The 57671-nt window shown below is 42.5% G+C and carries 44 protein-coding genes (2 of these 44 only partly in view); 25 read left to right on the plus strand and 19 right to left on the minus strand.

What is annotated here, in order from left to right:
* Nucleotides 1–1684, plus strand: partial view of an efflux RND transporter permease subunit gene (locus tag ACOFKR_RS12725; protein ID WP_419801184.1) — the 3' portion only. Its footprint begins 1454 nt before the window's first position; the window shows 1684 of its 3138 coding nt (coding positions 1455–3138); its start codon lies off the left edge, out of view; it ends in the stop codon at nt 1682–1684.
* 129 nt (nt 1685–1813) lie between these two features.
* On the opposite strand, the gene ACOFKR_RS12730 is transcribed toward ACOFKR_RS12725, so the two are convergent.
* The 3 genes from ACOFKR_RS12730 to argS form a co-directional block, all read right to left on the minus strand.
* Nucleotides 1814–3304, minus strand: a complete 1491-nt coding sequence (locus tag ACOFKR_RS12730; RefSeq protein WP_419801185.1) for a RagB/SusD family nutrient uptake outer membrane protein — start codon at nt 3302–3304, stop codon at nt 1814–1816.
* Between the two features lie 25 nt (nt 3305–3329).
* Nucleotides 3330–6305, minus strand: coding sequence for a SusC/RagA family TonB-linked outer membrane protein (locus tag ACOFKR_RS12735; protein ID WP_419801186.1), 2976 nt, complete (start codon nt 6303–6305; stop codon nt 3330–3332).
* A gap of 233 nt (nt 6306–6538) precedes the next feature.
* Nucleotides 6539–8308, minus strand: coding sequence for an arginine--tRNA ligase (gene argS, locus ACOFKR_RS12740; RefSeq protein WP_419801187.1), 1770 nt, complete (start codon nt 8306–8308; stop codon nt 6539–6541).
* A 152-nt stretch (nt 8309–8460) separates the two neighbouring features.
* Between argS and ACOFKR_RS12745 the strand changes: the two genes are divergently transcribed.
* On the plus strand, nt 8461–9894 hold the full coding sequence (locus ACOFKR_RS12745; RefSeq protein WP_419801188.1) for an arginine deiminase family protein: 1434 nt from the start codon (nt 8461–8463) through the stop codon (nt 9892–9894).
* 16 nt (nt 9895–9910) lie between these two features.
* On the opposite strand, the gene ACOFKR_RS12750 is transcribed toward ACOFKR_RS12745, so the two are convergent.
* Complete coding sequence (locus ACOFKR_RS12750) at nt 9911–10216, minus strand: hypothetical protein (protein WP_419801189.1); 306 nt, start codon at nt 10214–10216, stop codon at nt 9911–9913.
* A gap of 153 nt (nt 10217–10369) precedes the next feature.
* Between ACOFKR_RS12750 and ctlX the strand changes: the two genes are divergently transcribed.
* The 18 genes from ctlX (at nt 10370) to ACOFKR_RS12840 (ending at nt 37486) form a co-directional block, all read left to right on the plus strand.
* Nucleotides 10370–11257, plus strand: coding sequence for a citrulline utilization hydrolase CtlX (gene ctlX, locus ACOFKR_RS12755; protein WP_419801190.1), 888 nt, complete (start codon nt 10370–10372; stop codon nt 11255–11257).
* An 88-nt stretch (nt 11258–11345) separates the two neighbouring features.
* Nucleotides 11346–12740 carry an arginine decarboxylase gene (locus tag ACOFKR_RS12760; RefSeq protein WP_419801191.1) on the plus strand — a complete coding sequence of 465 codons (1395 nt, stop codon included), beginning with the start codon at nt 11346–11348 and terminating at the stop codon, nt 12738–12740.
* An 80-nt stretch (nt 12741–12820) separates the two neighbouring features.
* Entirely contained in the window at nt 12821–13921 is a 1101-nt protein-coding gene (locus tag ACOFKR_RS12765) for an oxygenase MpaB family protein (RefSeq protein WP_419801192.1), read from the plus strand.
* Between the two features lie 50 nt (nt 13922–13971).
* Entirely contained in the window at nt 13972–14805 is an 834-nt protein-coding gene (locus ACOFKR_RS12770) for a sulfite exporter TauE/SafE family protein (protein WP_419801193.1), read from the plus strand.
* The gene (locus ACOFKR_RS12775) at nt 14802–15191 is read left to right on the plus strand and encodes a DUF1634 domain-containing protein (protein ID WP_419801194.1); all 390 of its coding nucleotides are present in this window, start codon (nt 14802–14804) and stop codon (nt 15189–15191) included. The genes ACOFKR_RS12770 and ACOFKR_RS12775 overlap by 4 nt, the downstream gene beginning before the upstream one ends.
* 314 nt (nt 15192–15505) lie before the next feature.
* Nucleotides 15506–19744, plus strand: a complete 4239-nt coding sequence (locus tag ACOFKR_RS12780) for a two-component regulator propeller domain-containing protein (protein ID WP_419801195.1) — start codon at nt 15506–15508, stop codon at nt 19742–19744.
* A gap of 279 nt (nt 19745–20023) precedes the next feature.
* Entirely contained in the window at nt 20024–22039 is a 2016-nt protein-coding gene (gene ligA, locus ACOFKR_RS12785; protein WP_419801196.1) for an NAD-dependent DNA ligase LigA, read from the plus strand.
* Between the two features lie 338 nt (nt 22040–22377).
* Nucleotides 22378–22926, plus strand: a complete 549-nt coding sequence (locus ACOFKR_RS12790; RefSeq protein ID WP_419801197.1) for an RNA polymerase sigma factor — start codon at nt 22378–22380, stop codon at nt 22924–22926.
* A 127-nt stretch (nt 22927–23053) separates the two neighbouring features.
* Nucleotides 23054–24055: a FecR family protein gene (locus ACOFKR_RS12795; RefSeq protein WP_419801198.1), complete on the plus strand. Its 1002-nt coding sequence runs from the start codon at nt 23054–23056 to the stop codon at nt 24053–24055.
* Between the two features lie 181 nt (nt 24056–24236).
* Nucleotides 24237–27635 carry a SusC/RagA family TonB-linked outer membrane protein gene (locus tag ACOFKR_RS12800; protein ID WP_419801199.1) on the plus strand — a complete coding sequence of 1133 codons (3399 nt, stop codon included), beginning with the start codon at nt 24237–24239 and terminating at the stop codon, nt 27633–27635.
* Nucleotides 27636–27645: 10 nt separating this feature from the next.
* Nucleotides 27646–29181 carry a SusD/RagB family nutrient-binding outer membrane lipoprotein gene (locus ACOFKR_RS12805; RefSeq protein WP_419801200.1) on the plus strand — a complete coding sequence of 512 codons (1536 nt, stop codon included), beginning with the start codon at nt 27646–27648 and terminating at the stop codon, nt 29179–29181.
* 280 nt (nt 29182–29461) lie between these two features.
* On the plus strand, nt 29462–29926 hold the full coding sequence (locus tag ACOFKR_RS12810; protein ID WP_419801201.1) for a RidA family protein: 465 nt from the start codon (nt 29462–29464) through the stop codon (nt 29924–29926).
* A 35-nt stretch (nt 29927–29961) separates the two neighbouring features.
* Nucleotides 29962–31167, plus strand: coding sequence for an aminotransferase class V-fold PLP-dependent enzyme (locus ACOFKR_RS12815; RefSeq protein ID WP_419801202.1), 1206 nt, complete (start codon nt 29962–29964; stop codon nt 31165–31167).
* Nucleotides 31168–31374: 207 nt separating this feature from the next.
* Nucleotides 31375–32664: an amidohydrolase/deacetylase family metallohydrolase gene (locus ACOFKR_RS12820; protein ID WP_419801203.1), complete on the plus strand. Its 1290-nt coding sequence runs from the start codon at nt 31375–31377 to the stop codon at nt 32662–32664.
* A gap of 43 nt (nt 32665–32707) precedes the next feature.
* On the plus strand, nt 32708–33637 hold the full coding sequence (locus tag ACOFKR_RS12825; protein ID WP_419801204.1) for an RraA family protein: 930 nt from the start codon (nt 32708–32710) through the stop codon (nt 33635–33637).
* On the plus strand, nt 33637–34665 hold the full coding sequence (locus ACOFKR_RS12830; RefSeq protein ID WP_419801205.1) for a bile acid:sodium symporter family protein: 1029 nt from the start codon (nt 33637–33639) through the stop codon (nt 34663–34665). Before ACOFKR_RS12825 ends, ACOFKR_RS12830 begins: the two co-directional genes overlap by 1 nt.
* A 70-nt stretch (nt 34666–34735) precedes the next feature.
* Complete coding sequence (locus ACOFKR_RS12835; RefSeq protein ID WP_419801206.1) at nt 34736–36547, plus strand: c-type cytochrome; 1812 nt, start codon at nt 34736–34738, stop codon at nt 36545–36547.
* Nucleotides 36548–36556: 9 nt separating this feature from the next.
* Nucleotides 36557–37486 carry an SMP-30/gluconolactonase/LRE family protein gene (locus ACOFKR_RS12840; RefSeq protein ID WP_419801207.1) on the plus strand — a complete coding sequence of 310 codons (930 nt, stop codon included), beginning with the start codon at nt 36557–36559 and terminating at the stop codon, nt 37484–37486.
* A gap of 44 nt (nt 37487–37530) precedes the next feature.
* On the opposite strand, the gene ACOFKR_RS12845 is transcribed toward ACOFKR_RS12840, so the two are convergent.
* From ACOFKR_RS12845 to ACOFKR_RS12855, 3 genes are read right to left on the minus strand one after another with little or no spacing between them, the layout of a single operon-like run.
* Nucleotides 37531–38859 carry a hypothetical protein gene (locus tag ACOFKR_RS12845; RefSeq protein WP_419801208.1) on the minus strand — a complete coding sequence of 443 codons (1329 nt, stop codon included), beginning with the start codon at nt 38857–38859 and terminating at the stop codon, nt 37531–37533.
* A complete protein-coding gene (locus tag ACOFKR_RS12850; RefSeq protein WP_419801209.1) occupies nt 38840–39397 on the minus strand; it encodes a hypothetical protein in 558 nt (185 codons plus the stop codon). The genes ACOFKR_RS12845 and ACOFKR_RS12850 overlap by 20 nt, the downstream gene beginning before the upstream one ends.
* Nucleotides 39394–39939: an RNA polymerase sigma factor gene (locus tag ACOFKR_RS12855; RefSeq protein ID WP_419801210.1), complete on the minus strand. Its 546-nt coding sequence runs from the start codon at nt 39937–39939 to the stop codon at nt 39394–39396. Before ACOFKR_RS12855 ends, ACOFKR_RS12850 begins: the two co-directional genes overlap by 4 nt.
* Before the next feature lie 188 nt (nt 39940–40127).
* Between ACOFKR_RS12855 and ACOFKR_RS12860 the strand changes: the two genes are divergently transcribed.
* Nucleotides 40128–40775, plus strand: a complete 648-nt coding sequence (locus ACOFKR_RS12860) for an MgtC/SapB family protein (protein WP_419801211.1) — start codon at nt 40128–40130, stop codon at nt 40773–40775.
* Nucleotides 40776–40859: 84 nt separating this feature from the next.
* Here the strand turns inward: ACOFKR_RS12860 and selD are convergent, their stop codons facing one another.
* The 3 genes from selD to ACOFKR_RS12875 are packed head-to-tail and all read right to left on the minus strand — an operon-like array spanning nt 40860 to nt 45694.
* A complete protein-coding gene (selD, locus tag ACOFKR_RS12865; RefSeq protein ID WP_419801212.1) occupies nt 40860–41909 on the minus strand; it encodes a selenide, water dikinase SelD in 1050 nt (349 codons plus the stop codon).
* A 5-nt stretch (nt 41910–41914) separates the two neighbouring features.
* A complete protein-coding gene (mnmH, locus tag ACOFKR_RS12870) occupies nt 41915–42961 on the minus strand; it encodes a tRNA 2-selenouridine(34) synthase MnmH (protein ID WP_419801213.1) in 1047 nt (348 codons plus the stop codon).
* Between the two features lie 51 nt (nt 42962–43012).
* Nucleotides 43013–45694 (minus strand): family 78 glycoside hydrolase catalytic domain, encoded by a 2682-nt coding sequence (locus tag ACOFKR_RS12875; protein ID WP_419801214.1) that lies wholly within the window; start codon nt 45692–45694, stop codon nt 43013–43015.
* Nucleotides 45695–45830: 136 nt separating this feature from the next.
* On the opposite strand from ACOFKR_RS12875, the gene ACOFKR_RS12880 reads away from it, so the two are divergent.
* On the plus strand, nt 45831–46451 hold the full coding sequence (locus tag ACOFKR_RS12880) for an HAD family hydrolase (protein ID WP_419801215.1): 621 nt from the start codon (nt 45831–45833) through the stop codon (nt 46449–46451).
* A gap of 15 nt (nt 46452–46466) precedes the next feature.
* Here ACOFKR_RS12880 and ACOFKR_RS12885 read toward each other — a convergent pair whose 3' ends face one another.
* From ACOFKR_RS12885 to dnaG, 5 genes are all read right to left on the minus strand, one after another.
* Nucleotides 46467–46793: a hypothetical protein gene (locus tag ACOFKR_RS12885; RefSeq protein ID WP_419801216.1), complete on the minus strand. Its 327-nt coding sequence runs from the start codon at nt 46791–46793 to the stop codon at nt 46467–46469.
* Nucleotides 46794–47013: 220 nt separating this feature from the next.
* Nucleotides 47014–48087 carry a glutaminyl-peptide cyclotransferase gene (locus ACOFKR_RS12890; RefSeq protein WP_419801217.1) on the minus strand — a complete coding sequence of 358 codons (1074 nt, stop codon included), beginning with the start codon at nt 48085–48087 and terminating at the stop codon, nt 47014–47016.
* A 66-nt stretch (nt 48088–48153) separates the two neighbouring features.
* Nucleotides 48154–48543: an endonuclease domain-containing protein gene (locus ACOFKR_RS12895; RefSeq protein WP_419801218.1), complete on the minus strand. Its 390-nt coding sequence runs from the start codon at nt 48541–48543 to the stop codon at nt 48154–48156.
* A gap of 92 nt (nt 48544–48635) precedes the next feature.
* Nucleotides 48636–49004, minus strand: coding sequence for a YraN family protein (locus ACOFKR_RS12900; RefSeq protein WP_419801219.1), 369 nt, complete (start codon nt 49002–49004; stop codon nt 48636–48638).
* Complete coding sequence (dnaG, locus tag ACOFKR_RS12905) at nt 49004–50959, minus strand: DNA primase (protein WP_419801220.1); 1956 nt, start codon at nt 50957–50959, stop codon at nt 49004–49006. Before dnaG ends, ACOFKR_RS12900 begins: the two co-directional genes overlap by 1 nt.
* Nucleotides 50960–51106: 147 nt before the next feature.
* Between dnaG and ACOFKR_RS12910 the strand changes: the two genes are divergently transcribed.
* Nucleotides 51107–51487 carry a DoxX family protein gene (locus tag ACOFKR_RS12910; protein ID WP_419801221.1) on the plus strand — a complete coding sequence of 127 codons (381 nt, stop codon included), beginning with the start codon at nt 51107–51109 and terminating at the stop codon, nt 51485–51487.
* A gap of 300 nt (nt 51488–51787) precedes the next feature.
* Nucleotides 51788–52036 carry a hypothetical protein gene (locus tag ACOFKR_RS12915; RefSeq protein WP_419801222.1) on the plus strand — a complete coding sequence of 83 codons (249 nt, stop codon included), beginning with the start codon at nt 51788–51790 and terminating at the stop codon, nt 52034–52036.
* A 12-nt stretch (nt 52037–52048) separates the two neighbouring features.
* Here the strand turns inward: ACOFKR_RS12915 and ACOFKR_RS12920 are convergent, their stop codons facing one another.
* Complete coding sequence (locus ACOFKR_RS12920; protein ID WP_419801223.1) at nt 52049–53044, minus strand: glycosyltransferase family 4 protein; 996 nt, start codon at nt 53042–53044, stop codon at nt 52049–52051.
* A gap of 478 nt (nt 53045–53522) precedes the next feature.
* Between ACOFKR_RS12920 and ACOFKR_RS12925 the strand changes: the two genes are divergently transcribed.
* Nucleotides 53523–55262, plus strand: coding sequence for a glycoside hydrolase family 15 protein (locus ACOFKR_RS12925; RefSeq protein WP_419801224.1), 1740 nt, complete (start codon nt 53523–53525; stop codon nt 55260–55262).
* A gap of 202 nt (nt 55263–55464) precedes the next feature.
* Here the strand turns inward: ACOFKR_RS12925 and ACOFKR_RS12930 are convergent, their stop codons facing one another.
* The 3 genes in view from ACOFKR_RS12930 to ACOFKR_RS12940 are tightly spaced (at most 20 nt apart) and all read right to left on the minus strand, a layout consistent with a single transcriptional unit that may run on beyond the window.
* Entirely contained in the window at nt 55465–55878 is a 414-nt protein-coding gene (locus tag ACOFKR_RS12930) for an EamA family transporter (RefSeq protein WP_419801225.1), read from the minus strand.
* A 20-nt stretch (nt 55879–55898) separates the two neighbouring features.
* The gene (locus ACOFKR_RS12935) at nt 55899–57164 is read right to left on the minus strand and encodes a sensor histidine kinase (protein WP_419801226.1); all 1266 of its coding nucleotides are present in this window, start codon (nt 57162–57164) and stop codon (nt 55899–55901) included.
* Nucleotides 57161–57671, minus strand: partial view of a response regulator transcription factor gene (locus ACOFKR_RS12940; protein WP_419801227.1) — the 3' portion only. It continues 167 nt past the right edge of the window; 511 of the gene's 678 nt are visible here — the last part of the coding sequence; its start codon lies beyond the right edge, outside the window; it ends in the stop codon at nt 57161–57163. The genes ACOFKR_RS12935 and ACOFKR_RS12940 overlap by 4 nt, the downstream gene beginning before the upstream one ends.

Raw genomic sequence — 57671 nt, forward strand, 5'->3', positions numbered from 1 at the left:
TGCATTAATTTTTACACTGACGTTGGTTCCGGCTTTGTCCAGCATTCTGCTTCGTAAAAATGTAAGGGAAAAGCACAACCCGGTGGTACTGTTTTTTGAAAACGGCATCCACAAAATGTTCAATTTCACCTATAAAAACCAGAAACTTACTTTAATTGTGTCGCTGGTGATCATGGCTTTAACTTTTGCTTCGGCCAAATTATTAGGTACGGAATTTTTGCCTCAGCTAAACGAAGGCGCACTTTGGGTAACGGCGCAATTGCCGATGAGCACTTCGCTGGAAAGTTCTGTGAGCACTACCAATAAAATGCGGAATATATTGGGTTCTTTTCCGGAAGTGAAACAAACACTCTCACAAGTGGGCCGGACAAACGACGGAACAGATCCGAAAGGTTTTTTTAACGTACAGATCCAGGTAGATTTATACCCGAAAGATGATTGGAAACGAAAAATTACCCAGGAAGAACTGATTGCGCAGATGGACAAAAAGCTGAGCCAGTTTCCGGGCATTATCTTCAATTATTCTCAGCCAATTATTGATAACGTGGCCGAAGCAGTGGCAGGTGTGCCGGCATCAATGGCCGTTAAAATTTTCGGCCCTGATTTTAAAGTTTTGGACGGCAAAGCTGATGAAGTGCTGCGTGTACTGAAAAAAATAGAAGGTGTAGAAGATTTAGGTGTTTTAAGAAATTTAGGTCAGCCCGAATTTAGGATCGAGCTGGACCAAAGTAAAATGGCTTTGTATGGCGTTAGTACCGCCGATGCCAATGCGGTTATTGAAATGGCCATCGGCGGAAAAGCGGCCACAACTTTATATCAGGGGGAACGGAAATTTGATATACGGGTACGCTATCAGAAAAATTTTCGTGATACCGAAGAAAAGATTGAAAACCTGATGGTGCCAACACTGAACGGTGCCAAAATTGCAATTAAAGAAATAGCAGAAATCACTAAGCTGACCGGGCCCGCTTTCATCTATCGAGATAACAACATGCGCTATATTGCAGTAAAGTTTTCGGTTCGTGGCCGGGATTTGGGCAGCACCATTGCAGAAGCACAGCAAAAAGTTAACCGTGCTGTAAAGCTGGATCAAGGTTATTCTTTTACCTGGAACGGCGAATTTGAGAACCAGATCCGGGCTTCTAACACGCTGGCCAATGTTGTTCCGGTTTGTTTACTGGTGATATTTTTGATCCTGTTCATGACGTTTGGCAACATGAAAGATGCTGTCCTCGTTATCCTGAATGTACCTTTTGCGCTGATCGGCGGAATTCTAGCCTTGCACATTACCAACACTAATTTCAGTATTTCTGCCGGTATTGGTTTTATTGCTTTGTTCGGTGTTTGTATCCAAAATGGTGTTATCCTGATTTCGGTATTCCGTAAAAACTTGTTGGAAGGTATTCATATTGATGAAGCTATCTTAACGGGCGTGATTTCCAGGGTTCGCCCGGTAGTGATGACGGCTTTAATGGCCGCTATCGGATTGATGCCGGCGGCTATTTCCACCGGTATTGGTTCTGAAACACAGAAACCTTTGGCCATTGTGGTAATTGGCGGTTTGATTACTTCAACAATTTTAACCTTACTTCTTTTACCGATCATTTATAAGATGGTTTACAATTTGATCCACAAAAGGGAAAATCGGAAGTTGTTGCGGAAGTTGGGAGCGGTTAGTGGGTAAACGATTTGAACATGAGATTTTCAATAAATAAAAATCCGAATATTGTTATATTCGGATTTTTATTTATTAGTAGTTATGATTGTTTGTTATCATTACACTTAACTTTTAATCTGTGTACTAATAATTCAACTACCATCCAGGATTTTGTACTAATTTGGGGTTAACGATCAAATCATTGGTAGGCAAGCCCCAAGTAAATTTAGCAGCATCAGCAGGCACTGACAACGTATTATAAGATGCACCTATGTTAATAATATTAAGGTTTTGAGGATCGTGCCTTGTAAATCCTTCATGATAACGTTTTAAATCGAATAAACGGAAGCCTTCAAAAGCAAGCTCACGGAACCTTTCATCTTTAATATCTTGAATTAACGTTGTACCCGAAGATGAAACGGAATTAATACCACGCGCTACACGTAAAGCATTAAGTGCAGCGAGTGCATTTGCAGCATTACCAGCTTTTGCAGCAGCTTCAGCAGCAATTAAATATACTTCACCAATACGAAATACTTTTGGTTTTTGGTAGTAGTTAGTGGAGGAAGAACTATATAAAGATGGATTTCCTGGATATTTATTAACTAATGAGATATCAGAGACTGTTTGACCAGATATTGCTACTTTTTTTGCAGAAAAATAGGTAGCCTTCCGGATATCAGAAGTAGAATAGAAATCAACAACCCATTTAGATGGAATAAAATCAGGATCGTAAAGGCCATTTCCTGATAGATAACCTAAATAGATGTTATTAGTATTTGGAGCTTCAGTTGTACTTGTTGCATTTAATTGCAATATATCTTCCTGAATACCATCTGTACCCCAGTAATTTTGAAGATTAGTAACGGATGAGATCAGAGGATATTTACCATTAGCAATTACAGTACTGGCAGCAGTATAAGCACCAACCCAATCTTGCATGTGTAGTCTGACCCTTGCTTCTAAAGCCAATGCTGCATCAATAGTAAAAGTTCTTGATCCTTGAACACCAGCCGTACTTGCTAAAAGGGTTTTCGCTTTTGTTAAATCAGCAATAATTTGATCATATACTTCTTTTACTGTTGCCCGAGCAGGCATGGCATTCAAGTCATAAGCAGTAAGAAGTGGCACACCCAAATCTGTAGCTGCAGTAGCTGGTTCATACGGCTTTGCAAATCTTATAATCAAGTTATGATAATAATAAGCCCTAGCTAAATAAGCGTCACCTCGGGATTTATCTAAAGTAGCAGCTTCTGCTGTACTGGTTGTTGTAATGTTGTCAAACCCTGCTATAGCAGTATTAACATCTGCAATTCCAAAATAATAACCAGACCAAGCAGTAACAATTGCTCCGTCGTCAGCTAAAAATGAATCTCCCCATCGATGTGGTGAACCATTCCTATTTCCGTAATCTAAAGATGCATTCAATTGGTCAGCTTGTACGTCTTGACTAACTACATAAGAACCATAGACTCTACCTCTTAAAATACCATATAACCCATTATCCCAAGTTTGTGCATCTTTTATAGTTTTAAAAGCCTGAGTAACTTCAATAGAGTCATATGGATATAATTCAAGTTTTTTACATGCTGAAAGAGCTGTCAAAGCAATTGCACTAACAACTAAACTTATTTTTATTTTTTTCATCGTTATTTTTATAAATTAACGTTTTTTAAAATTTGATTCCCAAACCAACAGTATATTGTTTAGTGTTAGGATTAGTGCCTAAAGCTAAATTAGAATCAACCTCAGGATCGGGACCTGTGTATTTAGTAAAAGTAAATACATTACGTCCTGTTAAGAATATATTGACACCTTTAATTGCTTTAGTAGGCTTAAGAACTGATGCAGGAATATTATAACCTAAAGTAAGCACCTTTAGCCTCATAAAAGAAGCATCCTCAATTAACCTGGTATCGAACTGGGTAAATTGTACACCATACTTGGGAAATGTAGTTATATCACCAGGGTTTTTCCAGTAGTTTAACACTGTATTATATTGATTGTACCCTACAAACTGGTTGGGATTTTCATAAAAATACCTATCATTGTTAATTAGATTTTTACCAAGAGCATAACTAAACTGTGCTACCAATGAAAATCCTTGATAACCAGCATTCAGACCAAAACCTCCAGTCATTTTAGCGAAACGACGAATACCTGTGTTCTGTTGTAAAGCTGCTGTACTGAATGTTGAAGTAACTGAACTGGCATCTTGACGAGTTGCACCTGGATTACTAGCATCAGGCACATACCATTCTGGTAAACCTGTTTGGGTATTTACACCTTTAAAAATTGGATACACAAAAGATACTGGTTGGCCAATTACCCAAGCCACACCTGTTCCAGACTGTACCCAGTAATTTTTTCCTTGGAATAATTCCAGAACTTTATCATGGTTAGTAAAAAAGTTAAAATAAGGAGTAATATAAGCTCTTTTAGACCTATTTTTATAAACGTCAAAATCTACACTAACATCCCATCCCCTATTTTGATACTTACCAACATTATTATAAACACTTGAAAATCCAACGACATACTGATAAGGAACACTAACTAACATATTAGTAGTAACACGGTTATAGTGTGAAACATCTAATCTAATCCTATCAAAAAAAGAAGTCGTAAAACCAAAAGTTGTGTTTTGCTGTTTTTCCCAAGTTAAATCAGGATTACCGGCAGCATTAATACCAAATCCAGTAGAACCATTATATGTATTTGTACCTGCTGTTTGATAACTTAAGTAATTTTGATTTGTAACACCAAATTCTGAGTTTCCGGTACTCCCAGTACTGGCTCTTAAAGACAAATCATCTAACCAGTTAACATCTTTTAAAAAATTTTCTTCTTTAATTTTATATAACCCTCCAACAGACCAAAAAATAGCAGAACGATTATTCACGCCAAATCGTGAAGACTTATCCTGACGAATAGAAGCATTAACAAAATACTTACTGGCAAAATCATAACCTAATCTGCCAAAAAGAGAATGAAATGCGTATTCTGTTTTGCTAGAACCTACAGCTATACTAGTAGGTCCATTACCAAGCAGCAATAACCTATCATCGGTTTGTCCCGTTGAAGAACCAGCAAAACTTGTATAAGTATTATCAATAGATTCTTGACCAGCAAGAAATGTAACATTATTACTTTTAATAAAATTAAACTTATATTCTGCTGTATTAGTAACAGTCTTAGTTATGCTTCTTATAAAGGACTCACTTAAAGAACCATTATTTAATGATCCTAAATACGAAGGTAGTCTTGAAGCAGTAACTCTTTGATCATAAGCATCTAATCCACCTTGGCTTCTAATAGTTAAACCTTTTATAGGAGTAATTTGAATATAACCAGTCGGGTCAAATGTTATTTGGTTAGTTGGGCTGGGTGTTTCATTGGCTAAATACTCAGGATTATACTGATTCCATCCAGGAATATAAGTATACTTATTGCCATTAGCATCAACAGGTGAGTAATATGGTGCTGCTAATAAGGCTAAACCACGACCTAAACTATTACTAGTGTAAGGATTAGTTTGTCTCTGATCGGTTCCAATTGCCATATTTAAACCAAATTGCAACCAGTTATTTACAACTGAGTTTACATTTGAGCGTAAGGTATAACGCTCATATTTTGAACGATAAGCTAAACCTTGCTGATTGAAATAACCTGTCGAAACATAGTAATTGGTTTTACCACTGCCACCGGACACTGTTGCAGTTGATTGAAAAGTTGGTTGATTATCCCTATAATAAGTTTTGTACCACTGAGTGTCAAACGGATAAGTAGTTTTTATTGTGTTAACTTGTGTTTGAGTTAATTGACCCGTAGCTAAGCGAAAACCCAAAAACTGCTGAGAATTCATAAACCGATTGAAAAAATCTATGTTGGCAAGTTTTGATTTACCATATTGAGTAGTTATGTCAACTTGTGCAGGTCTATTTGCATCACCTTTTTTTGTAGTAATATAAATAACACCATTTGCAGCACGTGCACCGTAGATTGAAGTCGCAGAAGCATCTTTTAAAACTGAAATATTTTCAAAATCATTAGGGTTTAAAGATAGAATAGAATTTTGATCAACAGGTATCCCGTCTAACACATAAAGAGGCGCGGAACTTGCACTTAATGAACCAGTACCGTTTATTCTGACAGAAGACACTGCAGAAGGCTCGCCAGAAGAGGTAAAAATTTGTAAACCAGCTACTTTTCCTTGTAAAGCGTCAAATGTATTTGCAATAGGCTTATTTTCAATATCTCTTGAAGTGATTGTAGCAACCTGACCAACTACATTTGAAGCCCTTGTACCGGTACCATAACCTACAACTACTACTTCATTTAATTGCCGATTGTCAACTACTAATTTTACATTAACGATTCCTGATGCAGGAACGTTAATATTCTGTGTAATAAAGCCTATAAAAGTAAAAGTAAGTGTTTTAACATTCAATGGAATATTAATAGAAAACGTTCCATCAATACTTGTAATTGTACCCGTCGTTGTTCCTGTTGCTTGAACTGACACCCCTGGTAACGGTTGTCCGTCATCACTCCCCGTTACCTTTCCTGTAATTTTTCTGTTCTGCGCAAATGCACTTGGCAATGCAAATAATCCAAACAAGAAAAAAATAAGTAATTTTTGCTTCATGCTTTGTTTGTTTTAGTTAATATCGATTCCGAAAATATGTAAAAAAACACAGCTTTTTGAAATAAATTAAAAAAACTAAAAATTAGCTTAAAAAATAATAAAAACTAACGAATTAGTCGTTAATATTTTTAAATATGAAGCAAGTGGGGTTTATATTGTTAAAAGGCGTATTGAATTTCAGCAAAACCGATTAATTATCTGATTCAAGGTCAAAAATTAACGATTTTATATCTTCACATCCGCTCCGGCACTTCAATTCCTAACAAAAGCATTGCATTTTTGATCACTTTGGCAGAAACATCAGACAATTGCATCCTGAATTGCTTTATTTCTTCGTCCTCAGCTTTCAAAATGCTTTCTTCATGGTAAAATTTGTTGTAAAGTTTGGCTGTTTCATAAACATAATTGGCAATTACTGCGGGACTATAAGCTGTTGCCGCTTCAGCTAAAATTACCGGATACTGCTGCAATTGTATGATCAAATCTTTCTCAACTGCCGATACTGTTTTTATAGGGATAAAAACAGTATCTGTATTAAAGTTGCCTTTATTTAGTACCGAACGGATCCGGGCGTAAGTATATTGAATAAACGGCCCGGTGTTTCCCTGAAAATCCACAGATTCATTCGGGTTAAACAGCAAACGTTTTTTAGGTTCTACTTTTAAAAGAAAATATTTTAACGCGCCCATACCAATGGTATAATACAGCTTCTGCTTTTCTTCCTCCGGAAAATCTACTGCTTTCCCCAAAATATCGGTTTGCTCTTTGGCAGTATCTTCCATTTCGGCAATCAAGTCATCGGCATCTACAACTGTTCCTTCGCGGGATTTCATTTTTCCGGAAGGCAAATCAACCATACCGTATGATAAATGGTACAAACCTTCGGCCCAGCTTTTGCCCAGTTTCTTCAGGATCAGGTACAGCACTTTAAAGTGATAATCCTGCTCGTTGCCAACTACATTTAACGCTTTATCAGTATGATATTCATCGTATTTAAGCTGTGCTGTGCCTAAATCCTGCGTCATGTAAACGGAAGTCCCGTCGGCTCGCAAAACTAATTTCTCATCCAGACCATCAGCGGTTAAATCAATCCAAACAGAACCGTCCGGTTTTTTAAAGAAAATACCTTTTTCCAAACCTTCATCAATCAGCGATTTTCCTAATAGATACGTGTTGGATTCGTAATAATACTGATCAAAATCAACGCCCAGTTTTTTGTACGTTTCGGCAAAACCGGCATAAACCCATTCGTTCATGTCCATCCAAAGCGAAATTACCTGCGGGTTGCCCTGCTCCCATTGCTGCAGCATTTCCTGCGCTTCTATAATCAAAGGCGCATTTTTTTTGGCCTGATCTTCTGTTTCGCCTTGTGCTTTTAATCCTTCGATTTGTTTTTTATATTCCTGGTCAAATCGCACATAATATTTCCCAACCAAATGATCGCCTTTTAAACCGGAAGTTTCCGGCGTTTCGCCGTTGCCAAATTTTTGCCAGGCCAGCATCGATTTGCAGATATGGATGCCACGGTCGTTCACCAGATTTGCTTTAATCACTTCGTAACCGTTCGCTTTTAAAATTTCGGCCACAGAATATCCCAGCAAATTATTGCGCACATGGCCTAAATGCAGCGGTTTGTTGGTGTTGGGCGAGGAATATTCCACCATCACTTTTTGCCCGTTCGGAGGAAAGAGGCCGAAGTCTGGCCGGTTGATTTCGTTGTAAAAAACATCCGCCCAATAGCTGTTTTTAAGGGATAAATTCAGGAAACCTTTAATCACGTTGAAAGATTCCAGTTCTTCGATTTCATTCACCAGAAACCCGCCCAAAGCCGCTGCAGTTTGTTCCGGTGATTGTTTGGAGAACCTGGTGATCGGAAAAACCATCAAGGTAACATCGCCTTCAAACTCCTTGCGCGTTTGTTGCAGCGTTAGATTTTCAGCGGTAATATCAGTTCCAAATAATGTTTTTACGGCACGAACGGCGGCTTCTAAAATAAAATCCATAGCGCGAATTTACACAAATAGAAGCCTCAGCCCAACCATCTCCACAGGAGAAGAAGATAAAGCGATGAAATTTGCAAGTCTCTCTCTTTTGGAGAGGGATTCAGGGTGAGGCATACAACTATTTCTGATAAATTTGCAGTCAAACAACTCCTATGCTCCAAACTACAGATTTTCAGTTACAAGTCAGTTCCGAAATTGGCACTCTACGCCGACTTTTGGTACACAGTCCGGATAAAGGTTTGGGCAAAGTTGTACCGTCCAAAGCGCAGGACTGGTTGTTTGAAGATATTGTGCACCTGGAAACCATCCGCAGCAAAGAGTATGATCTGTACACCAAAATCTTGTTGTATTTTCTGGATCCGGGGAAAATCCAAAATTTAGCCGATAAAAACAGTACGCGTGAATTTTTCATACCCGGCAAAACGGCTTTTCATGCTTCAGAAAAAGTGATAGAACTGGAAGCCCTGCTGATTGAAATCCTGGATGATTTGCCCCTGCGCCAGCAGGTAGTGGCCGCCGTTTGTGCTACCGAAACCTGCACGTATCAGCAACAGCAGCAATTATTAGGTTTATCGTCGGTACAATTGGCGGTTTTATTGATTTCGGGAACGATGCCAGACGGAAATATATTTTTCGCGCCGATACCAAACCTGATTTTTACACGCGATTTAGGAACGGTAATCAACCGGCATGTTTTGCTGAACAAACCTGCCCGAAAAGCACGTACGCGTGAAGCGTTACTTACCAAATACATCTTTTTTAACCACCCGATTTTTGAAAATTACCGGCAAAATATTATTGAAGTGCCGCAAACAGAGCAGCAGTTTTTGATCCCCGAAGGAGAAATTGATGCACAAAACACGCTGGAAGGCGGCGATGTGATGATGATCAGCAAAAACCATTTACTGATTGGCTGCGGCGAACGCACCACACCGCAGGCTGCCAGCGCGGTGATCAAAATTTTGTTTGAGCAGCATGTTGTGGAAAAAGTTACCATTGTCAAAATCCCGCACAAGCGCAATTTTATGCACCTGGATACTGTTTTTACACAGGTAAAAAAGAACGTTTGGGTGCTGCTTTCATCGTTGTTCAATGCGGAGGAAAAAACGGAAAACACCGAACCGATCGATCATCTTATGGAAATCAAAAAACCGGACCGGCCGGAAATCATTCAGTTTGAAAGAGGAAAAATCGATCATCCGCGTAAATTTTTAAAACTGGAAGATTTGCTGGACAAAATCAGCCGACAAGAATTGGGCAGCACCGAAGCAACCGAATTTATTTATTCCGGCAACAATGTTTTCCCGTATGATTCGCGCGAACAATGGACCGATTCCTGCAATTTACTGGCTTTAAAAGAAGGCGTGGTTTTGGGTTATGACCGTAATGATAAAACGCTTGCTGCTTTTGCCGCAAAAGGTTTTGAAATCATTTCCGCAGAAAACCTTTTACAGCAATTTGAACTAAAATTATTGCGGCCGGACGAAATCCAAAACACGGTCATCACTTTTCCATCAGCAGAACTTTCGCGTGCGCGCGGCGGTTTTCATTGCATGAGTATGCCGCTTTTCCGGGACGAAATTTAAAGCTGTAATGCTGTTTTTACACTGCTTTTTTCAGTGCTTCCTCATAATACTTATCACCGCTCCAATCGTAAATATCGCATTGTTTTACATTATATTTTTTCATCAGCTCGCCCAGTTTGTTGATCGATTCTTCTTCAACATGTTCGGTAATGCTTACTGCTTCCCACCATTTCAGGATAAAAAAACTTTTACATTTCAATAGGATAATTTGGTACAAACCCCTGTATTTACCAGTTTGGATGATAATTTTGGTCATAATAAATTTTTTTCGGCAAAAACCCTGCGTAATCAATTTCACAAAAACAGCGTAGTAGGCTGCCATGCAGATTTAACACCGCAAACGAAAATTTATTACCACAATCTCAAAAAATGATGAAAATACATTAAGTTGGTTACATTTTAAGAGAATGATTATTTAAACGGGCAAACAAGCCCATAATTAAAGAAATAGCAATAAATGACTTCCCAAATACTGATGATACGGCCCATAAACTTTGGTTTTAACGAGCAAACCGCCGCCAGCAACGCGTTCCAGAAAAACGGTGCACAAGCGGAAGTACAGCAAAATGCCTTACAGGAATTTGATGCTTTTGTAAAAATTTTACGGCAAAACGGTGTTCAGGTGATGGTGATTGACGATACGCCGGAACTGCATACGCCGGATTCGGTTTTTCCGAACAACTGGATATCTTTTCATGAAAACGGTTCTGTGGTTTTGTATCCGATGCAGGCCGAAAACCGGCGTTTGGAACGCAAGGTTTTTGGGGCGATAAAAGAAGCATTCGCCATCAACCGGGTTTTTGATTTAACGCATTTTGAACAGCAAAACCAGTTTCTGGAAGGCACCGGCAGTATGGTTTTGGACCGAAAATACAAGCTGGCTTATGCTAGTTTATCGCCCAGGACCAATGAAGTTGTTTTGGCTGAATTTTGCAGATTGTCCGGTTATCGGTCCATTTTATTTCATGCTGAAGACGAAACCGGAAAAGCCATTTACCACACCAACGTTTTGATGGCTTTGGGCGATCATTTTGCCGTGATTTGCCTGGATTCGATCCCAAACAATACTGAAAAAAGTATGGTAAAAACAGCATTGCAGCAATCCGGGAAAGAAATCATTGAAATTGATTTTGGGCAGATGAACGCTTTTGCCGGCAACATGCTCCAGCTTGAAAACAATGCGGGGGAAAGTTTATTGGCGATGTCTGAAACCGCTTTTTTATCGCTAAAAGAAGCACAAATCAAAACGCTGGAAAAATTCTGCCGATTGATTTATTCGCCATTAAACACCATCGAAACCAACGGCGGCGGCAGTGCCAGATGTATGATGGCGGAAGTTTTTTTACCGGTAAAAACAGTATGAAAAAAAGCCCGAAAACCATCTGCAAAAATTACGGCCTGATGGTGATATAATCCGTATAAAAACCACACATTTGCCAAAATTTTATTAGATGCAGAGCTACGAAGAATTCCTGGACCTGAGCGTGGGTTTCCCGCAGGAAGGTTTTGAAATTATTGATGATGAATTGTATTTCCACGATTTAAACCTGATGGAAATGATCGAAACGTACGGCACGCCGCTGCGTTTTACGTACCTGCCGCTCATCAGCAAAAAAATACAGCAGGCCAAGCTGCTGTTTCAGTCGGCCATTTTAAAAAACAATTACCGCGGCTCGTACAAATATTGTTACTGCACCAAAAGTTCGCACTTCCGGCATATTGTGGAAGAGGCTTTGAAAAACGAAATCCACCTGGAAACTTCATCCGCTTTTGATATGCCGATGATTGACGCGCTGGAGAAAAAAGGTGCGCTCAGCAAAGATATGACCGTGATCTGCAACGGTTTTAAAACTTATCAATACAAACAGTATATCATTGATATGCTGCATGATGGCTTTAAAAACATCATCCCGGTTTTGGACAATAAAGAGGAATTTAACCTGTATGATGACGAGGTTGAGCTGGACACACCCTGCAACCTCGGCATCCGGATTGCGGCAGAAGAGCAGCCGGATTCGCAGTTTTACACTTCGCGTTTGGGCGTGCGCATGGAAGATGTGATTGATTTTTACAACACCAAAATCATCTCCAACCCAAATTTTAAAGTTAAACTGCTGCACTTTTTTATCAATTCGGGCATCTCGGACACGCCGTATTACTGGAACGAACTGGAAAAATACGTAACGCTTTACTGCAAGTTTAAAAAAATCAACCCGGACTTGGACACGCTGGACATTGGCGGCGGGATGCCATTTAAAGATTCGCTGGTTTTTGATTTTGATTACGAGTACATGGTGAACGAAATTGTGAGCCGCATCAAAGAAATCTGTGCCGAAAACGAAACGGTTGAACCGGACATCATCACCGAATTTGGCAAATATACCGTTGCCGAAGCTTCCGGGATTTTGTACAAGGTTTTAGGCCGAAAACAGCAAAACGACCGCGAAAAATGGCTGATGCTGGACGGTTCTTTCATCACCAATCTGCCTGATGTTTGGGCCTTGAACCAGAAATATATTCTGCTGCCGATCAACAACTGGGACACCGAATACGAGCGTGTTAATTTAGGCGGAATTACCTGCGACGGCCAAGATTATTACAACCAGGAAGCACACATGAACAGCGTTTACATGCCCAAAACGCGCAAAGTACAGTATCTTGGCTTTTTTAATACCGGTGCTTATCAGGAGGTTTTGAGCGGATACGGCGGCATCCATCATTGTTTGCTGCCTTCTCCAAAACATGTGATCATCCGCAGAAACCGCGACGAAACCTTTAATTTTGATGTTTTTGGTGAAGAACAAAATAGTAAGCAAGTGCTCAAAATTTTGGGTTATACCACCTAATCTGTTTATCATATTTCAGTTTCGTTTTCTGCGGACCAAACTATTCCTGCCGGGTTTTACTTTATCTTTAAACCAACAAAATGAAACCGGCAACAGATTATAGTTTTAAATTTTTGGCTTCGATGCGCCTTCGCGGAGATGTTGCTGCGGATAGTTTAATTTCGGAAGTTTTTGCAGATGATGTTCAAAAAACAGCATTCAGGAATTTGCTGGATTTCATCAATGTAAACACTGACCTACAACAAGTTACCAATTTTTATGCCGTAAAAGAAGCATTCCGATCGGCCAAAAAACTTCCGTCCTGGGCAGATCAGAAACTGATGGATCAAGGCGCAAAGTTTTTTGCCGTCCACGCCGGTGCCATCATGAATTTACTTGGCCTGCTTTCTTTGCCGTATTGTTACGCCGCGGCGGATGGTGCACGCGTGCTTGATCTGTCGGAACGCATTAAAAACAAACCCGAACACCGCTTGAACGAAACCGCAGATTTTGTGTGGGACGTAATGGCACCAAACGCTTTTAAACCCGATGGCAAAGGTTTTACCAGCATTTTAAAAGTGCGTTTGCTGCACGCGGCCATCCGTTTTTATACCAGTAAAAGCAGTAAATGGAACGCAGCCGATTGGGGTTTGCCCGTAAACCAGGAAGATATGGCAGGCACCAATTTATCGTTTTCATTGCTGGTGGTCCGTGGTTTGCGCAAGTTCGGGCTCGCGGTTGCTTATGCTGATCAGCAGGCTTTTATGCACTTGTGGAACGTGATCGGGTTTTTGCTGGGCGTAGATGAACGCCTGCTGCCCGAAACCGGCAAAGAAGCTTTACTTTTAGAAGAAGCCATCCGTTTGCGCAATTTTAAATCTTCAGCGCACGGGATTTCGCTTACAAAATCTTTGGTCAGGTATTTTGCTTTGGTCGATCCTAATTTTCAACCCAAACAAACCATGCAATTAATGCGCTATCTGATGGGTGATGAAGTTGCCGGTTTATTGACCTTGCCACCGGAACCTGCGCCCGTTTCAACCATAAAATTTTTGCAGCTGATCAGTAATTTTCAGGTTTTGAAGCAGTTGAACACCAAGTTTTCTTACCAAAACCAGCGTTCGGATTATCAAAAATTACGGCCTGCTTCCCATAAAAAACCAAACTTGCGCTACGTTTTGCCTCAAACTTTAACTTCCTGAAAAATATATGCTAAAAGAAGTATTACCTTAAACCGGATTTTCCTACTGACATGACGATACTTCTTTTAACGGTATATATTTTAATTGGTGCCTATTTTGCCGGTTTGCTCGGTTCGCTTACCGGTTTGGGCGGCGGCGTGGTGATTATTCCGCTGCTTACGCTGGTTTTAGGTGTAGATATCCATTACGCCATTGGCGCGTCGCTGGTTTCGGTGATCGCAACGTCTTCCGGTGCAGCTTCGGCTTACGTTAAAGAAGGCATCACCAATATGCGGATGGGCATGTTCCTGGAAATTGCCACTACATTGGGTGCAGTTGGTGGCGCGTTTTTGTCCAGCTATGTCCCTGCTTCTTTTATCGCCATAATTTTTGGGCTGATCTTGATATTCTCCGCCTTTATGTCGCTCAACAAAAAAACCCTGCAGGCCGATCCTGTTTCCAGCAAACCTGCGGCATTTTTAAAATTGAGCGGTTCTTATCCGGATCAGGACCGGCAAATCCCTTACGGCGTGCGCAATGTTTTTGGCGGCTTTGGGCTGATGGGTTTTGCCGGCGTGATTTCCGGTTTGCTGGGCATCGGTTCGGGCGCGCTAAAAGTGATCGCGATGGACAACATCATGCGCATCCCGTTCAAAGTATCCACCACCACCAGCAATTTTATGATCGGCGTTACGGCAGCGGCCAGTGCCGTTATTTATCTGCAGCGCGGTTATATCGATCCGGGTTTGTCCATGCCGGTGATGCTGGGCGTGGTTTTGGGCGCGGTAACAGGTTCTAAAATCCTGGTGAAAGCGAACTCCAAATCACTCAAAATTATTTTTGCCATTGTGATTTCTATACTGGCTATACAAATGATTTACAAAGGTTTTACCGGACATATATGAGCGCGAAAAAGGTTTTTAAAGATGCAGACGTACAATTACTGATTGGCACCGTGCTGCGCTGGGGCGTGATCATTTCCATGTCGGTGGTTTTTATCGGCGGGTTGATTTACGTTTACCGCCACGGCCACGAAACCGCATCTTACCATAATTTTGAAGGCGAACCTGATTTTTTAAAAAACATAAAAGGTATTTTCAGCGGCGTTGCGGCGATGAAAGGCCGGGCAATTATCCAGGCTGGCATTTTATTGCTGATTGCCACGCCAATTGCACGGATAGTGCTTTCCATCATCAGTTTCAGCCTGGAAAAAGATTATCTGTACATCTTCATCACTACGCTTGTGCTAATGATTATTTTGCTGAGTATGCTCAGCGGAACTGCCGGATAAGGTTATCGTGCACAAAAAAGCCATGAAGCCTGTTTAAATTTATGTCAAAAAAATCACCGTGCTTCTTTTATGCCTATAAATTTGATTTTTCAATTTTAGGCCGATAAAAGAAGCATGGAAATTCCTGTTTTTTATGGGATAAAAGAAGCATGGAAATCAGACTGAATAAAATACAAACAAATTCTTGTTATTTCGATACAAACCGCCCTCAAATTGCAGATTTTTAACCCAGCTTCTAACTATCCAACATAAAAAAGCAACGTATTAAAATTATTTGCGTATCAGTAAAAAAACCTGCTGCAAACACTGATTAAATGCAAATTTCCGGCCGTCATCCTGTTTTAAAAAGAGGGATTATTTATTTGATCGGCTTTTTCTTCGTCTTGCCGTTCCATTCCTTCTGCCAGAAAAAAACAATTAAATTTGATCATATAGGCGTTACGGAAGGTATCTCACAAATCAATATTACCTGTATTTTTCAGGATAGCAAGGGTTTTATGTGGATCGGGACCCGCGACGGACTAAACCGGTACGACGGCTATAATTTTATCGTTTACCAGTATGATATCAATGATAAAAACAGCATCAGCAATAATTTTATCCAGGATATTACAGAAGATAAAAGCGGGAACATTTGGGTAGCCACACTTAACGGCGGCATCAATAAATTTGATGTGAGGCAGGAAAAATTTATCCGTTTTTTGCATGACGGCCATAACCCGAACACGATAGCCAGCAACGCCATCAATAAAATTTTTTGGGATGAAAACGAAAACTTATGGATTGCCACCCAAAACAGCGGACTGGATTTTTACAACACCAAAAGCAGGGTTTTTAAGCATTATTTACACAGCAATAACCCGAACAGCATCAGCGAAAACAATATTACCGCTTTGTTTTACGATTCTAAAAACAGGTTGTGGGTTGGCACGAACGCAAACGGGTTAAACCTGCTGGACAAAAAATCCGGCCTGTTCCAAAAATATACCTATAAAAACAGCATACCAACTTCTTTGTCCTCAAATGGGATCAGCAGTATTTTTGAAGATGCAGCGCACCGCATCTGGGTTGGCACTTCCGGAAAAGGGCTTAATTTATTCGAGGAAAAAGATAAAACTTTTCGTCGTTTTATACATAATAAAACCGACCAGAACAGTTTGGCCGGAGATAACGTCCTCAGCATTAACGAGGACAGCAACGGCAGTTTGTGGGTAAGTTCTGAAAACGCCGGCATCAGCATTTTAAATAAAAACAAAACCACTTTTGAAAACTATCAGCATGATGATATTGACGACAAAAGTTTGAGCGGAAACTCGGTGTACACCATTTGCAAAGACCGCCTGGGCAATATGTGGCTGGGTGCTTTTAGCGCAGGGATAAGTTTATTTAAAAAAAGCACTGATAAGTTTATACATTACCGGCACAACAGTTCGGGCGGCAGTTTATCAAATAATTTTGTGCTTGATTTGTTTGAAGGTTCGCAACGAAACATCTGGATAGGCACTGATGGCGGCGGTTTAAACAAGTTTGATCCCTTAAAAGGCACTTTTACTGCTTTTAAACAGCAAAAAAACAAACAAGGCATTGCAGGCAATTACGTTTTGGCTTTAGCGGAAGACAGCAGCCAAAATATATGGATTGGCATGTGGGGAGATGGCATCAGCGTGTTTAACACAACTACCCACCAGTTTACCAACTATAAACATAATCCGGCGGATACAAGCAGCCTGAGCGGCAATAACATTTACGCTATTGTACCTGCTAAAGACAATAAAATCTGGATTGGCACTTATAATGATGGTTTGAATGTTTATGATGCATCAACCAAAAAATTTAAGTGTTATAAATTTGACCCTAACAACAAAAATAGCCTGAGCAGTAACCTGGTTTATAGTTTGCTTGAAGATAAACACGAAAACTTATGGATTGGCACATTTGATGGCGGCTTGAACCTGCTGGACCGGAAAACAGGCAAATTTACACGGTTTCAGCATGAAGATAAAACCAACAGCATCAGTAATAATTCTGTAGCGGATTTAGCTGAGGACAGCAAAGGAAATCTGTGGATCAGCACCAACTCCGGCTTAAATGTATTTAACCCGCAAACACATCATTTCACCGTTTTTAAGAAAAAAGACGGTTTGGCCAGTGATGTGATTTATGCCGCAAGAGCAGATAACCAGGGCAAAATATGGATCAGCACCAACAAGGGCATTTCTAAGTATGACCCCATCAGCCATAAATTTGAAAATTTTACAACCGAAGATGGCTTGCAAAATGCTGAATTTAAAGCACATGCTGCTTTAAAAGCCCGTAACGGCCTGATGTATTTTGGCGGTATAAACGGGTTTAATGTTTTTGATCCGGCAAAGATCACGCAGGAAAAAACCTTTTTGCCGGTTGTGATCACTGATTTTCAGTTGTTTAACAAAACACTAAATATTGCCCAAAACAGCGATGACCCTTCCCCGCTGAAACAAAGCATTTCTTACACCAAATCGATCACGCTCGGCTACAACCAATCTTTTATTTCTCTGGAGTACGCTGTGCTGGATTTTGTTTCCAGAGATAAAAAAGAGTATGCTTTTAAGCTGGACGGATTTGAAAAAGAGTGGAACTATGTTGGCAGGCGCAACATGGCATCTTACACTAATTTGCCGCCGGGCAGGTATCATTTTAAAATCAAATATAAAAACAGGGCCGGTGACTGGTCGCCGGTAACTGATAGTTTACAAATCATAATTGTTCCTCCTTTTTGGGCAACCTGGTGGTTTAGGGCGATTAGTCTGTTGCTGATAAGCAGCCTTGTTTATACCTGGTACAAAAGCCGGATTGGACAAATTAAGCAGCAAAAATACTTATTGGAGAAACAGGTTACAGAACGGACCGTAGAGGTAAACAAACAAGCTGAAGACCTGAAAGGGCTGAACAACGAGTTGCTCACCAAATCAGACGAGTTGGAAATACTGAATAAAAAACTTGTTCGCCAAACCGAAGATGCCGAAAAAGCCAACCAGGCCAAAAGTGTTTTTTTAGCTACGATGAGCCACGAAATCCGCACGCCGATGAACGGTATGCTGGGGATGGCTTCTCTTTTAAACGATACAAAACTGGATCCGGAGCAGTATGAGTTTACACAAACTATATTGCACAGCGGCGAAGCTTTGCTTAATGTAATTAATGATATTCTGGATTTTTCTAAGATAGAATCGGGCAAAATGGAGCTGGACCCGCACAGTTTCAACATACGTACCTGTGTTGAGGAAGTGCTGGATTTGCTGGCCGGAAAAGCAGCAGAATCTGGCATCGATTTGATGTATCAGATGGACCATAAAATACCGGCACAGATAACCGGCGACAGTATGCGCCTTCGCCAAATCCTGATCAATCTTTTAGGAAATGCCTTAAAGTTTACCAAAGCTGGCGAAGTGTTTTTAGGGGTGAATTTTAGTAAGCAGTTTAATGCAGACGAAATACAGCTTGATTTTGAAGTAAAAGACACCGGTATCGGCATTCCGGAAGAAAAACTAAGCAAACTTTTTAAGGCTTTTTCCCAGGTGGATTCTTCTACCACGCGCAATTACGGCGGCACCGGTTTAGGGCTGGTTATTTGCGAACGTTTGATCGAATTGATGGGCGGAAAAATAACGGTAAGCAGCGTTTACGGCGAAGGATCTACTTTCAGTTTTACGATCATCTGCAACATCAGCCAGGAAGATAAAAAGCCTTGCGCCACGATCAACATGACAGCAGCGGCAGGCAGGAAAGTGCTGGTGATTGACGATAACGCTACCAACCGGCGGATTTTGCAGCTGCAGCTGGAAAACTGGAATTTAAAACCGGTAACGTTGCCATCAGGCAAAGAAGCACTGGAACTGCTTGACCATAAATCAGATTTTGACCTCGTTATTACCGATATGCAGATGCCCGGAATGGACGGCGTGGAACTGGGCAACCTGATCAAACAAAAACATCAGCATTTGCCTCTGATTTTATTAAGTTCTGTAGGTGATGAAACCAAAAAACAATACCATGACCTTTTCTCGGCCATCCTGACAAAACCGGTCAAGCAGCAGCATTTAAGCCGGGTAATTTTATCGGCTTTCCAGATGCAGCCCAAACCGGCCGAAGCACCTGCCAAACCGGAAAGTTTACTGAATGAGAACTTTGCAATTGCTTATCCATTAAAAATTATGGTTGCAGAGGATAACCAGATCAACCAGAAACTGATTTTAAAAGTGCTTGAACGCTTAGGCTACAAGGCCACCCTGGCAAATAATGGCAGAGAGGCCATTGAGCAGCTTGCACTTTGCCACCATGATGTGATTTTGATGGATATGCAAATGCCCGAAATGGATGGCCTGGAAGCAACCCGCCACATCAGGCAACAAAGCATTGCCCAGCCTGCCATTGTTGCGCTCACGGCAAATGCAATGATTGAAGACCGCGAAGCCTGTTTGCAGGCTGGCATGGATGATTATATCTCCAAACCTATCAAAATAGATAAACTAATGGGCATACTTCAGCAACTGGCCACGCATTTAGTTTCCTGATTTTGCGGGCTGATTTTCATGCTTCTTTTACCGGCTAAATTTTGGTATTGATTTGGAGACTATATAAAGTTTTACATGCTTCTTTTACCGCCTGAAAATTGGTGGTTTTAAGTATTTTTCTATCGGCAGAAATTAAAAAAAGCAAAATTTAGCCGATAAAGGAAGCATTAAAAATCTGCAGCTAAAAGTTTAAACAGGCACTGGGTTTAAACACATCAACGCAAGTTTCAATCCCGCTCCTGCTTATTAATCCCCACTGCATTTTCCTATCTTTGCGGCATGACTTTTACAGAGGCCAAAGTGCGCACGGAAGCCTTGTCCGCAGCACTGAAACAACACAATTACAACTATTATGTGCTGGCCCAGCCCAGTATTGCCGATCAGGATTTTGACCAACAATTATCCGAATTGGCCGCTCTGGAAAAACAGTTCCCGGAACTGCTCGACCCAAATTCGCCTACGCAAAAAGTGGGCGGCGAAATCACCAAAGAATTTAAAACTGTAAAGCACCAGTGGCCGATGCTTTCGTTGGGGAACACGTACAACGAACAGGATTTGCTGGATTTTGACCAGCGTGTCCAAAAAGCCATCGGCAGCAATTTTGAATACGTGGCGGAGCTGAAGTTTGACGGATTGTCCATCAGCCTGAGCTACGAAAATGGCAAACTTTTGCGCGCCGTGACCCGCGGCGATGGCACGCAGGGCGATGAGGTAACCAATAATATCAAAACCATTCACGCTATCCCGCATCACTTAAAACCGGGCAATTACCCCGAGGCTTTTGAAATCCGGGGCGAGGTTTTTATGCACAAAAAAGCTTTTGAAAGACTGAACCGGGAGCGTTTGGAAAATGGCGAAGTGACCTATGCCAACCCGCGCAACTTTGCTTCGGGCACGGTCAAACTGCAGGATTCTGCCGAGGTGGCAAAGCGTCCGCTGGATTGTTTCCTGTACTTCTTTTACGCCCATAAAAATCAGTTTAAAACCCACTGGGAAAGCTTGCAAACGGTTAAAAGCTGGGGTTTCCCGGTTTGCGGGCATACCGCGCTTTGCAGCAATATCCGGGAAGTTTTGGCCTTTATCAAAACCTGGGAAACCGAGCGTTTTAAGCTGAGTTATGATATTGACGGCATCGTTTTGAAAGTAAACAGTTTTGCACAGCAGGAAGAACTGGGTTTTACGGCAAAATCGCCGCGCTGGGCCATTTCCTACAAATATAAGGCGGCATCGGCACAAACCATTTTAGAAAGCGTGGGCTATCAGGTTGGCCGCACGGGTGCCGTTACGCCGGTTGCTCATTTAAGGCCGGTTTTGCTGGCCGGAACCACCGTTAAACGGGCAACTTTGCACAACGCCAACGAAATTGCCCGGCTGGATTTATACCAAGGCGACACGGTTTATGTAGAAAAAGGCGGCGAGATCATCCCCAAAATTACCGGTGTAAACGAAGCATTGCGGAAACCAGAAGCAGAACCAATTGTGTACGCAGCCAACTGCCCGCGCTGCAATACTTTTTTGGTGCGGAAAGAAGGGGAAGCGGCTTATTACTGCCCGAACGACGAAGGTTGCCCGCCGCAGATTGTTGGTAAAATCCAGCATTTTATCGGCAGAAAAGCCATGAACATTGATGGTTTGGGCGATGAAACGATCGAGAACTTTTACCAACGCGGTTTGCTGCATCACATTAGCGATTTGTATGAGTTGAAAGAACGTACGGACGAGTTGCAAACGTTGGAACGTTTTGGCGAAAAATCCATCACCAACATGCTTTCGGGTATTGAAAAATCCAAAGAAATGCCTTTTGAAAAAGTGCTTTTTGGTTTGGGTGTCCGGTTTGTGGGCGAAACCGTTGCCCGCAAACTGGCGCGGTACTTTAAAACGATCGATGCCTTGCAACATGCTTCTTTTACCGACCTGATTTTGGTGGATGAAATAGGCGACCGGATTGCCGAAAGCCTGATCGAATATTTCCTGGTTCCGCAGCACCTGGCGCAAATTGAAAAGTTGAAAAACGCCGGTTTGCAATTCAGCACAAAAGAAGAAACCGATGTGCTGCAAAGTGAAAAACTATCTGGCAAAAGCTTTATCATTTCCGGTGTTTTCGAGCGGTTTTCGCGCGAGGAACTGAAGCAGATGATTGAACAGAACGGCGGCAAAATTTTGGGCAGCATTTCCGCAAAACTCAATTACCTGGTGGCAGGCGATAACATGGGACCGGCAAAACTGGAAAAAGCACAAAAACTGAACATCCCGATGATTTCTGAACAGGATTTAGTGGCGTTGATAGAAGGTTAAATGTGCTGAACAAATCCCGACTTGATAATCAGCTTGATTTTCAACCCGTTGCAAAATATCCGGCTTTGAAGCTGTTTAAATTTATAATGCTTCTTTTAGCCAGTAAATTTTGGATTTTATACCGATAAAAGAAGCATGGTTTTTTATACGGTAAAAGAAGCATGGAAAATAAATCAGACAAAATTTAAACAGCCGCTAAGTTTAACAATTTTCAAAACCGTGTTGTGCCATTGTTAAATCAAAAGTTAAATAATGTTTAAAATAAAAATCATCTAATGTAAATTTTATTTAATTTAAGCCTTTCTTATTTGCTTATTAACAAGTTGTTGTTAAATAAAATGGAGCCTGCGCGTTTAGCTGTTTTAAATTTTGACTGCCTTTTTGAGCAGTATAAAAAGCGCATTTATATTTATGTACTGAAACTTGTGAAATCCCCGTTTTTGGCAGAAGAAGTCACGCAGGAAATTTTTATCAAACTTTGGCTTTACCGGGACAAATTGGCCGGCATCAATAACCTGGATGGCTTTGTTTTTAAAATCGTACGCAACCAGGCACTCAACCATTTGCGTAAAGTGGCTTGTGATGAACGCCTTTTAAAAGAGATTTTAGCTTTTGCCACGCCCGAACAGAATAATGTGGACGAAAAACTGATTGCCGCAGATTATCAGCTTTTGGTACAGCAGGCACTGGATTGTTTATCACCGCAACGACGGCTGGTGTATGAGCTAAGCCGGAAAAAAGGTTTAGACCATGAAGAAATCGCCATTCAGCTAAATCTGTCCCGCAATACGGTCAAAAACCATATAGTTTCCGCACTAAAGCATATCCACAATTATTTAAGCAAAAACGGAATCTCCATAGCTATTTTATTGCTGTTTTTAAGGTAAAAATCTCAACCTGAACCTTTTAAAAAATATTTTTTTGTACCGAATATCTTTTTTCAGAAAAAATATCAGTCCGCATTAGTCCTCCCGCTATTTTCAAGTGTCTTTGGTTTAGTTTACCCAAAGAACTATGCCCGATCATCGGTTTGACCAATTATTTAATCTTTACACCCAAAACAAAGCAACTGAAGCAGAAATTGCAGAGTTGTTTGCTTTGTTTAGAGAGTTGCCAACAGAAAACCAGCTTAATCACGCATTTTTTTCTTTGTGGGAAAAAACCGGTCCGGAAGAAAACATCCAACAGCCGGACTGGAGACAGCTTTATCAGCAGACAACAGGAACAAGCGCGTTACAGGCAAATGCTCAAAAAACAAAACGCTTGCCTTCTGCCTGGTATTACGCGGCCGCTGCTGTTTTTACAGGTGTTTTTTTGGTGATACTGTTCTCTGTTTTGCACCAGCCAAAACAGCGGGAAATGTACATTACTTACACGGTCCCTTACACAACCACTAAAACACTGGTTTTTGCAGATGGCAGTAAAGCTGTTTTAAACGCAGGCACCACAATTAAATATCCAAAAACTTTTAATGGCAAAACACGTGAAGTTACACTGGATGGCGAAGCATTTTTTCAGGTAGTCCATCTCCGTAACAAACCTTTTATTGTGCACTCGGGCAGGCTGCAAACGCAGGTTTTAGGCACTTCGTTCAATGTTGATGCTTATGCCAGATCCGCCAGCATGAAAGTTACGGTAGTTACCGGAAAAGTAGCCGTAAAAGAAGCATCTGGCGGCAGGCAATTGATGCTTACGTCCAATCAGGAAGCCGTGTTGAACACTGTAAAATCATCCTTTAAAAAAGTTTTGATCGCTGATGCGGAAAATAAAATTGCCTGGCAGGATGGCAAACTGGTTTTTGAAGATGCACCGTTGGATGAAGTAGCCAGCCAGCTAAGTTTAAAGTTTGGCGTACAAACCACGCTAAGCAACCCGCAGTTAAAAAACTGCCGCATTTCCGCTGTTTTTCAGCACAAACAATTAGCACAAATACTAACGGTGATAACCAAACTGACCAATTCCGGCTTTAGCCTGCAAGGCAACAAAGCGGTGATTTCGGGCAAGGGTTGTAATTGATCATTATTAAACTTACTAACAACACTATGCTTATGGCGATAGCAGGACAACAATAAAAAACGGGCAGGATGTGTTACCAGCACATCTCGCCCAAAAACCGGATTTGCAGGAGGCAAATGCGGCAGCCAATTGATCCGTTAACAGGAGAATAACCTATTATACCAAACAATTTTTCAAATATATGATAAAATATTTACTGCCTTTTTGCCGGAAACTATCTGCCGGAAGCAAAGCTGGGGCTATCATTTTGATTTCAATTTTAACTGTGTTTTCTGCGGAAGCTAAAGTAAAAAGCAACCAGAGCTTAAACACACGCATCACTTTAAACCTTAAAAATAAGGCGGTAAAAGAAGTATTCCTGAAAATCAGCAGGGATTACCGCATCAATTTCGCTTACAGCCCCAATACGGTGCCAAGTGAAAAAAAGATTGACCTGCAGGTAAAAGATAAGCCGCTGGAAAACGTTTTGCACGAAATTTTAGACCCTATCGGGATGGATTATGCTGTATCGGACAACATCATCGTGATCGATAAAAAAGTTAAGCACGAAACCCAGCAGGACCAGCCGGTTAGAGGACAGGTAACAGATAGTAAAGGTGCGCCACTACCGGGCGTAAGCGTTATGATCAAAGGGACAACATCCGGTGCCACTACAGATGGCAACGGCCGTTACAGCCTGATTATGCCAAACGGGAACAATACGCTGGTTTTTACTTACATCGGTTTTACCACACAGGAAGTTGCCGTTAACAGTCAAACGGTAATCAACATAAAACTGGCAGAAACAACTAATGCTTTAAACGAAGTAGTAGTAACAGCACTGGGCATCAACCGGGAAAAAAAATCTTTAGGTTACGCCGTTTCAGAAGTTAAAGGTGCTGAATTTACCCAGGCACGCGAAAACAATGTGGCCAACGCTTTAACGGGCAAAGTTGCTGGTGTAAATGCAATCGGTTTATCTACCGGCCCGGGCGGCTCCAGTCGGGTTGTTATCCGTGGAAACGGATCTTTGACCGGGCAAAACCAACCGCTTTATGTGGTGAACGGTATGCCGATAGACAATAGTACGCCGGGTGGTTCGGCAACAGTTAACGGCCTTACCAACAACGTGGACCGTGGTGATGGTATCGGCGGCATCAACCCGGACGATATTGAAACCATGACCGTGTTAAAAGGTGGTACCGCTGCTGCTTTATACGGTTCGCGGGCGGCAAACGGTGTAATTTTGATCACGACCAAAAAAGGCCGGGCGCAAAAAGGCATCGGTATAGAATACAACACTACAGCAACTTTAGAAGATATTGCAGTTTTTCCGAAATTTCAATATCAGTACGGGCAAGGCGACAGTGGCGTTTTACCAACAGATTTAGGAACGGCGCAATCCACTGGCCGCAGGTCTTGGGGCGAGTCGATCGATCCGTCTAAAACTTTTACTGCGGTTGACGGGCAAAAGCACAGTTATGTGGCTCAAAAAGATAACCTAAAAAACTTTTACCAAACTGGTACTACTTTTACCAATACACTGGCTTTTACCGGTGGATCTGAAGCATTGACCTATCGCGTTTCGGCTGCAGATTTAAACAGCCGCGGATTGCTTCCGGGCACCACTTTCGACCGCAAAACCGGTAATGTTTCTTTAAACGGAAAGCTTGGCAGCAAAATCACCATTGAAGCTTTGGCGCAATACAATTTAGAAAAAGGCCATAATAAAACCAGTGCCGGTGATGCTTTGGGCAACCCTAACTGGCTGCCGTATATGGTTGCCAATACAGTTGATGTGCGCTGGATCAAACCGGGATATGATGCCAGCGGAACCGAAACGGTTTGGAATGATGCGGCAATCGCTTCCAACGGTTACTTCGTGATCAACAAATACAAAGAAGACGATACCAAAAACCGGATGATTACCCAAGGTTCGGTTGCTTATGAACCGGTTAAAAATCTGGTTTTCAAAGGTGTGGTCAGTCGTGATTTTTACAGTTATAATTATTCAAACGTATTACCTACCGGTACACTTTATGTGCCAAACGGGAGTTATTCCGGCATCAAATCCGATGCTTCCGAAACAAATGGATTGGCAACCGTTAACTATCACACCAGGTTTGCCGATAAATTCAACATCTCTGTTTTAGGCGGTGTGAATGCACAAAAATCAGAAGTAAACCAGCTATCTTTAAACGGTTCTACTTTTACCATACCATACTTTTACAGTTATACTAATCTGGCTACCGCTTCAACTGTGCCATATACCGGCCGCAGTGCCATCAATTCTGTTTTTGGTTCTGCAGATTTTGATTATAAAAGCCTGCTTTACTTAACTGTAACCGGCCGTAAAGATTGGTTTTCGGTATTAAGCCAGGCGCACAACAGCGTATTTTACCCAAGCGTTGGCGGCAGTTTCATTTTATCTGATGCGCTTAAACTGCCTGCTGTTTTTAACCTGGCAAAAATCAGGGCTTCTTATGCGCGCGTGGGCGGCGGCGGCCCAGACCCTTATCAGATCAATTTATCTTACAGTAACGTACCAAGTTCTGGCCCGACTTTACAAAATGTAACCAGCAGCATTATTTCCAACCCTAATTTAAAACCCTATACTTCTACCACGCGGGAAGCCGGTATAGAAATGCAAATGTTTAAAAACCGTTTAAATTTTGATGTTACATTGTATGACCGGGAAACCACAAACGATATTGTAAATTCCACCATATCTTCTACATCCGGCTACAACAGTGTCGTTTTAAATTTAGGTGCCATCAGTAATAAAGGCATCGAACTACAAATTAACGGTACACCGTTAAGCGGTAAAAACTTTAGCTGGAACCCAAGCTTCAACTTCTCTTTTAACAAAAACAGGGTATTAAAACTGGCTGAGAACATTACTTCGGTACAATTGGCAAACTCAGTCAATAACTGGGCTTACATCAACAATATTGTGGGTTATTCTGCCGGGCAGATTGTGGGTACAAGTATGCAAAAAGATGCCGGCGGCAATGTTGTTTACAGCAAAACAACCGGCTATCCGGTGGCTACGGATTTGCATGTTTTGGGCAATAGTGTGGCACCTTACACAATGGGCCTTACAAACAGTTTCCGCTATAAACGCTTTAATTTAAGTGTTTTGCTGGATGGTAAATTCGGTAACAAAATATTCTCGGTTGCCGAAGTTTATGAAGCCCGTTTAGGCTTGCTGAAATCTACGCTGCCCGGCCGCGACAACGGTTTGGTTTTATCCGGTGTAGATCAAACCGGGGCTGCTTACAGCCGCACAGTACCGGTAAGCGGTTTGCGCAGTTATTATGACAATTACAAAACCTATTCTGACCTCTTTTTGCACGATGGCGGCTTTGTAAAACTGCGCCAGGTCATCTTTGGGTACAACATCCCGGTATCAGCTTTAAAATTGGTAAAACTCCAATCGGCTAATATTTCTTTTGTAGCCCGGAACCTGGCAATTTTGTACAAAAAGACTGAAAATTTCGATCCCGAATCCAGCCTGACAAACAGTAATATCCAGGGCATCGAATCTATCGGTTTACCGCACACCCGCTCATTCGGTCTGAACTTATCCGTCAAATTTTAACATGAACCTGATGAAGAACTTTTTTAAAAAATACCTGATAAAAACAGCATTGGTTTCAGGCTTAGCAACCGGGCTGTCATCCTGCACCAAAGATTTTGTAGCTTTAAATACCAACCCGGATGCCGTTTCTACCGGTACACCGCAGTTTATTTTCAGCAAAGCACAGTACGATGGCACAGGCAATATGCTCAACCTGTTGCTGGGCACCATGCAATATACCACCAGTTTTAACGATGTGGCCGGTTTTGGCTCTAAGTATGTACAAAGCCAGGCCAATTCATCGTCCAGCGCATTCAGTAATGCTTATCCAAACGAAATCAATGAAATCGGAGAAGTGATCAAAGGCGTGACCGGGGATGCAGCAAAAGTGAATTTACTGGCCGAAGCCCGCATCTGGCGCGTTTACTGTTTCAGCCGCTTAACAGATCTTTATGGCGATATACCTTATTCGCAGGCCGGGCAAGGTTATACCAACAGTATTTATGCACCAGTTTACGATGCGCAAAAAGATATTTATGCCAACATGCTTGCCGAACTGGATGCCGCTGCCACCAGTTTGGATGCGGCAAAAATCACATTTGGTTCTTCTGATTTGATTTACGGCGGCAATACTGCACAATGGAAAAAATTTGCCTATTCATTAATGCTTCGTTTGGGTATGCGGATGACGAAGGTTGACGCCAATGCGGCACAAACCTGGGCAACTAAAGCCATTGCTGGTGGTGTAATACTGGCCGATGCGGATGTGGCAAAAGTGGCTTATGTAGGTTCCGGACAGGATATCAACAAAAACCCGCTGGCTTTAAACCTGCTCAATTCTGATTACATTAAGGCTGATGGCAAAAGCAATACCGAAGGCGGCAAATACCAAGACGTGTTTATCAATTATTTAAAGACAAATACCGACCCGCGCCTGCCTGTGATTTCTGTGGTTTATACCACCGGCACGGCAGATACAACTTCGGCCAATCAAAAAGGCATGTCGGCCATGCTGAGCACCAAACCGGCAGATTTTGTAACTTTTTCAGAACCGCGCCAAAATACACTGTTGCTGTTGTCTTCACCCCGTATCGTTTTTTCTGCTGCCGAATCTTATTTTTTACTGGCAGAAGCGGCACTACGCGGCTGGTACAGCGGCGCAACTGCTACGGCTTCCTATCAAAACGGTATCAGCGCGGCCATGCGGCAATGGGCCATTATCGCGGGTGCCAACGGAACCATCAGCACCAACCAGATCAACACTTATATCCGCTATCACCAGCTAAATACGGCCGGGACATTCGCCCAGCAAATGGAGCAGATACATACCCAGTTTTGGGTAGGTGTTTTTCCGGATGCGCAGGAAGTTTTTGCCAATTACCGTCGCACCGGTTATCCTGCGTTGGTGCCCAACAATTATGTGGGCAACGCAACAGGCGGTTTGATTTTCAGGCGGATGCTGTACCCGGTTTCCGAACAAAATTTAAATACAGCTTCGTACAAGGCAGCAATTGCGCGGCAAGGAGCAGATTCGTTTTTAACGCGTGTTTGGTGGGATAAACAATAAATCCGCTATTAAAAGGTTAAGTTATTTGCGGAAAGCTGACCACTTTCTGCAAAATTCAATTTTAAATGATGGATAAGTTTTTTCTGCGGATGCTTCTTTTACCGCAAAAAATTTGGTTTGCCTGAAGCATTATTATGGCGACAACAAAAGTTTTTCCGCAGGATTTAAATTAACGGGCAATACTGTTTTTACACTATATTTTTTGTATAAAACCTGTAATTTCAGCTTTAAAAAAATAACATTACGTTTTAAACAATTTAAAAACTTCACCTAATTAAATATGCAAACAGAGCGCAGATCAATTTTAAAGAAAATGCTGGCCTCACTGGCCGGGGTTTCGGTTTTCGGATTATCGGCCAAAGCCAGTCAGTTCGTTCCGGATGAAAAAGAAGTCAACAACATTACCAATTACCAGGATGTACCGTTGTTTTCTTCTTCAACCAAACTTGGCAATATGGTTTTCATAGCCGGACAAGGTGCGCATGTGGCGCCTTTCGAGATCAAGGCTCACACGGAAATTGTGTTGAAATTGTTGGAAAACGAACTGATAAAAGCCGGTTCGTCCATGCAAAAAGTTTTGAAAGTAAACGTTTACCTGAATGATATTGCCGATTACGCCGGCATGAACGAAGTGTACAAAGGCCGCTTCGGTAAAAAACCGCCCGTGCGTACTACCGTGGCTGTTGCTAAAGGCGGCGTGCCCGGAAACTCGCTGGTGGAGATGGATTGTATCGCTTACATATAGTGTTTTTATCACCTAAAAATTAAAATCAAAACGAAATGAAACGCAGAGATGTGATCAAAAGCCTGACCGCTTTGCCGCTGGTTGGTGGTTTTGTTGGAAGCCTGATCCCGGATGTGGCAACTGCAGCTCCGGCCGCGCCAAAACGCGATTTGTTTAAAGAGCTGGGCGTTACGCCAACCATTAACGCAGGCGTAACCATGACTTTTTTGTCCGGTTCGCTGATGATGCCGGAGGTTTTGGAAGCAATCAATTCCACTTCGCACGATTTTGCCAACATGTACGAGCTGCAGGATAAAATCGGGGCAAAAATCGCCGAAATGCTGCACGTAGAATCGGCCATGGTAACATCCGGCGCGGCTTGCGCCATGCTTTTGGGCACAGCGGCATGCATCACCGGCACCGATGCCGAAAAAATAAAAATGCTGCCCAACCTGCCCGGCCCGCGCCCGGAAGTGATTATGCAGAAAACGCACCGTTATCTTTTTGACCAGGCAGTAAGCACCACCGGTGCAAAAATTGTGGAGGTTGAAGGTGCGGACGGTATGCAAAAAGCCATCAACCCAAACACGGTAATGGCCTTGTTTTTTAATGCTGCGGACAAAAGCAGCATTAGCCATGAGGATTTTGTGCGGATTGCAAAAGCCAAAAACATCCCGACTTTTTTGGATGCCGCTGCAGATGTTCCGCCGGTAGAAAATTTGTTCAAATTTCAGAAAATCGGTTTTGATCTGGTTACTTTTTCGGGCGGGAAAATGATCCGCGGCCCGCAAAGTGCCGGTTTGTTGTTCGGGCGGAAAGATTTGATTGCCGCTGCCAGGTTAAACCACTCTCCGCATGAAGCACCGATTGGCCGCCCGATGAAAGTGAACAAAGAAGAAATGTTCGGGATGTATGCCGCACTAAAATCTTACCTCGAACGCGATCATAAAAAAGAATGGGAAGATTGGCTGCAGCGCGCCAAACGCATTGGCACACAGCTGGAAACCGTGCCAACGGTAAAAACAGAAACACATATTGACCCTGGCCCGGCCAATGCTTTCCCGAGTTTGGATGTGGTTTGGGATTTCAGCAAAGTAAAAATAAAACCACAGGAAGTGCTTGCCGCGCTGAAAAACGGAACGCCAAGTATTGTGGCCAATGGCAACGATAAAAAGCTGAATATCGGTGTGGTTTTGCTGCGGCCCGATCAGGTGGATGTTGTTGCCAAACGCGTGAAAGAAGTTTTGCAGCAGGCAGTTTAAGCAGATGCTTCTTTTATCAGTGTTTTTTTGGTATGAAAAGAATATAAAAGAAAGGTCATCCCCCTAACCCCCTTCAAAAGGGGTAAGTATAGTTTGATACCTTTCTATCTGCTACTTTCAAGTCGATAGAAAGGTCTGCGAGCGATTTCCCCTTTTTAAAGTTAGGTGTGTGATTCTAAATATAACAACAAAGAATTTTGAATTAAAATGAGAAGAATACTTCTTTTACCACTATTTTTTTGGTGTTTTTGTCAGGATTTAAAAGCGCAAACCTATTCCATCGTGATAAAGGGCGGCCATGTGATCGACCCAAAAAATAACCTGGACGGCTTGATGGACGTTGCCATTCAGGATGGAAAAATTGCCCTGATCTCCAAAAACATCGATGCCAAAAAAGGCCTGCAACTGGTTGACGCCAAAGGGTTTTACGTTACACCGGGTTTGATCGATATCCACTCGCACAATTTTTGGGGAACAGAGCCAGACCATGCTTACGAAAACGGAAACCTGGCACTTCCGCCGGACGGTTTCACTTTCCGTAATGGCGTAACCACCGTGGTAGATGCGGGCAGTTCCGGCTGGCGTACTTTTCCAACTTTTAAGGCGCAAACCATCGACCAATCCCAAACGCGCGTACTGGCTTTTTTAAACATTGTGGGCGAAGGGATGCGCGGCGGTTACGAACAAAATACCATGGATATGGATCCGCGGATGGCCGCATATGTTGCGCGGCGTTACAAAGATTTGATCGTAGGTTATAAAGTTGCCCATTTTGAAGGTCATGAATGGACACCGGTCGATCATGCGATAGAAGCTTCTAAACAATCCGGCGGCATCCCGCTGATGATCGATTTCGGGGGAAGCAACCCGCCGCTTTCCATCGAAGAATTGTTTATGCAGCACCTGCGGCCGGGCGATATTTTTACACATTGTTTCGGTCAGCTGGGCGGCCGCGAATATATTGTTGACCTCTCTACTCAAAAAGTAAAACCTTTTGTTTGGGAAGCCCGCAAAAAAGGGATTTATTTTGATGTAGGCTACGGCGGCATCAGTTTTGCGTACTCACAGGCCATCCCGGCACTTAAAGAAGGTTTTTTCCCGAATTCCATCAGCACAGATATACACGTGGGCAGCATGAACAATGCCATGAAAGATATGCTGACCACGATGTCTAAATTTTTGGCAATGGGCATGAGTTTGAAGCAGGTGATCCAGGCCAGCACTTCTAATCCTGCACACGAAATCCACCACGAAGAATTAGGGAACCTATCTGTTGGCACGGATGCCGATGTGGCCATTTTAAACCTGCGCGAAGGTAAATTCGGCTTGTTTGATTATACCGGTTACAAGCTGCAAGCCAGCAAAAAACTGGAATGTGAAATGACGATCCGCGGAGGCAGGGTTGTTTATGACCTGAACGGGATTGCCGACCCGATTTATCCGCCAAAAATTATGGCAGAAAGCGAATTGAAAGCCAGAAAATCCGAAACACACTAAACTTAAAGAGGTTGCCAATGCTTCTTTTATCAACCTAAATTGAATGAAAAGTAAATTATACTTCGGTTTAACAATACTGTTTTTAGCTACCTTTTTTAAGCAGTCATCCGCCCAAACTATCCCAAAAGAAGAACTGATTTTTTTAACTTCTGCCTGGAAAGGGGAACGTTTTGCAGATGGCAGGCCAAAAATTCCGGACGCTTTGATTGCGCGCGCCAAAAATATAGGCATAGAAGAAGCATGGACAGTTTTGCGCAACGAAGGCTACAAAAACCAGTTTGAAGGAAATTGGAAATTAGTGCACGATGATGTACCGGTTGTTGGCCGCGCCGTTACCGCCATGTTTATGCCCACCCGGCCGGACATCGAAAAAAATATTAAAGAACGCGGTGCCCAGCAAGGCCGCAAAGGCAACACCAATGCCTGGCCGATAGATATATTGACCAAGGGCGATGTTTACGTGGCCGATGGTTTTGGCAAAATTGCAGGCGGCACATTGATTGGCGATAACCTTGGAAATGCCATTTTTAACAAAACCGGGAACGGGGTGATTTTTAATGGTTCTGCGCGCGATCTGCAAGGATTGAGCGCGATAAAAGGCTTTAATGCTTTTGTGCGGGATTTTGATCCGTCTTACCTGGAAGAAATGGTTTTGACCGGCCTGAACACGCCAATCCGGATTGGCCATGCCATCGTTTTGCCCGGAGATTTGGTTTTGTCTGAAAAAGAAGGCGTACTGTTTATCCCGGCGCATTTGGCCGAAACCGTGATTGCCACTGCAGAATTTATTGCCTTGCGGGACGAATTTAGCCATGCCATGCTTAAAGCAGGAACTTTTAGCACTGGCGAGATTGATAGTGAATGGGGCGAACCCATCCGCGTTGCTTTTATGAAATGGCAGGATCAGCAGAACAAAAAAACAAAAATAAGCCGTGCCCAATTAAATGAGTTCATGAAAAAAAGAACCTGGTAATGATGATGAATTTCCTGATCATATTGTTTGTGGCGATGGCGGCCGGCTTTCGTTTTTCGCCGGTTTTAAAAGGCTATTCGTACACGCTTTTAATTTTTGCTGCAGTAACTACTGCGTTGCATTATCCGCAATATTTTGTAGAACTGAACGGTTTTAAATTTGCCGTTTTGATCACGCCGCTTATCCAGCTTATTATGTTTGGCATGGGCACTTCCATGGGTTTTCAGGATTTTGTAGGTGTGATAAAAATGCCGAAAGGTGTGATCATCGGCGTGTTCAGTCATTTTTTGATCATGCCGTTGCTGGGTTTTACGCTGGCCAGTTTCAGCGGTTTCCCACCGGAAATTGCGGCCGGGATTATCCTGATCGGCTGCTCGCCAAACGGTATGGCCTCCAACGTTATTTCTTATCTGGCAAAAGCAAACCTGGCCTTGTCCATTACCATAACGGCAGTTTCCACGCTTTTATCACCATTTTTTACACCGTTTTTAATGAAGTTTTTTGCCGGTGCTTTTATCCAGATTGATATTTTAAAAATGATGTGGGACATTACCAAAATGGTAATTATCCCGATCGGTGCCGGATTGATTTTCAACAAGCTTTTTACCGGAAAAGTAAAATGGCTGGATAATTTAATGCCGCTGGTTTCCATGTTTGGCATCACCTTCATCATTGTGATCATTACCGCGGCCGGGCGCGACAGCTTGATGAACATTGGTTTTGCGCTGATTGGTTTAGTGCTGATACACAATTTGTTAGGCTACACTTTTGGTTACTGGTCGGGCCGGTTATTCAAGATGGACGAACGGGATTGCCGCACCATGGCCATAGAAGTTGGGATGCAAAACGGCGGATTGGCTTCCGGGCTGGCCAAAGAGATGGGCAAAATGGCCACCGTTGGTTTGGCTCCGGCAGTTTTTGGCCCGCTGATGAACGTAACCGGCTCCATCCTAGCTTCTTACTGGCACCGCAAACCGATTTTGACCGGCATAGATATTTCTGAACCTGAAGAACAATCGCTTACCTAATGCTTCTTTTATCGGTATAAAATCATCAACATAAAAAAAACTTATAGAATTTGCTAAACCCAGTTTGTATATGAACCCCGAACATACAAATAAGCTGAAAACAGTTTCAAACAGAGAAGTCCGTTTGACCAGAATTTTCTCCGTCAGTTTAGGTTTGATACTGTTTTTATCGGCCTTTTCTTGGTATAGTTTCAAGTCAATTTTGCCTAAAAGCGACCCGGACAACGGTGGACTTTTTTTGCCGCAAGGTTTTGAAGCGGTAGTTGTGGTAGATAGTCTGGCCGGACAAGCGCGCCACATTGCCGTAAATAAAAACGGTGATATTTATGTAAAAGCCAGAAATCATCAGGCAAACGGCGGTTATGGCAATATTGCCCTGCGCGATACGAACGGCGATGGTAAAATGGACATCATCCGGCCGTTTGGCACTTATGATGGCCATACTTATGGCACGGCCATGCGTATTCATAACGGTTATCTGTATTTCAGTTCGGAGCTGATGGTTTACCGGCAAAAACTTAAACACGGCCAATTAGTACCTGATAGTAAAATAGATACCATTGTAATTGATCAGCCGCCTTACCACGAGCATCAAACCAAACCTGTTGCTTTTGATGATAAAGGCCATATTTTTGTGGGTTGGGGGGCCGGTTCTAACGCCGGCCAGGTTGCCAATCGGCAGCCCGGATCACCCGGTGTTGGTGTGCCGGATTCGCCAAACCAACAAAACCCGTGGCTGACAGATCATGGCGGTATCTGGATGTTTGATGCCAACAAAAAAAACCAGCAGCAAAAAGATGGTGTAAAATATGCAACCGGTTTGCGCAGTATTGTAGCGTTAGAATGGGACCCGAAAAGCAAATCGCTTTATGCAGTTAGCCACGGCCGTGATGATTTCCGGTTGCTTTGGCCGGATTTGTACACGCCCTGGGAAAGTGCCATGCTGCCTGCCGAAGAGTTTTTTAAAGTAAACCAGGGTTTTGACGGCGGCTGGCCTTACTACTATTACGATCAGCTTAAACATAAAAAACTACTGAACCCGGAGTTTGGCGGCGATAAAACAAAAGAAGGAAAAGGTGCACAACTGCCGCAGCCGTTAATTGGTTTTCCGGCGCATTTTGCCCCGAATGATCTGTTGTTTTATAAAGGCAAGCAATTCCCGGAACGGTATAAAAACGGTGCTTTCATCGCTTTTCATGGGGCAACCAACCGCGCGCCGTACCCGCAGGCCGGTTATATGGTTGCTTTTGTGCCTTTTGCAGATGGAAAACCGTCTGGTGATTGGGAGGTTTTTGCAGATGGGTTTGCTAAAGTTGATCCGATTGTGAACGTGAGCGATGCCGTTTACCGCCCGATGGGTTTAACAGAAGGCCCGGATGGTTCGTTGTATATCAGCGATACCGAGAAAGGAAAAATTTGGCGGGTAATGTTTAAGGGCGATAAAAAAAGCTTCGGGCAAACTCAACTGGCGGCGATGCTGATCCGGAAAAACACCGCTTCCAACATTAAAACGCCGGACGAGATTGCCGACAACTTAATCCGTGGCAAAGCAACTGCATCGGCAGTTTACAGTACTTATTGCGTTTCCTGCCATCAGGCCAATGGCAAAGGTGATGGCAACCGTTTTCCGCCTGTTGCCGCATCAGAATGGGTTAATGGGGATAAAACCAAACTCATCAGCGTAATTTTAAATGGTTTGAACGGGCCGGTTATGGTAAAAGGATTGTCTTACAACGAAGTAATGCCCGCACACGGCCGGTTTTTAAGCAATGAACAGGTGGCAGAAGTATTAACCTACATTAAATCAAATTTCGGGAACACGCCAGAAACGGTTACACCCAAAGAAGTGGAAGCTGTTCGTAAAGCAACTGCAAAACCTTAATTTCGACTTATGATTTCAGCAATTTTCAACCTAAAGATCAAGCAGCATAAACCATTTTTGGTGATGCTGTTTTTATCAGCCTTTTTTCGGGCTGAAGCACAATCCTCCGCAGAAAAACTTTTTACTTCTGCAGTTTTCACCCCAAAAAACAGTTTCACCGCCGGGGTTGAAGGTCCGGCGGTTGATCGGTACGGAAACATTTATGCCGTGAATTTTGATCATGATGGCACGATCGGGAAAATCACGCCCGACGGAAAAGCCGAGGTTTTTGTGGAATTACCTGCGGGAAGTGTGGGCAACGGAATCCGTTTTGACAGCCACGGCAACATGCTGATTGCGGACTATACCAAGCACAATATCCTGAAGGTTGATATGAAAACCAAGCAGATCAGTGTGTTTGCGCATGAGGACAAGATGGCACAACCGAACGATATTGCAATCGACAAAAACAACCGTTTATACGCCAGCGACCCGAACTGGAAAGCCGGGACCGGTAAAATATGGCGGATCGACACCGACGGAAAAGTCACTTTACTGGATAGTATGGCCACCGTAAACGGCATTGATGTAAGCCCGAACGGAAAAATTTTGTATGTAAACGAAGTACGCAAAATCTGGGCTTATGCCCTGTCTGCCAAAGGCGGAATCAGCCATAAACGTTTGCTGATCGAGTTTCCGGATTTTGGCATGGACGGGATGCGCTGTGATGCAAAAGGGAACATTTATCAGGCCCGGTATGGCAAAGGCACAGTTGCAAAAGTATCACCTGAAGGAAAGATTTTGCAGGAAATTAAATTGATCGGCCAAAAGCCCACCAATGTTTGTTTTGGCGGGCCGGATGGAAAAACTGTTTATGTTACCTTGCAGGATCAGGGAAACCTGGAAAGTTTCCGGGTGGACGAACCCGGCCGCGAATGGACAATGATGCACAAAAAGTAAACCGCCATACTGTTTTTACCGACATAATTTCATCAACCTGAACTTCAATTAAAATTTACGCCGCTGTAATTGGAACGGATGACCACTTTATTGTCCGAACCGGATTTGCCAACATAACCTTTATAATTTCTGGTGGAAATATAGCTTCGCGTGCCTTTTTCCGGCTGATCCTGAATTTTTACAAAATCATCGTTATGGTTAAACTGGCTGTAGTGCACGGTTACATCAAAACCAAAGTTTTCAGAACCGCTCAAATCCAGCAAAACTTTGGTATAATTGGCATTAATGGCCAGGCTTTTTAACGTTTTGTCCAGATTATTGATGGTTAAACCTGCACCATAATTCACATTAATGTTCGCTGAGGTTTTTAACCGTTCAATCCGTACCGGCGAATAGCCGACCGCAGCATTGAGATTGTTGGCCGTACCGATTTTCAAATCACCGTAGTTAAACTTTAAATTACCACCGTTCAGGCTTTCAATATTGGCACTGCCGTAATTTATTTTTAGATCATTGGCGGTGTTGCTTAGCTCTTTAGCCGTAAAACTCCCGTAACTGCTGTTGATCATGACCGGCCCTTCCAAATCCGGCAAAACCACGGCACCATAGCGGTTGGTAATGTCCAATGCGTTTTTTACCGGCATAAAAACAGTATAATTGATGGTGATTTTACGGTTCACATTACTTCGGCCAAAGCTAAAAAAGCCATTATTTTTGTTTTGTTCTGTGATGTTGGTTTTAAAAGAAACACCGTCCTGATCCTGCGAAGAAACAATATCTACCGCATCCAGCAGTTTTTGGGTTTCGGTATCTTCGCTTGTGCCAACCGTAATTTCCACATCCACTTTAAACTCCTTTTTGTTCCAGGTATTTACCGTGATTTTTCCGTACTGATTGTTGATCGTCAGCTTTTCATTCTTATCTGCCGGATAGCTTTTACTGAAAGTTTTTGTTTTTTCGATCATTTTTTCCTGCGGAAGTTTTTTCCCGGAACCAGTGATAGTCAGGTCATCAAAATCACTCAAACTGCCAATACTGGCCTGGATGTTATTGCTGAGGCTTCTGCTTAAAGAACGTAAACTATCCACCCAAACAAAACTTTGCAGACTATCCAACCGCTGGAAGTTCCATTTTTTAAAACCATCTGTGTTCAGTTTCAGTTTTTTTTGAATGTGCTGGCGTTGCAAATCCGCCATTTGCTTTTGCAGCCCGCGCATGTTTTGCTGCAGGTTTTTCATCTGCTGCTGATAATCTTTTTGCTGGTTTACATCCGGTTGTTGAGGCAATGCCGGTTGCTGCTGCGCAAGACTTTGCAAAAAAAACAGGGCTAAAAACAGCATTGAAATCCCGCGTCTATATGTTTTTTGTTTCATTTTGAGTTTGCTTTTTGGTTTGATTATAATCTTCTATTACCTGCAGCTGCTGGTTCAGCAACTCGGTTTGTACTTTTAAATTCCGGATCATCGCCCGTAAAACCCGTTCCTGATTGGGGCTGTTAGGCAATTCCTGGTTAAGTTTTTTGTAGTTTTTGTCCATATCAACCAGTACGGAATTAAACTCGCGGTACAACTCCGGGTCGGTTTTCGCAACCGCTTTCAATTCGGTGCGTTTGCTTTCCACTTCAGCTGCATAGCGCGTTTGCATCCGGGCAAATTCGGGGTTAATCTGCGCCAGATCAACAGGTTGCCGATGCTGTTTTTGCAGGTAAAAAACAAACCCGGCAGCCATCACCAAAATAATACCGGCGGCAACGCGCAACACAAAACCCAGCGAAAAGCTTTTTTTTGGTTTGCTGGTTTTAAGTAGCTGCGGCAGGCGTTTTTCTATCTGCTGCCACAAATCCGTGTCCGGTTCGCGGCCGTCAAAATCATTTTTATGTTGTCTGATAAAATCTTCTAACCGTTTGCTCATTTTAAATGTCCTTTCTGTTTTAATAGTTCGATTAGCTTTCTTTTCGCCCTTAAAAATTGCGTTCTGGATGAATTGATGCTGATGCCCAGCACCTGCCCGATCTCTTCATGATCATAACCTTCCAGCAAAAAAAGCGAAATAATTACCCGGGAAGCTTCCGGCAGCAACTGCATTGCTTCTTTTATGCGCTCAATTTTGTATTCAGTTTCTTCGTTGTCGGGTTCTTCTTCTACTGCAAAATCAGTTGTGTTTTCATCCAAATCCACTAATTCGGCCTTCCTTTTCCGCAAAAAACCGATTGAACGGTGGACCACAATTTGCTTCATCCAGGCACCAAATGTGGTTTCCTGCCTGAAATCCTGTATCCGTGCAAACGCATCCTGCAAAACATCTTTGGCCTCGTCTGTATCGTTTACTATCCGGAAAGCAACATTGTACATCGCTTTTGAATACAATTTATACAACTCAAAATGAGCGGTTTTGCTGCCTTGTTTGCACCGGGCAACCAGGTCAAAATGTTTATCTGTAAAAACGGCTTCCAAAGTATTCGGCTTTCATATCAACTGACGCAGCATTTTTTTAAACGTTACAATTTGCAACCTAAAATTGTAAAGGATTTATTTTATACCAAAATTTACCCGGTAAAAACAGCATTTGATTTCGTTTTTTTGATTTTTGCAGATGAAACAACCGCAAACAAGTTACCCATCCAAACAGTATATTTAGCTTTATGAACCTGCCACAAGTACACCCGGATTTTTTTAATGTTGCTTATAATGACCTGATCAAAATCGGATTGGCCATATTTTTCGGCGGCATTTTAGGTCTGGAGCGGCAATACAAGCACAAAACGGCCGGTTTGCGCACCGTCATCCTCATCTGTCTGGGTTCGGCAATGTTTACTTTGGTGGCACAAAAAGGCGGGACCAACGTAAATGCGAACGTCATCACCGGTATTGGTTTTATTGGTGCCGGGGTGATTTTTAAGGACGGTTTTACGGTTAGCGGACTTACAACGGCGGCCGTGATCTGGATTTCGGCGTCTATCGGCGTGGCAACCGGAACCGGCGATTATACGTTATCGCTGATTGCCACTGTTTTAACGATTTTAATTTTATCCGTTTTTAGTTTGCTGGAAGATTACATGAACAAAATACACGCCAAAAAAGTATATGTGTTGGTGTTTTGCGATGCTGATTTTGAGCACATAACCACTTTTGAAAACATGGCCAAAGCGCAGCAATTAGTTTCAGAACGGCTGTCGATCAACAAAAAAGAAAATAATCTGCAGGCGATGATGGAAGTGACGGGCAATCAAAACAACATCGGCAAATTGAGCGAACTGCTGGCCAAAAGTCCGGTTGTTCGCTCTTTTTAAGCTGAAGCAATACTGTTTTTATCACCTGAATTTTTGTTTGCTGCGGAGATGTTTCTGCCCGAATTTATACCGGTAAAAACAGCATCAAATCACCAAAATCAGTTCTCCGCCATCCGGTGTTTTCAGCCGGCCGAAAGGTTTGCAATGCTCTTCAGCAAAGCCTTCTTTCCGCAGTAAACTTTCAAATTCTGTGATTGAATTTTCGGCAACCGCAATCAATAATCCGCCGCTGGTTTGCGGATCGGCCAGGATTTGTTTCTGCAGTTCTGTCAGCGGGCCGATTTTATGGCCGTAACTATCCCAATTGCGTTGTGTGCCGCCGGGAACACAATCTTGTTTGAGATACCCTTCAACCGAAGCAATCTTTGGCACTTTTTCAAACTCAATCACGGCCTGTAGGTTGCTGCCTTCGCACATCTCGCTTAAATGGCCCAGCAAGCCAAAACCGGTCACGTCTGTCATCGCTTTTACGCTTGTAAATCCGGCCAAAACTTCACCTAAATTATTTAAAGTTGTCATGTTTTTTAGGGCGATGGCTGCATCTTCGGGCTTTAAAACCCCACGCTTTTGGGCAGTAGATAAAATGCCAACGCCCAGTGCTTTAGTAAGATACAATTTACAATTAGCCGTTGCCGTAGAGTTTTGTTTTAACTGATTGATGCTGACCAGGCCGTTTACCGCCAAACCAAAAACAGGCTCCGGGCAATCAATGCTGTGGCCGCCGGCAAGCGTAATCCCGGCTTCGGCACAAACCGCGCGCGAACCTTCCAGCACTTGCTGTGCAGTTTCTGGCGGCAATTTATCAATCGGCCAGCCTAAAATGGCAATAGCCAAAACCGGTTTCCCGCCCATTGCATACACATCGCTGATGGCGTTGGCCGAGGCAATACGCCCGAAATCATAAGCATCGTCCACAATCGGCATAAAAAAATCGGTGGTCGAAATTAAAGCCGTACCATTTCCCAGATCAAAAACGGCCGCATCATCACGCTTGTCATTGCCCACCAGCAAGCGTGCGTCCGGCGGCGCAGTAACCGGACTATGCAAAATTTTATCTAAAACGGCCGGACTGATTTTACAGCCGCAGCCCGCGCCGTGCGAATATTGGGTAAGTTTAATAGCTTTCAATTCCATATTTTTTAAGAGACTGTTTTGGCCGATGCTTCTTTTACCGGCATAAAATTCATCAATTGCTGCGCATTATCAGCAGCATTTTCAGTGCTTGTTTCAAACGGAAAAACGTTTTCTGCAAGCCTTTTGCCCAGGCCGTTGCGGTAGGTTTTATCGTAATAAACCAGTACCAAACGGATAAAATCGGCCATGCGGTTTTCGAGGATGGCAGCAACGGCCTGTTGCGTTTGCAGTGGGCCTAAGCGTTTCCGGATGCGTTCTGTACATTCTATCAAAAATCCCGGTTCTAAATTGCCGTATTCCTCCACCAGGTTGGCAATCCGTTTTTCAGTTACTATTTTCAGGTTGATTAAAACAGCATTGCGCATCTGTTGCCAAAACGGGTTTGGGATTACGCGCTGGCCAATCGTCAGGCTTTCATCTTCTACCCAAATCGGGCGGCTTTTATTTAAGGCCGATAATTGCATAGCCAGGTTATTTTCAAACTGTTCCTGCGTGGGTTGGATGAGTTTGCCCAGCGTGCCGTATGATGAACCCTGATGCTGCGCCAAATCCTCCAGATCAATTACCTGTCCGCCCATAGTTTTAAGCTGATGCAGGATTTTGGTTTTTCCCGAACCCGTCATCCCGCCCAAAACGCAAAGCTGATATTGGTTTTCAAATTGCTGCAAAACCCAACGCCTGAAGTTTTTGTAGCCACCTTTAATCACATAAACCTCAAAACCATAAAGGTTTAAAGCCCAGGCCATTGCACCGCTGCGCATCCCGCCGCGCCAGCAATGTACGGCCACTTTTTTCTGCGGGCAAACTTTTAATGCATCCTTAATAAATCCCGACCATTTGTTCCCGGTTAAATCAAAACCCAGCAAAATGGCTTCTTCCCGACTTTGCTGCTTGTAGGCCGTGCCCACTTTTACGCGCTCCTCGTTATCAAACAAAGGCAGGTTAAAAGCGGCGGGCACGTGGCCATGTGCAAATTCTGCCGGGGTACGCACATCGGCCAGCGGAACATCCGGCAACCCGGTAAATTCTGCAACGGAAATTTGGTGGATCATGAACGGTTTTACTATTAAACAAAGTGCCGGACAAAGGTTTTCTGCGGAAGTTTATTTCCATAAAAGTTTATGCTTTCCGGATTCGAGGTGAAGTGTATCTGCAGAAACCGGTTTCCGGTCAGCAAAAACCCTTAACCCATTGATTTTTGGCAGTTTAACTGTGGCCGATGAATTTGCAGGGATAAAAACAGTATATAAAATCCGTTTTCGTTTTTTTCGCCAGGAAGAAGAAACCGTACCAAACGGACCATCATGTTTGGCTTCAAAATGATCCAGGCCAGCCACAAAATTGGGTTCCAGCAGCACGTTTTTGAAGCCCGGATTTTCAGGATCAGGTTTGATTCCGCCCAAACCTTTATATAGCCAGGCACCGATTTCGCCAAACATAATGTGGTTGAGTGAAATATCGCTTTTGGCATCGATTTTCCAGTTTTCGTATAGCGTGGTGGCACCGTTTTCCATCCACCAGCCCCAGGACGGATACGTTTTTTGCGATGCAATTTTGTAGGCCACATCGGCATAACCGTTTTCGCTCAGCGCATTCAAAATAGCTTTCTGGCCCAGCAAACCCACATCCAGATGGAAATTATCCGCAGCAACACGCCTGGCCAGATTGGCCGCTACTTTACTTTTGTAACCTTCGGGCACCAAACCCCAGTACAGCGGTACACTCATTTCGGTTTGAAAACCATCCGCATAAATAGCTGTGTTTAAATTGAGGTATTTTTGGTTGAATGCTGTTTTTATACGGTTAAAAAGAGTGGTATATTTTTGTTCATCTTCGGGCTTGCCCAAAATTTTGGCGGCTTTGGCCAGGATCATGGCATCTGCATAATAATAGCAGGTAGATGTCAGTTCTACCAGCGAAACGGATTTTACCGGAACCCAATCACCTAAACCCCAGGTAGTTAAGCCGGTCGGACTGATTTCTGTGATATGATCTACATAACGTTTGATGTTTTCGTAGCAATCGGCAAGCAACTTTTTATCTCCGTAAAACAAGTAAATATTCCAGGGGATGATGGCAATGGTGCTCGTCCAGTCCGGCCCGTTCCCCCACTCGTACCCCCAGCCGTTGGAAGGGATGATAGAGGGCAAAACACCGTTTGGTTGCTGCTCATCTCGATGATCGGCCAGCCATTTCTCATAAATCGTGATCCCGTCGAAATTATACAAACCGGTCTCTATCGCGATTTGTGCATCGCCCGTCCAGCCGTTTTTTTCGCGCTGCGGACAATCCGTTGGATAACCAAATAAATTAGACAAATAAGAATTATTGGTGGCCCACCAGATTTTGTTGATCACCGGTTCAGAAGAACTGACCACCCCAACGGCCGGTACATCGCTGTGCATAAAATAACCGACCAGGCTTTCTTTGGATAAGGTAACAGGCTGACTGCTTGTGACTTCCACATACTGAAAACCTTTGTAGTTAAAGTGCGGCATAAAACTTTCTTCACCTTTTCCGTTTAAAATGATGATATCTGTTTGAAAAGGATCGGTATTACCTGTTGGGCGATAATGAATATCAATGTTGGAAATATCCGTGTGGCCGTTTGGGTACAAGCGTTCGGCGTGGCGCAATTTTATAATGGTGCCTGCCGGTCCGTTTATTTTAATTTTGCTGACGCCGGAAATATTTCGCCCCAAATCAAAAACGTAATTGGTATCGTTGAATTTCCGGATAGATTTTGCAGGGATTTCCTGCACATTCCGGATCGGGTGCAACATTTGCGAAACGATATTGGCCGATGGTGCTTCGCGATAAATTACGCCGTTCCATTTGCTATCGTCAAAATCAATCGTGTTCCATCCGGGTTGTTCCAGGCGGGCGTCGTAATGTTCAGCAGTGTAAATGCTGTTGAAAATCACCGGACTTAAAGCGGTTTTCCAGTCTTTGCCGGAAGTAACGGTTTCTTCGGAGCCATCTTCGTAAACCAGTCTCAAATCCATACAAAACGTTGGCCGCGCGCGCCAGCCGGCTTTGTCAAAATCCCAAACTGCGGTGGATTGCAAATTGTACCAGCCGTTGCCCAGCAGCACGCCGATACTGTTTTTACCGGCTAAAATTTCGGGTGTCAGGTCATAAGTTACGTACAACGTACGGCGGTCAAAACGTGTGTACATGGGGTCTAAACGATGATTTCCGATTTTTTTCCCGTTTAAATAAAGTTCGTACAAACCTGCAACGGCTATGTAGGCGCGCGCAGATTTTACTTTCTTCTCCGCAGAAAAAACTTTCCTGAAATATGGTGCCGGTTTCAGGCGGATGTCGTTATTGTCCGAAATCCAGCTGCCGCGCCAGTTTTTGCTTTGCATCATGCCGGTTTCAAAACTGGCGGTTGCTGCACCGGTGATTTGCTTTCCGGCTTCATCTTCAACCAAAACCTGCCAAAAATATTTGGTGAAAGGCTGCAGCTGCGGTCCAGAATATTCAACTAAATTGGTTGAAGCATTGATTTGGCCCGAATCCCAGATGCTGTTTTTACCGGTATAAATTTGGGCAGAATCTGGACTAACTAAAATGCGGTAAGCTGTTTGTTCAGCTGCTTTTTTGTTACTTACCATTTGCCAGGTAAAACGTGGTTTTGGCGCATCAACCCCGATCGGGTTTACCAGATATTCGCATTTTAAATTAATTAAGCGTGTTTGTGCTATTGCTTTTAGAGGAAGGAAAACGTTGGTGAAAACAAAAAGCGAGGCCAGCAGCAGGTTTAACGATGTTTGGGTCATGTAAAATTATAAACGCCTAAGATATAACAAGCAATGCTGTTTTTATCAGGTAAAATTTGGTTTTTGGTTTTAATCTGATTCTGCTAAACCAAAAACTAAAAATCCGGTTAGGTTAGCATATCAGCAGTAATTTTATATGATAAAAAAAGCATTGATTTTTGATCTGGACGATACGATTTACCCGATAAAACCTTACGCAGATGCCATGTTTGGGCCTTTGTACGATTTGATCAGGCCGCACATAAGCGAAGAAATCCTGGAAGCGGTTAAAGAAGATTTACTGACCACACCTTTCCAAAAAGTGGCCGACAGATACCATTTTAGTTATGGTTTGAAGCAGGAAGGTATGCAAATTTCGCTGGATATGGGTTTTGATGGCGAATTAACGCCTTTTGAGGATTACCTGCCGCTGCGGGATTTAAAAATAGAGAAGTTTTTGGTAACGGGCGGGTACACAAAGTTTCAGAAATCCAAGATCAAACAGCTCGGCGTTGGCCGGGATTTTAAAGAAATTTTTATTCCTGATCCTGCAAAATCTAACCTGGAAAAAGCTGACGTTTTTAAGCAGATTTTAAACAAATATCATTACGGGCCCAAAGATGTTTTGGTTATCGGCGATAACCCGGAAGCCGAAATTGCCGCCGCCAAAGAACTGGATATTGAAACGTATCTGTATGATTATCAGCAAAAATATTCGCCTGCACTGGCTGATTATTATGGCGTGAACTACAAAAACCTGCCCCCAATTTTAAGCTAAATGTTGTAAACAGCTTTAATTCATTTTTTGCGGAGAACTGTAGCTTTCCATTTCAGAAATAATTTCCTCCGGATTATGATCAGACATTTCTATATCCACCGGATAACTGTATCCCAAACGCTTGTTTTCTTCGTGCATAAATTTAAAAATATCGCCCAAAGCTTCGTGTACAGATTTTAGGTATTTATAATCAGTACTGGTTAAACAACGGCCACAATCATTGGTACCTTTTCCGGGTTCGCATAAATTAAGTTCTTTGATAACGCCATTGATGATTGTTGCATTGAAATTTCCTTCAAAGTGCCAATTAAGCGTATTTTTTATTTCGCGGTGATTTTCCATGTTTGTTGATGATTTACAGTCATTATCCAAAAAAAATGCCAGTAAAAGAAGCATGGCAACTGACCGGAAAAAATGCGAAATAAAAAGTGCTAAATCATGATTTTAGGTTGATAAAAGAAGCATCTGCCCGAAACTTCTTTTCATTAACGATTGGAAACGTGGATTTTTGAGGAAAAAAAGCACGTTTCTGTTGGCTTTAATTATAGCTATAATACTGTTTTTACACACCTTTTTTTACAAACTTCACCTGGAACAGTTTGCCCCATTTTTTGCCGGTAACAAAAATACGTTTGGTAGTAGCATCGTAAGCAATGCCGTTCAAAACGTCATCGTCCGGGTCATTGGTTGGCGGCCGCTGGGCCAACGGATAGATATTTTCCATGTTGATTTTTTGCAGCACGGCACCGGTTTTCGGGTTGATGGCCAGGATAAAGTCTTTGGTGTAAACATTGGCGTAAATTTTCCCGTCAATCACTTCCAGTTCGTTCAGGTTGTCAATCTGGCCTTTATCATCATAAACATCAATAGAACCGAGCAGCGAATACTTGTTTTTGTCCAGAAAATAAATACGGTTAGAACCATCCGTGTTCAATATCTTTTCCCCGTCAAAACACAAGCCCCAGCCTTCGCGGCCAACCGTGTATGAAAAATCGGAAACTGGTTTCAACGTACTCAAATCATACACAAAACCGCGCTGCTCTTTGTAGGTAAGCTGAATGATCTTATTGCCGATAACGGTAATGCCTTCGCCAAAATAAAGCGGGTTGAGCCGGGTGGATTGTAAAACTTTGCCGGTTGCCGGGTCAACTTTCCGAATGTCCGAATGGGCATACAGGCCGGCACTTTCATAAAACGCTTTATTGTGATATTCCAGGCCTTCTGTGTAACAACTGGTATCATGCGGAAAAACTTTTTCTACCTGATAAGTCAGTTCTTCCGGTGCTTTGGCCGCCAGCAAAACAATATTAGTGGTTGTGGGCGTACTGTTTTTACCCTGGTAAACTGTGGCCGTAATTTGTTTAATGCCCATCGGCAGCGTATCTGTTTTCAGGCTGAAGGCGGAGAAATCTTTTTTCATGCCCAGCCGTTTATCGTCCATTTGATAAACTACAGAATCAACTTTATAACCTGCCGGCGCACTTAACTGGATCGAAACATCTTTACCAGATGCAACATTACTTCCGGCTAACGGACTGATCGACAGAGAGCTGCCGTCTTCCTGGTTACTTTTTTGCTTGCACCCAAACCAGGTTAATACAGCACAAAAACTTATAACTATGTATTTTTTATTCATAAAATTTAAAATCACAAACTTTTTAAACTATAAAGTTAACCGCTATGCTTCCCCTCTCGAGAGGGGTTAGGGGTGTGTTCTTTGATTACCAATATTCAATGTCTCAACGTAAATCTCTAACGTACGCAATACATTAAACATATCTGTTTTAACTTCTTGCTCCGTAAATCTCAATATCTTTAAATTATATTTGCTCAATTCTCCTGATCTGCAAACATCTTTTTCAATGTTTTCTTCGTGATATCTGCCATTAATCTCAACTATCAAATTTAATTCAGCACAGTAAAAATCTGCAATATAATTTAAAAGGGGTTTCTGCCGATGAAAATCGTAGCCATAAAATTGATTAGCTTTTAGTTCCTGCCAAAGTCTGATTTCTCCCGGCGTACTGTTATTGCGAAGATTTCTGGCAAGCTCTTTTAATTTAGGATTGTACGGGATAATTTTTCTGCGCATGATAACAAATTTAAGAACACACCCCTAACCCCTCTCGAGAGGGGAAATCGCTTGCAGACTAATCAAGCTTAAGATATAATTAATCTATATCATCACTCCGGATCAGGCCAAAAAGCATCCTGAATATGGTTTAAACAATGATTTCCCTGTTTGTTAAATAAAATTGCAATAATGTCAAACCGTGCTTCGCCGTTATAACCCATCAGTTCGATAAACTCTTCGGCAGCACTAAAAAGCAGCTTTTGCTTGGCGGCGTCCACAAAATCTTCCGGATCGCCAAAAGCATTCCCGCTGCGTGTTTTCACTTCCACAAAAATGATGGTTTTATCGAGATATGCAATCAAATCCACTTCTGCTTTACCAAAACGCCAGTTTTCGTCTAAAATTTCGTAACCAGCTGCTTCCAGGTGTTGTTTGGCCAAAGCTTCCCCTTTAAAACCAAGATCGTTGTGTTCGGCCATTATTTCAAAACCACAGAACCCAGAAAATCAGAAATATATTTTTCCACTTTTTTCATGTGCTGATATTTGTTCAGCAAAATATCCGTATCGTCTTCACTTTCAGTAGTTTGCAATTCTCTGCGGATGCCTTCCAAAATCTGGTCAACTTTTCGTTTTTTAAGATGGAAAATGGCACCTAATATGGCGGCTTTCATGTTGTCCTGCTCGCTGCTCACCAATATTTTATGCTTTTCGTACCAGTTTTCGCTTAAATTATAAGGCGTAGAAACCATGGAAACCGCCAGGTCTGCAACGCTGCGATTGCTATGATGAATGAAAAAAGCTTCGTCCGGCAAGCGGCCATTTTCCAGTTCCTGCTGATAAATCTGAACGATATTTTTACTTTCCGGGTTTTCAAATTCTACGTCGCTCAGTTCGGCAATCATAAACGGACCGATATAGGTGTTGGCAATGCCGTCCCAATCAATCATTTTATTGCCGTACGTAATCAGCAGGCGCACAATTTCTTTCTCCTGACTTAAGTCCCTATAAAGCAAATTAAGTTCGTCCGGACTTAATTCTTGGTAATCTGGTTTAGTTCTATTTTCTTGAATTACCGAATTAACTTCGTTGTCCTCGGATTTTATATTTGAAGGTCGTTTACTATTAGATTTTTTTGTGACTAATTTGTTAACGGCGCTTAAAAACCCTCGTTCATCTATGTTAAGTTTATGAGCAACTTGGGTTATATATGTTTTTCGAAATTCAGGGTCTGGGTGATTTGATAAAATTTCAGCTATATCATCTGTAGTTTTAATTTTTTTAATAGGATCGAAAAAATCTTCTTTACTTATTGTCAGTAGATAGAAATCTATTATTCCTTTAGTTGTTGTTTCGATATGTTTTTTGAACGCACTTGATCCATATGCTTTTATAAATGAATCAGGGTCATGGCCATCAGCGAATAATACTACTTTTACGTTAAATCCTTCTTCGTAGAGTAAGCTTAAACCGCGTAATGCTGCTTTTATGCCTGCCGCGTCGCCATCATATAAAATTGTAATGTTCTTTGTTGATCGGCCAATCAAACGTATTTGCTCAACTGTTAACGAAGTTCCGGATGAAGCCACAACATTCTCAATACCAGCCTGATGCACCGAAATTACATCCGCATAACCTTCTACCAGATAACAATTATCAGCTTCGCGGATGGCACGTTTGGCAAAATACAAACCGTAAAGCAGGTTTGATTTATGGTAGATTTCCGATTCGGGCGAGTTGACGTATTTCGGGACGCTTTTATCATTTTTCAGCGTCCTGCCGCCAAAACCGACCACGCGGCCGGTAAAATTATGGATCGGGAACATCACGCGGCCACGGTAACGATCGTACAACGTGCCGTTATCCCGCTTTACGGAAAGGCCGCTTTCCAGCAAAAATTCCGGCTGGTAGTTTTGTTTGATGGCCGCCGAACTGAACGCTTCCCAATTGTCCGGCGAATAACCCAGCTCAAACTTTTTGATCACATCTTCCCGGAAACCGCGTTCTTTAAAATAACTTAAACCGATATTTTTTCCTTCAGGAGAATCCAGCAAACTTTCATTAAAAAACCTGGCCGCATATGCCGAAACCAGCATCAAACTTTCACGCCGGTTGTCTTCTTCTATGTTTTCGGGTTTCTGCTGATCTTCCTCAACCTCAATATTATACTTTTTGGCGAGCCATTTTAACGCTTCGGGATACGTAAATTTTTCGTGCTCCATCAAAAACGTAACTGCCGAACCGCCAACGCCTGTCGAGAAATCTTTAAAAATCCCTTTCACCGGCGAAACGGTAAATGATGGCGTTTTTTCGTTTGCAAAAGGCGACAAACCCACAAAATTGGCACCACGCTTTTTCAGCTGTACAAATTCGCCGATCACTTCGGCAATATCCGTGGCCTCAAAAATTTTATCGATGGTTGCTTTTTTGATCATTCCAAACAAAAATAAGGTTTTGGGCGGAAGTTGATGCGGAAAGGATTAACTGGGACGCTTCTTTTACCGGCCTGAATTTATGCCCGTAAAAGAAGTATATTTAGCAGACAATAAAAACAATATTTAACTAAACCACACAAAAACAAAATGAACACAAAAACAAGGAACATTATTGGCTGGGTGCTTACCGCGATACTGGCTTTCGCATTTTTTGCCAGTGCTTCCATGAAATTTATGGGCGGTGCCGATGCCGCAAAAAGTGCCGCTGCGTTTGGCCTGACACCAGAGATTTTGAAAATGATCGGCGTAGTAGAAATCCTTTCCATCATCCTGTTTATCATCCCGCGGACGGGGTTGCTCGGCACGTTGCTGCTGGCGGCTTATCTGGGCGGTGCAATTGCCACGCATTTAGAGCATCAGCTACCTATTTTTGCGCCGGTTATTTTACAATGTGTAGTTTGGGTAACGGCCACCATCCGCTTTCCAGAATTAAGCCAAAGGCTGATGGGCAGAACTGCAACCGTGTAAATTGGACTTTCAGCAAAAAACAAAGCCTGGTTAAACATCAGGCTTTGCAGTTTAAACGCAATTTTGTTTTATAACGTGCCGCTGGATTTTTGGTCAGGTAGAAATAAATCTGCCCAAAATTTAGGCGGTAAAAGAAGCATGTTGCACTTTTTTCGCTTTTAGGGATTAGCGCGCAGCTGTAAAATCAGCCCCGGTTAAGTTTTTTATCAAAAAGTAAAAACTGTTAACCTAATCAAATTAAAACTCGTATAAAAAATAAACTTATTGCTAAACGGCAGTCCAAAACAATAAAAAAATACCATGAATGCGAACCAACATTGTACCGTTCTGGAAGTTGAACGTGTTATTTGTACCGAGATTTTTGGCCTGACTTTTTGGGTTGGGTTTCTTAAACTGATCGACCAGAACATGGACCGTGCGGAAGGGATTGTTTACTTTATCAACAAGGCCGATGCGTTAAAACTGGATATCGGCGATCAGGTTTCCCGGCAATCCGTATTTCATCTTACTGCTGATCTGAAAAACAACAATACTTCTTTTAGGGGGTAAAATTTGGGCTGCTCATGCCGCGCTGCCAAAAACCGACAGGTATTTTTGGGCAACAACCTGTATATGATAATTTTTCAGATAAACGGCCAGTTCTTCAGGTGTATAACCGGGCTGGTTGATGTTTTGCAAAGCCTCTTTTAACAAGCCATGCAGTGCGTGCACATCGCCCGGAGGGAAAAGTTTGCCAAAGCTGCCCACCGCTTCGGCCAAACCGCCGGCATCTGCTGCAATTACGCGGCACCCGCAGGCCAATCCTTCTAAAGCCACAATCCCGAAACCTTCTTTTCCGCTGGACGGGATCACCAATACTTTATGCCGATTTAATATTTCTGCAATTTCCGTGCTTTTTAGCGTGCCCTTAAAAGTAATGTGTTCTGTTAGTTCAAGCGTTTCGGCAATGGTTTTTAACCGGGGCAGTTCCGGTCCGTCGCCCACAATAGTCAAACTGAAAGGCAAATTCAAATCATAACAAGCCCTGATCAACGTATCGCAGCCTTTTTGCGAAACCAGTCTTCCCACAAAAACAAAATCCAGCGGCCTTGCGGTTTCTGGTTTTGCTTTGAAAAGAAGATCGTCATAACAATTGTAAATTATTGCTGATGGTGTGCCCAAAGAAGTTGCCACACTTTTGCTCACCGAAATATTCTCCGAAGAAAACTTGATCAAAAACAGTTTTATTACCGACAGTAAATTTCTTTTGTTGGTGAGCGAGAAATCATTCTGGGAAATTACCCATCTTTTGCGCGGCCCGATCAACAATGGCCAAACGCCTTTTAAGGAAATATTGGGCATGTAATAAATTTTGCACCATAAAAACAGTTCGAGCATTTTTGCAAAACTTGGCGCATAATAAACTTCAATGTCCGGCAGTGTTTCGGTTTGCTTTTGGTAAGCGATCACTTTTACTTCGTGGCCCTGATCAATAAACTGCCTGCAAAGGTTAAGCGTAAGGTTTTCAATGCCGCCACGCAACGGAAAAAAAACAGTTGTAAATATTAGTATCTGCATATATTTGATTAGATCAGTTAATGCTTTTAAAAGTAAACCCAATCGGTTTATCGCTTTTAATAATTAACATTCTACCTATAATTATTACAGTTTTTACGCCGTTTTAAATTGAAAGTTTTAAAATTACGCATAATATTTAGTTAACTTATTGAATATCAAATATTGGCGCAAACTTTTAATTATTTTTTAATGGTCATCCGCAGAAAAATATGGCTTTAAAAACAGCAAACAAGTTTTTTAGGCAGATTATGGTACGGACAATTTTTAAAACCTTGCCTCTTTTCCGGTATATACATTACAAAAATACATGCCTTTTTTATGCCGGTAAAAACAGTATGCCGATAAGTTTTTGTCAATTAGCTGTTGCAACAAATATTACCTTTGCATAATTTACGTGCTGTTTGTAAATGTTATGCTTCTTTTACCGGCAATTTTTAGTCGAAATTTTTTTAAGCTGATAAAGCAGAAACCGAAAATCATGATTGAACAACCTGCAATAAACGAACTTGCCCTAATAAGCGACAGAAATACATGTGCCCTGCTGGACAAGCAAGGCACCATACATTGGTATTGCCCCGGCAGGTTTGATGGCGCGGCAGTTTTGAGTACCTTGATCGATGCCCAAAAAGGTGGTTATTGGCGTGTGGCTTTAACTGGTGGCAATTACCAAAACCGGGCTTATATGGAGCATGGCAGCGTTCTGCAAACTTTTTTCAACAGTTGGGCCGGCGGGTTTTCTATTCGTGATTTTATGCCGATGAAAAGCGCAGGGCCGGGTATTTTAAGGCGGTTTTCTGAAGTACCGACCAGCTTGCTCTCCACCTTAAAAATTGCCGGAAAGTACGGACTGGATCCGGAAACGGTAATTCAAATTGATGCCTGCACCGTATATTTTAAAGTGGCCAAACTATACTTATACTGTTCATCGCCCCTAAAAATTACCGCTACAGATACAGTAGAGTTTACCCTTGGCAAAGGGCAGCACGGCTGGGCTTATCTAACGGATTCGGTGTTAAAAATGGAACAGCTTAATGTTGACGAACAGTTAACCGTTACACAGAACGAATGGCGCAGTACGGCAGCAGGTTTTCAGTATGAAGGGCTTTTTAAAGAAGAAGTTTTGGCTTCTGTGCGCGCCATTCATCAATTAACCTGTGTTGCAACCGGCGGCGTTTTGGCTGCTGCAACCATGGCTTTGCCGGAAGTGATTGGCGGCGAACGCAACTATGATTACCGCTACGTTTGGGTTCGCGATGCTGCCTTGATAACCGGTGCATTATCTGTGCTGGACGTGGATGGCAAAACAGAGTTTAAGTTTCTGGGATTTTTGCACAAGGCCATGAAAACGAATCCTGAAGAGTGTATTTATCCACTTTATACCATTGACCATCAATTAGTTAATCCTACAAAACAATTGCCTTTAAACGGTTATGCCAACAGCAGGCCAGTGCAATTGGGCAATGCGGCCACCAAACAACTGCAGTTGGATGCCGCCGCAAATGTGCTGATTGCCTGCAAAATCATTTATGACAAATACCGTAAACGGCTGCACTGGAAAACGGTTAAGCAAGTGGCCGGTTACATTTGCAAAAACTGGGAAAAAGAGGACAACGGTATTTGGGAAGAAGGCAAAGCGCTGCATTACACATCCGGGAAGGTGCTTTGTGCCCGCGGTTTGGAAATGGTTGCCCCTTTTAACGAAGATGCAAAGGAGGCGGAAACCTGGCTGTACAATGCGCGCCTGATCCGGGAATTTGTATATCAAAACTGCCTGACGGACAGCGGTGCTTATGCCAACTATGCCGGATCGCAAAAGGTGGATGTATCAGCTGCTTTATACGCTTTGTGGGATTTTACCAGGCCGGATTCTGCAGAAATGAAGGCAACGGTGGCCGAAATTGAAAAGTATTGCGGGCAGGATAATTTATACCGGCGTACGCTGATTGAGTTTGATGCCGGAAAAGAAGGCTATTTTCTGGCAGGATCATGCTGGATGGCGCATTATTATGCCGTTGCGGGCAATTACCAAAAATCGAAACTGATTTTAGAAGCTGTTAAAAATTGCCAGAACGACCTTGGCTTTTTCAGTGAGGAAATCGCTGCCGACAGGAAGCAAATGCTTGGGAATTTTGGTCAGACGTTTGTGCATTCGTCTTTTATTTGTGCAGCAAACGGTTTAACAAACGAGCAGAAAGGCATCGATACGGTGGTGCATTAAATTTCCGGGAACCGAAAAAAAATTCAAATTTCTGCCAACAGGTTGGCAATGCTTCTTTTATCACCTAAAATTTAGTTGTTTGTATGCGGGTTTCTCTATCTGCATCAATTACAAAACCAAAATTTACTGGCATAAAAGAAGCATTGTACATTTATCAACCAAAATTTAAACAGGCTATAAATCCTATTTTTGATTGTATTTTTTAAAAGATCAATACCAAAGTGCCGCATATGATCATCAGTGCACCGATTGCTGCTTTTAAAGACAAAGTTTCTTTTAAGATAATGACCGACAATATAATTGTTAACGCCACGCTGAGTTTATCAACCGGTGCAACTTGTGATACTTTGCCCAACTGCAACGCTTTGTAATAAAATATCCAGGATAACCCGGTTGCCAGACCCGATAAAATGAGGAACAAAACGCTATGTTTTGATAGTTCTGCAATACCTTTTAATTCTCCGCGGGCGATGGCAATCCCCCAGGCAACAATCAAAATGACTACCGTTCTGATTGCCGTTGCCAGATCAGAATTAACATTAGTTACTCCGATTTTGGCAAATATGGCAGTTAGCGACGCAAAAAAAGCAGAAAGTAAAGCATAAATCCACCACATATAATCAATTCAAATTTATCTTAAACTTTAGTATCAAATTTCACCGTAAAACAGTGCAACTGCTCTACAAACTGATAATCCAGGCCCCAATTACTGGTTGCGCATATCTGCCGGGAAATGGTTAAACCCAAACCACTTCCTTCAGATTCAGGCGATTTACTAAAACGGTTGAAAATAGCATCGACCAATAAAATATCGTTCAGGCCGGTGTTGCTGATGGTCAACTTGTTTTGATCCAGTTTTATTTCAATTTTTCCATTATTGCGATTATGCCGAATGGCGTTGCCGAGCAGGTTGGTCAATAAAATTTCTGCCAGAAACTCGTTGGCCGTTACTTCTTTTAGCTCGATAAAAGAAGTAAGGGTAATGTTTTTCATAATAAAAAGTTCGTTGAACCGTTGGGTCAAACCGATCAGCAGGGTGTCCAGCCGAATGCTTTTTTTATCGGACAAAATTTGGTTTTCAATTTTGGCCAGCAGCAGCATAGACTTGTTCAAATGCGTTAAGCGCGCCACACTCTGGTATAAATCTTCCAGCAATTTACTTTGCCCGTCAGTAAATTGATCTGTTTGTAAAAGATTGTCCAGCTTGGAGTTGATAACGGCAATCGGCGTCATCAGTTCGTGCGAAGCGTTTTCTGTAAAAACCTTTAGTTCGTTGTAATCTTTTATCACTTTATCCGCCATTGAGCCAATGGCCAGGTTTAACTCGTCAAACTCAGTGATCCCTGATTCGGCTTGCTTCAGTTTGTTTTCCTTGCCGGCAATATCAAAAGATTTTAAACGCAGCAACGAACCGTAAAAAGGTTGCCATAAATGTTGCAGCACATACCTGTTGATGATAAATAACGCAGTTAGTAAAACGAGGATCAACACCAGGGTTATACTAAAAATAACTTTTATCAGATCTTCGGTTTCAACTTTGGATTCTGTGATCTGTACCTTGTAATTTTGGCCGCCAACCATAACAGAGCTGATCAATCCCCTGCCTGATTCTTTTTCCTTTTCTTTAGCATTATAAAAATTAGTATCGATGAAGCGGCGGTTTATGCCGGAAGTGCCCGCATTTTGAAAAACAATCTGCTGATCGGTAGATTTAAAAACCTGTGGCAAACGATGGTTCAGTTTTACAAAATCAAAAATCTCCTGCTCCTCAACTTCCAAATCCTGATCTACCTGCCGGTTGAGCACCAAACTGATTACCTGATAATACAACACGCTGATGGAAATGATGACCACTATGGCGGTTGCTAAATTGACCCTGTTGTACTTACTGATCAGTTTCAAACGTTTGCAAATTTATAACCCATGCCATATGCTGCGTGTATGTAATCCGTACTTCCGGCCTCTATTAATTTTTTGCGGATATTTTTAACATGTGAATAAATAAAATCAAAATTATCGACCATATCAAACTCATCGCCCCACAAATGCTCGGCAATTGCATTTTTTGATACAATTTTTCCTTTGTTTACCACAAAATATACCAATAGAGCAAACTCTTTGCGTGTTAATTTAAGTGCTTTTTTATGTACGGTAACCACTTTTGCCCTCAAATCGATACTAATTTCATTAAAGTTTAAAAGATCATTTCCACCAAAAGTTTTCCGTCTGATAATGGCTGTAACCCTGGCCCGTAACTCTGATAGATGGAATGGTTTGGTAAGGTAGTCATCAGCACCCAAATCCAACCCGGTCAGCCGGTCTTGGAGCGAGTTTTTAGCAGAAATAATCAAGACACCGTCCGGATAATTGCTCTTTTTTAAGCTCTCTAAAATGGCTAAACCATTGCCG

Origin of the sequence: Mucilaginibacter sp. (genome assembly GCF_965201005.1) — a bacterium.
Lineage (GTDB): Bacteria > Bacteroidota > Bacteroidia > Sphingobacteriales > Sphingobacteriaceae > Mucilaginibacter_A.

Excerpts from the sequence above, each read along its gene's own strand:
- ACOFKR_RS12730 (WP_419801185.1), bottom strand. The coding sequence starts at position 3,304 with ATGAAAAAAATAAAAATAAGTTTAGTTGTTAGTGCAATTGCTTTGACA.
- ACOFKR_RS12735 (WP_419801186.1), bottom strand. The coding sequence starts at position 6,305 with ATGAAGCAAAAATTACTTATTTTTTTCTTGTTTGGATTATTTGCATTG.
- argS (WP_419801187.1), bottom strand. The coding sequence starts at position 8,308 with ATGGATTTTATTTTAGAAGCCGCCGTTCGTGCCGTAAAAACATTATTT.
- ACOFKR_RS12745 (WP_419801188.1), top strand. The coding sequence starts at position 8,461 with ATGCTCCAAACTACAGATTTTCAGTTACAAGTCAGTTCCGAAATTGGC.
- ACOFKR_RS12750 (WP_419801189.1), bottom strand. The coding sequence starts at position 10,216 with ATGGCAGCCTACTACGCTGTTTTTGTGAAATTGATTACGCAGGGTTTT.
- ctlX (WP_419801190.1), top strand. The coding sequence starts at position 10,370 with ATGATACGGCCCATAAACTTTGGTTTTAACGAGCAAACCGCCGCCAGC.
- ACOFKR_RS12760 (WP_419801191.1), top strand. The coding sequence starts at position 11,346 with ATGCAGAGCTACGAAGAATTCCTGGACCTGAGCGTGGGTTTCCCGCAG.
- ACOFKR_RS12765 (WP_419801192.1), top strand. The coding sequence starts at position 12,821 with ATGAAACCGGCAACAGATTATAGTTTTAAATTTTTGGCTTCGATGCGC.
- ACOFKR_RS12770 (WP_419801193.1), top strand. The coding sequence starts at position 13,972 with ATGACGATACTTCTTTTAACGGTATATATTTTAATTGGTGCCTATTTT.
- ACOFKR_RS12775 (WP_419801194.1), top strand. The coding sequence starts at position 14,802 with ATGAGCGCGAAAAAGGTTTTTAAAGATGCAGACGTACAATTACTGATT.
- ACOFKR_RS12780 (WP_419801195.1), top strand. The coding sequence starts at position 15,506 with ATGCAAATTTCCGGCCGTCATCCTGTTTTAAAAAGAGGGATTATTTAT.
- ligA (WP_419801196.1), top strand. The coding sequence starts at position 20,024 with ATGACTTTTACAGAGGCCAAAGTGCGCACGGAAGCCTTGTCCGCAGCA.
- ACOFKR_RS12790 (WP_419801197.1), top strand. The coding sequence starts at position 22,378 with ATGGAGCCTGCGCGTTTAGCTGTTTTAAATTTTGACTGCCTTTTTGAG.
- ACOFKR_RS12795 (WP_419801198.1), top strand. The coding sequence starts at position 23,054 with ATGCCCGATCATCGGTTTGACCAATTATTTAATCTTTACACCCAAAAC.
- ACOFKR_RS12800 (WP_419801199.1), top strand. The coding sequence starts at position 24,237 with ATGATAAAATATTTACTGCCTTTTTGCCGGAAACTATCTGCCGGAAGC.
- ACOFKR_RS12805 (WP_419801200.1), top strand. The coding sequence starts at position 27,646 with ATGAAGAACTTTTTTAAAAAATACCTGATAAAAACAGCATTGGTTTCA.
- ACOFKR_RS12810 (WP_419801201.1), top strand. The coding sequence starts at position 29,462 with ATGCAAACAGAGCGCAGATCAATTTTAAAGAAAATGCTGGCCTCACTG.
- ACOFKR_RS12815 (WP_419801202.1), top strand. The coding sequence starts at position 29,962 with ATGAAACGCAGAGATGTGATCAAAAGCCTGACCGCTTTGCCGCTGGTT.
- ACOFKR_RS12820 (WP_419801203.1), top strand. The coding sequence starts at position 31,375 with ATGAGAAGAATACTTCTTTTACCACTATTTTTTTGGTGTTTTTGTCAG.
- ACOFKR_RS12825 (WP_419801204.1), top strand. The coding sequence starts at position 32,708 with ATGAAAAGTAAATTATACTTCGGTTTAACAATACTGTTTTTAGCTACC.
- ACOFKR_RS12830 (WP_419801205.1), top strand. The coding sequence starts at position 33,637 with ATGATGATGAATTTCCTGATCATATTGTTTGTGGCGATGGCGGCCGGC.
- ACOFKR_RS12835 (WP_419801206.1), top strand. The coding sequence starts at position 34,736 with ATGAACCCCGAACATACAAATAAGCTGAAAACAGTTTCAAACAGAGAA.
- ACOFKR_RS12840 (WP_419801207.1), top strand. The coding sequence starts at position 36,557 with ATGATTTCAGCAATTTTCAACCTAAAGATCAAGCAGCATAAACCATTT.
- ACOFKR_RS12845 (WP_419801208.1), bottom strand. The coding sequence starts at position 38,859 with ATGAAACAAAAAACATATAGACGCGGGATTTCAATGCTGTTTTTAGCC.
- ACOFKR_RS12850 (WP_419801209.1), bottom strand. The coding sequence starts at position 39,397 with ATGAGCAAACGGTTAGAAGATTTTATCAGACAACATAAAAATGATTTT.
- ACOFKR_RS12860 (WP_419801211.1), top strand. The coding sequence starts at position 40,128 with ATGAACCTGCCACAAGTACACCCGGATTTTTTTAATGTTGCTTATAAT.
- selD (WP_419801212.1), bottom strand. The coding sequence starts at position 41,909 with ATGGAATTGAAAGCTATTAAACTTACCCAATATTCGCACGGCGCGGGC.
- mnmH (WP_419801213.1), bottom strand. The coding sequence starts at position 42,961 with ATGATCCACCAAATTTCCGTTGCAGAATTTACCGGGTTGCCGGATGTT.
- ACOFKR_RS12875 (WP_419801214.1), bottom strand. The coding sequence starts at position 45,694 with ATGACCCAAACATCGTTAAACCTGCTGCTGGCCTCGCTTTTTGTTTTC.
- ACOFKR_RS12880 (WP_419801215.1), top strand. The coding sequence starts at position 45,831 with ATGATAAAAAAAGCATTGATTTTTGATCTGGACGATACGATTTACCCG.
- ACOFKR_RS12885 (WP_419801216.1), bottom strand. The coding sequence starts at position 46,793 with ATGGAAAATCACCGCGAAATAAAAAATACGCTTAATTGGCACTTTGAA.
- ACOFKR_RS12890 (WP_419801217.1), bottom strand. The coding sequence starts at position 48,087 with ATGAATAAAAAATACATAGTTATAAGTTTTTGTGCTGTATTAACCTGG.
- ACOFKR_RS12895 (WP_419801218.1), bottom strand. The coding sequence starts at position 48,543 with ATGCGCAGAAAAATTATCCCGTACAATCCTAAATTAAAAGAGCTTGCC.
- ACOFKR_RS12900 (WP_419801219.1), bottom strand. The coding sequence starts at position 49,004 with ATGGCCGAACACAACGATCTTGGTTTTAAAGGGGAAGCTTTGGCCAAA.
- dnaG (WP_419801220.1), bottom strand. The coding sequence starts at position 50,959 with ATGATCAAAAAAGCAACCATCGATAAAATTTTTGAGGCCACGGATATT.
- ACOFKR_RS12910 (WP_419801221.1), top strand. The coding sequence starts at position 51,107 with ATGAACACAAAAACAAGGAACATTATTGGCTGGGTGCTTACCGCGATA.
- ACOFKR_RS12915 (WP_419801222.1), top strand. The coding sequence starts at position 51,788 with ATGAATGCGAACCAACATTGTACCGTTCTGGAAGTTGAACGTGTTATT.
- ACOFKR_RS12920 (WP_419801223.1), bottom strand. The coding sequence starts at position 53,044 with ATGCAGATACTAATATTTACAACTGTTTTTTTTCCGTTGCGTGGCGGC.
- ACOFKR_RS12925 (WP_419801224.1), top strand. The coding sequence starts at position 53,523 with ATGATTGAACAACCTGCAATAAACGAACTTGCCCTAATAAGCGACAGA.
- ACOFKR_RS12930 (WP_419801225.1), bottom strand. The coding sequence starts at position 55,878 with ATGTGGTGGATTTATGCTTTACTTTCTGCTTTTTTTGCGTCGCTAACT.